At 43.3% G+C, this 57,671-nt stretch carries 55 protein-coding genes (1 of these 55 running past the window's edge); 7 read left to right on the forward strand and 48 right to left on the reverse strand.

Annotated features, from left to right (window positions below):
- The 4 genes from PCY07_RS07145 to PCY07_RS07160 form a co-directional block, all read right to left on the reverse strand.
- Positions 1–2,857 (reverse strand): Rib/alpha-like domain-containing protein (locus tag PCY07_RS07145; RefSeq protein WP_301355655.1); only part of this gene is annotated, 2,857 nt, incomplete at its 3' end.
- A gap of 354 nt (positions 2,858–3,211) precedes the next feature.
- Entirely contained in the window at positions 3,212–3,847 is a 636-nt protein-coding gene (locus PCY07_RS07150) for an SdpI family protein (RefSeq protein WP_301355656.1), read from the reverse strand.
- Positions 3,834–4,115: an autorepressor SdpR family transcription factor gene (locus PCY07_RS07155; protein WP_003009465.1), complete on the reverse strand. Its 282-nt coding sequence runs from the start codon at positions 4,113–4,115 to the stop codon at positions 3,834–3,836. The genes PCY07_RS07150 and PCY07_RS07155 overlap by 14 nt, the downstream gene beginning before the upstream one ends.
- Positions 4,116–4,636: 521 nt before the next feature.
- The gene (locus PCY07_RS07160) at positions 4,637–5,239 is read right to left on the reverse strand and encodes a hypothetical protein (protein ID WP_301355659.1); all 603 of its coding nucleotides are present in this window, start codon (positions 5,237–5,239) and stop codon (positions 4,637–4,639) included.
- Positions 5,240–5,450: 211 nt separating this feature from the next.
- On the opposite strand from PCY07_RS07160, the gene PCY07_RS07165 reads away from it, so the two are divergent.
- Together PCY07_RS07165 and PCY07_RS07170 are read left to right on the forward strand one after the other, a co-directional pair.
- A complete protein-coding gene (locus PCY07_RS07165; protein WP_215194915.1) occupies positions 5,451–6,368 on the forward strand; it encodes a helix-turn-helix domain-containing protein in 918 nt (305 codons plus the stop codon).
- A gap of 504 nt (positions 6,369–6,872) precedes the next feature.
- Entirely contained in the window at positions 6,873–8,042 is a 1,170-nt protein-coding gene (locus PCY07_RS07170) for an MFS transporter (RefSeq protein ID WP_301355664.1), read from the forward strand.
- An 84-nt stretch (positions 8,043–8,126) separates the two neighbouring features.
- Here PCY07_RS07170 and PCY07_RS07175 read toward each other — a convergent pair whose 3' ends face one another.
- The 11 genes from PCY07_RS07175 to PCY07_RS07225 form a co-directional block, all read right to left on the reverse strand.
- Entirely contained in the window at positions 8,127–9,257 is a 1,131-nt protein-coding gene (locus PCY07_RS07175; RefSeq protein WP_301355665.1) for a LysM peptidoglycan-binding domain-containing protein, read from the reverse strand.
- 583 nt (positions 9,258–9,840) lie between these two features.
- A complete protein-coding gene (locus tag PCY07_RS07180; RefSeq protein WP_003002380.1) occupies positions 9,841–10,464 on the reverse strand; it encodes a V-type ATP synthase subunit D in 624 nt (207 codons plus the stop codon).
- 3 nt (positions 10,465–10,467) lie between these two features.
- The gene (locus tag PCY07_RS07185; RefSeq protein WP_003002370.1) at positions 10,468–11,853 is read right to left on the reverse strand and encodes a V-type ATP synthase subunit B; all 1,386 of its coding nucleotides are present in this window, start codon (positions 11,851–11,853) and stop codon (positions 10,468–10,470) included.
- Complete coding sequence (locus PCY07_RS07190; RefSeq protein ID WP_301355669.1) at positions 11,840–13,630, reverse strand: V-type ATP synthase subunit A; 1,791 nt, start codon at positions 13,628–13,630, stop codon at positions 11,840–11,842. Before PCY07_RS07190 ends, PCY07_RS07185 begins: the two co-directional genes overlap by 14 nt.
- A 33-nt stretch (positions 13,631–13,663) precedes the next feature.
- Entirely contained in the window at positions 13,664–14,368 is a 705-nt protein-coding gene (locus PCY07_RS07195; RefSeq protein WP_003015412.1) for a GNAT family protein, read from the reverse strand.
- Positions 14,365–14,685, reverse strand: coding sequence for a V-type ATP synthase subunit F (locus PCY07_RS07200; RefSeq protein ID WP_003009443.1), 321 nt, complete (start codon positions 14,683–14,685; stop codon positions 14,365–14,367). The genes PCY07_RS07195 and PCY07_RS07200 overlap by 4 nt, the downstream gene beginning before the upstream one ends.
- Positions 14,666–15,685, reverse strand: coding sequence for a V-type ATPase subunit (locus PCY07_RS07205; protein ID WP_301355671.1), 1,020 nt, complete (start codon positions 15,683–15,685; stop codon positions 14,666–14,668). Before PCY07_RS07205 ends, PCY07_RS07200 begins: the two co-directional genes overlap by 20 nt.
- Before the next feature lie 9 nt (positions 15,686–15,694).
- Complete coding sequence (locus PCY07_RS07210) at positions 15,695–16,285, reverse strand: hypothetical protein (protein WP_013904422.1); 591 nt, start codon at positions 16,283–16,285, stop codon at positions 15,695–15,697.
- Positions 16,286–16,355: 70 nt separating this feature from the next.
- Complete coding sequence (locus tag PCY07_RS07215) at positions 16,356–16,835, reverse strand: V-type ATP synthase subunit K (protein WP_003009435.1); 480 nt, start codon at positions 16,833–16,835, stop codon at positions 16,356–16,358.
- 30 nt (positions 16,836–16,865) lie between these two features.
- The gene (locus tag PCY07_RS07220; protein ID WP_013904421.1) at positions 16,866–18,827 is read right to left on the reverse strand and encodes a V-type ATP synthase subunit I; all 1,962 of its coding nucleotides are present in this window, start codon (positions 18,825–18,827) and stop codon (positions 16,866–16,868) included.
- Complete coding sequence (locus PCY07_RS07225; RefSeq protein WP_003015405.1) at positions 18,817–19,140, reverse strand: hypothetical protein; 324 nt, start codon at positions 19,138–19,140, stop codon at positions 18,817–18,819. Before PCY07_RS07225 ends, PCY07_RS07220 begins: the two co-directional genes overlap by 11 nt.
- 293 nt (positions 19,141–19,433) lie before the next feature.
- Between PCY07_RS07225 and PCY07_RS07230 the strand changes: the two genes are divergently transcribed.
- A complete protein-coding gene (locus PCY07_RS07230) occupies positions 19,434–20,273 on the forward strand; it encodes a MurR/RpiR family transcriptional regulator (protein ID WP_301355676.1) in 840 nt (279 codons plus the stop codon).
- 97 nt (positions 20,274–20,370) lie between these two features.
- On the opposite strand, the gene PCY07_RS07235 is transcribed toward PCY07_RS07230, so the two are convergent.
- From PCY07_RS07235 to ruvB, 19 genes are all read right to left on the reverse strand, one after another.
- Positions 20,371–21,258: an ROK family protein gene (locus tag PCY07_RS07235; RefSeq protein WP_301355678.1), complete on the reverse strand. Its 888-nt coding sequence runs from the start codon at positions 21,256–21,258 to the stop codon at positions 20,371–20,373.
- 15 nt (positions 21,259–21,273) lie between these two features.
- The gene (locus PCY07_RS07240; RefSeq protein WP_301355679.1) at positions 21,274–22,191 is read right to left on the reverse strand and encodes a dihydrodipicolinate synthase family protein; all 918 of its coding nucleotides are present in this window, start codon (positions 22,189–22,191) and stop codon (positions 21,274–21,276) included.
- A gap of 31 nt (positions 22,192–22,222) precedes the next feature.
- Complete coding sequence (locus PCY07_RS07245; RefSeq protein ID WP_003009419.1) at positions 22,223–22,870, reverse strand: YesL family protein; 648 nt, start codon at positions 22,868–22,870, stop codon at positions 22,223–22,225.
- Positions 22,871–22,891: 21 nt separating this feature from the next.
- The gene (locus PCY07_RS07250; protein ID WP_301355682.1) at positions 22,892–23,344 is read right to left on the reverse strand and encodes a YhcH/YjgK/YiaL family protein; all 453 of its coding nucleotides are present in this window, start codon (positions 23,342–23,344) and stop codon (positions 22,892–22,894) included.
- A gap of 74 nt (positions 23,345–23,418) precedes the next feature.
- Complete coding sequence (locus PCY07_RS07255; protein ID WP_003002334.1) at positions 23,419–24,258, reverse strand: carbohydrate ABC transporter permease; 840 nt, start codon at positions 24,256–24,258, stop codon at positions 23,419–23,421.
- A 15-nt stretch (positions 24,259–24,273) separates the two neighbouring features.
- Positions 24,274–25,161 carry a carbohydrate ABC transporter permease gene (locus PCY07_RS07260; protein ID WP_301355684.1) on the reverse strand — a complete coding sequence of 296 codons (888 nt, stop codon included), beginning with the start codon at positions 25,159–25,161 and terminating at the stop codon, positions 24,274–24,276.
- A 182-nt stretch (positions 25,162–25,343) separates the two neighbouring features.
- Entirely contained in the window at positions 25,344–26,660 is a 1,317-nt protein-coding gene (locus tag PCY07_RS07265; protein WP_013904413.1) for an extracellular solute-binding protein, read from the reverse strand.
- Positions 26,661–26,798: 138 nt separating this feature from the next.
- Complete coding sequence (locus PCY07_RS07270) at positions 26,799–27,497, reverse strand: N-acetylmannosamine-6-phosphate 2-epimerase (protein ID WP_156671601.1); 699 nt, start codon at positions 27,495–27,497, stop codon at positions 26,799–26,801.
- 169 nt (positions 27,498–27,666) lie between these two features.
- Positions 27,667–28,053: a hypothetical protein gene (locus PCY07_RS07275; protein WP_041818399.1), complete on the reverse strand. Its 387-nt coding sequence runs from the start codon at positions 28,051–28,053 to the stop codon at positions 27,667–27,669.
- 158 nt (positions 28,054–28,211) lie between these two features.
- Positions 28,212–29,264, reverse strand: coding sequence for a zinc-dependent alcohol dehydrogenase family protein (locus PCY07_RS07280; RefSeq protein WP_301355689.1), 1,053 nt, complete (start codon positions 29,262–29,264; stop codon positions 28,212–28,214).
- Between the two features lie 161 nt (positions 29,265–29,425).
- Complete coding sequence (locus tag PCY07_RS07285; protein ID WP_003009394.1) at positions 29,426–29,749, reverse strand: hypothetical protein; 324 nt, start codon at positions 29,747–29,749, stop codon at positions 29,426–29,428.
- A complete protein-coding gene (locus PCY07_RS07290) occupies positions 29,749–30,054 on the reverse strand; it encodes a hypothetical protein (protein WP_049472664.1) in 306 nt (101 codons plus the stop codon). Before PCY07_RS07290 ends, PCY07_RS07285 begins: the two co-directional genes overlap by 1 nt.
- A 13-nt stretch (positions 30,055–30,067) precedes the next feature.
- Positions 30,068–30,649, reverse strand: coding sequence for a hypothetical protein (locus tag PCY07_RS07295; protein ID WP_301355694.1), 582 nt, complete (start codon positions 30,647–30,649; stop codon positions 30,068–30,070).
- A gap of 311 nt (positions 30,650–30,960) precedes the next feature.
- Positions 30,961–33,612: a bifunctional acetaldehyde-CoA/alcohol dehydrogenase gene (adhE, locus tag PCY07_RS07300; RefSeq protein ID WP_049485591.1), complete on the reverse strand. Its 2,652-nt coding sequence runs from the start codon at positions 33,610–33,612 to the stop codon at positions 30,961–30,963.
- A gap of 400 nt (positions 33,613–34,012) precedes the next feature.
- Positions 34,013–35,815, reverse strand: a complete 1,803-nt coding sequence (locus PCY07_RS07305; protein ID WP_301355697.1) for an acyltransferase family protein — start codon at positions 35,813–35,815, stop codon at positions 34,013–34,015.
- A complete protein-coding gene (locus PCY07_RS07310; protein ID WP_041826166.1) occupies positions 35,805–36,209 on the reverse strand; it encodes a membrane protein in 405 nt (134 codons plus the stop codon). Before PCY07_RS07310 ends, PCY07_RS07305 begins: the two co-directional genes overlap by 11 nt.
- Positions 36,210–36,237: 28 nt before the next feature.
- Positions 36,238–36,663 (reverse strand): low molecular weight protein-tyrosine-phosphatase, encoded by a 426-nt coding sequence (locus PCY07_RS07315; protein WP_301355700.1) that lies wholly within the window; start codon positions 36,661–36,663, stop codon positions 36,238–36,240.
- Positions 36,664–36,836: 173 nt separating this feature from the next.
- Positions 36,837–37,403: a nucleotidyltransferase family protein gene (locus PCY07_RS07320; protein ID WP_301355703.1), complete on the reverse strand. Its 567-nt coding sequence runs from the start codon at positions 37,401–37,403 to the stop codon at positions 36,837–36,839.
- 6 nt (positions 37,404–37,409) lie between these two features.
- Positions 37,410–38,408, reverse strand: coding sequence for a Holliday junction branch migration DNA helicase RuvB (gene ruvB, locus PCY07_RS07325; RefSeq protein WP_080976254.1), 999 nt, complete (start codon positions 38,406–38,408; stop codon positions 37,410–37,412).
- 172 nt (positions 38,409–38,580) lie between these two features.
- Between ruvB and PCY07_RS07330 the strand changes: the two genes are divergently transcribed.
- The 3 genes from PCY07_RS07330 to PCY07_RS07340 all read left to right on the forward strand — a co-directional run bounded on the left by PCY07_RS07330 (position 38,581) and on the right by PCY07_RS07340 (position 41,746).
- Positions 38,581–39,300, forward strand: a complete 720-nt coding sequence (locus tag PCY07_RS07330; protein WP_301355706.1) for a hypothetical protein — start codon at positions 38,581–38,583, stop codon at positions 39,298–39,300.
- Between the two features lie 15 nt (positions 39,301–39,315).
- The gene (locus tag PCY07_RS07335) at positions 39,316–40,047 is read left to right on the forward strand and encodes a hypothetical protein (RefSeq protein WP_301355708.1); all 732 of its coding nucleotides are present in this window, start codon (positions 39,316–39,318) and stop codon (positions 40,045–40,047) included.
- A 391-nt stretch (positions 40,048–40,438) separates the two neighbouring features.
- Positions 40,439–41,746: a hypothetical protein gene (locus PCY07_RS07340; RefSeq protein WP_301355710.1), complete on the forward strand. Its 1,308-nt coding sequence runs from the start codon at positions 40,439–40,441 to the stop codon at positions 41,744–41,746.
- A 571-nt stretch (positions 41,747–42,317) separates the two neighbouring features.
- On the opposite strand, the gene PCY07_RS07345 is transcribed toward PCY07_RS07340, so the two are convergent.
- From PCY07_RS07345 to PCY07_RS07375, 7 genes are all read right to left on the reverse strand, one after another.
- On the reverse strand, positions 42,318–43,358 hold the full coding sequence (locus PCY07_RS07345; protein ID WP_301355712.1) for an aldose epimerase family protein: 1,041 nt from the start codon (positions 43,356–43,358) through the stop codon (positions 42,318–42,320).
- Between the two features lie 81 nt (positions 43,359–43,439).
- Entirely contained in the window at positions 43,440–44,609 is a 1,170-nt protein-coding gene (locus PCY07_RS07350) for an SIS domain-containing protein (RefSeq protein ID WP_301355713.1), read from the reverse strand.
- Positions 44,610–44,692: 83 nt separating this feature from the next.
- Positions 44,693–45,097: a PTS sugar transporter subunit IIA gene (locus tag PCY07_RS07355; RefSeq protein WP_003002366.1), complete on the reverse strand. Its 405-nt coding sequence runs from the start codon at positions 45,095–45,097 to the stop codon at positions 44,693–44,695.
- A gap of 11 nt (positions 45,098–45,108) precedes the next feature.
- Positions 45,109–45,927 (reverse strand): PTS system mannose/fructose/sorbose family transporter subunit IID, encoded by an 819-nt coding sequence (locus PCY07_RS07360; protein WP_023920055.1) that lies wholly within the window; start codon positions 45,925–45,927, stop codon positions 45,109–45,111.
- Entirely contained in the window at positions 45,914–46,828 is a 915-nt protein-coding gene (locus tag PCY07_RS07365; protein ID WP_301355715.1) for a PTS mannose/fructose/sorbose/N-acetylgalactosamine transporter subunit IIC, read from the reverse strand. Before PCY07_RS07365 ends, PCY07_RS07360 begins: the two co-directional genes overlap by 14 nt.
- 26 nt (positions 46,829–46,854) lie before the next feature.
- Positions 46,855–47,331 carry a PTS system mannose/fructose/N-acetylgalactosamine-transporter subunit IIB gene (locus PCY07_RS07370; RefSeq protein ID WP_003009322.1) on the reverse strand — a complete coding sequence of 159 codons (477 nt, stop codon included), beginning with the start codon at positions 47,329–47,331 and terminating at the stop codon, positions 46,855–46,857.
- Positions 47,328–49,115 (reverse strand): beta-galactosidase family protein, encoded by a 1,788-nt coding sequence (locus PCY07_RS07375; RefSeq protein WP_301355717.1) that lies wholly within the window; start codon positions 49,113–49,115, stop codon positions 47,328–47,330. Before PCY07_RS07375 ends, PCY07_RS07370 begins: the two co-directional genes overlap by 4 nt.
- Positions 49,116–49,247: 132 nt before the next feature.
- Here PCY07_RS07375 and PCY07_RS07380 point away from each other — a divergent pair, with 132 nt between their 5' ends.
- On the forward strand, positions 49,248–49,964 hold the full coding sequence (locus PCY07_RS07380; protein WP_014712626.1) for a GntR family transcriptional regulator: 717 nt from the start codon (positions 49,248–49,250) through the stop codon (positions 49,962–49,964).
- Between the two features lie 464 nt (positions 49,965–50,428).
- On the opposite strand, the gene purB is transcribed toward PCY07_RS07380, so the two are convergent.
- The 7 genes from purB to purD all read right to left on the reverse strand — a co-directional run.
- Positions 50,429–51,727, reverse strand: coding sequence for an adenylosuccinate lyase (purB, locus tag PCY07_RS07385; protein WP_003013885.1), 1,299 nt, complete (start codon positions 51,725–51,727; stop codon positions 50,429–50,431).
- A 272-nt stretch (positions 51,728–51,999) separates the two neighbouring features.
- Positions 52,000–53,799: a serine/threonine-protein kinase gene (locus PCY07_RS07390; RefSeq protein WP_014712625.1), complete on the reverse strand. Its 1,800-nt coding sequence runs from the start codon at positions 53,797–53,799 to the stop codon at positions 52,000–52,002.
- Between the two features lie 32 nt (positions 53,800–53,831).
- Positions 53,832–54,059 carry a hypothetical protein gene (locus PCY07_RS07395; RefSeq protein WP_003015370.1) on the reverse strand — a complete coding sequence of 76 codons (228 nt, stop codon included), beginning with the start codon at positions 54,057–54,059 and terminating at the stop codon, positions 53,832–53,834.
- A gap of 9 nt (positions 54,060–54,068) precedes the next feature.
- Positions 54,069–55,019 (reverse strand): ketopantoate reductase family protein, encoded by a 951-nt coding sequence (locus PCY07_RS07400; RefSeq protein ID WP_014712624.1) that lies wholly within the window; start codon positions 55,017–55,019, stop codon positions 54,069–54,071.
- A complete protein-coding gene (gene purK, locus PCY07_RS07405; RefSeq protein WP_041826162.1) occupies positions 55,020–56,111 on the reverse strand; it encodes a 5-(carboxyamino)imidazole ribonucleotide synthase in 1,092 nt (363 codons plus the stop codon).
- On the reverse strand, positions 56,098–56,589 hold the full coding sequence (gene purE, locus PCY07_RS07410) for a 5-(carboxyamino)imidazole ribonucleotide mutase (protein ID WP_013904394.1): 492 nt from the start codon (positions 56,587–56,589) through the stop codon (positions 56,098–56,100). The genes purK and purE overlap by 14 nt, the downstream gene beginning before the upstream one ends.
- A gap of 298 nt (positions 56,590–56,887) precedes the next feature.
- Positions 56,888–57,671: the 3' portion of a phosphoribosylamine--glycine ligase gene (gene purD / locus PCY07_RS07415; RefSeq protein WP_301355721.1), read on the reverse strand. The gene runs 479 nt beyond the window's last position; only the last 784 of its 1,263 coding nucleotides appear in the window; its start codon lies off the right edge, out of view — the gene reads right to left on this strand; the stop codon is at positions 56,888–56,890.

The following is a 57,671-nucleotide window of genomic DNA, read 5'->3' on the forward strand; positions in this document are numbered from 1 at the left end:
TGTTCTTATCCGCATCGGTACGTGGATCTACTACCTTAACAGTTACTGGAACTTCATCCTTAGATCCATCTGGGTAAGTCACAACGACGGTTGCACTCTTATCACCTGGTGTTGTTGTATCTACTGGTGTCTTGTATTCAAATGTAGTGCCACTTGGAAGATCACCTACGTTACCAATTGATTTCTTAGGATCTGGAGTTTCACCTACATTGACCGTTTGGTCCTTAGGTGTTGGCGTGTTCTTATCCGCATCGGTACGTGGATCTACTACCTTAACAGTTACTGGAACTTCATCCTTAGATCCATCTGGGTAAGTCACAACGACGGTTGCACTCTTATCACCTGGGGTTGTTGTATCTACTGGAGTCTTGTATTCAAATGTAGTGCCACTTGGAAGATCACCTACGTTACCAATTGATTTCTTAGGATCTGGAGTTTCACCAACATTGACTGTTTGGTCCTTAGGTGTTGGCGTGTTCTTATCCGCATCGGTACGTGGATCTACTACCTTAACAGTTACTGGAACTTCATCTTTAGAACCGTCTGGGTAAGTCACAACAACGGTTGTACTCTTATCACCTGGTGTTGTTGTATCTACTGGAGTCTTGTATTCAAATGTAGTGCCACTTGGAAGATCACCTACGTTACCAATTGATTTCTTAGGATCTGGAGTTTCACCAACATTGACTGTTTGGTCCTTAGGTGTTGGAGTATACTTATCTGCATCTTCATTAGGAACGGCTGTAAATGAATCAAGTGCCAAAGCTGAATGGAGATCATCTGTGTTTTCACCTTGAAGGAATACAGCAGACGTATAGATAGCTGCTTCTGTAAGATCAGATGGCACAGTAAACGGTACTGAGCTAGCAGTTCCATCTGCTGTCGACGTTACAGTTGTTGCTGTTCCAATCGCTTGACCATTTTTGAACCAACGGATTTGGTATTCACGTGACGGCATCAGTCCACCAGTGGTACTTTCAGCAGTATTTCCTGGTTTAGCAAAGTGATCAGAGTTGTCATACACCAAGATGTCGTGCATTGGTTGTGGTGCGATTAGAGCAAAGTTTGTATTTGAAATATTTGCTGCCGCAAGTGATGAAGGTCCCACTGGAAGTACAGCATCAGACGTACCTTCAAACATATTTGATTGGTAGTTATTGCTCCAAATAGCATAGTTATTGACAAGAACAGTGGCATAAACATAATCCGTATTAATGTGACGGTGTTTTTGTCCAATAGTTCCATTCCACTTCATAAGATGTTCATTGTCTAAATCTTCATCTTTAACAAGTGTTCCAAACTCTTGGTCAGAAATCTTATGTGAAATTTTAAGACCGCTATTAGCCTGAGTAGCGCTCACACCATAAAGACCACGAAATGGAATACGATAGTTCCCGTCTTTATCAACTGGTACTACGACAGTTTCAGCGATATGAGAACCTTTCCCATTTCTCGCTTCATAATCTCTGATAATTTCAGCTTGAGCAGCCTTGAAATCGTCAAGCTTGTAATTAGAGTGTTCACTTTTCCATTTGTCAAAAAGACGTGTCACTTCATCATTAACGTATGAAGCTGCTACCTTAACATTTGTAGCATTAATATCGTAGCTGTCTTTTTTATACATACGTGCGTCAGAACCACTTGGGTCACGAAGTTCGTACCACACTTTACCACGGATTGTACCATAATCACCTTTACGTGAAAATTGGCCGTCCGCTTGGTCACCTGTCTGACGATCTGCTTCTGGTTTCAATAGATAGTCTTCAGAATTTGGTTTTTCTTGAAGAACTACTTGACCACCAACAATACGGTTGATACCAGCCGTGAAATCCCAAGTTTCATTCAAACGGCTAAGACGTCCGTGGAAACCTGTACGTTGGTCACCTGATTTGATGACAGTGTATTTTGTTGGATCTGGATTTTCTGCCCAAGTACGGATAGCAAACTTAGGGTCTCCTGCAAGTTTGAACTCACCTGTTGCTCCTAGGCGGTTTGCTAATGGTTTAGACAAGTCAAATACAAAAGTTCCATCTTGTTCACTTGTTGTCTTATAAACTGGTGACACAAAACCTTTACCAGTTACATACTGAAGGTAGACATTTACACCACCAAGGCGTTTTGCATCTTCTTGGTTATCGTTATTGACTGTTCCATTACGGTAAAGCCAAACTGTTCCTTGATAAGTTTGCTTTTCACCCTTCACACCCGGACTGTAGATTGCTTTCTTTTGAGCTTCATCCTGAAGTTCAGAGTCAAAAGAGCGTGTAGTTCCATTTACTGGAGAAAGGGCACGACGTGAACGTGTAGGAGCTTCCGAAGTAGAAGTAGTTTCTGGCTTCACTTTAACGGTTTGAGAAGCTGACAATGTTGCGCTAGAGCCATCTGCAAAAGTAACTACTGCAGATCCATCATTACTTACTTGAACAGAAACTGCAGTCGGATTTGAACCTTTAATTGCTTCTGTAACATTTGAAATTTCTTCAGCAGTCAATGCTGATGCATCTGCTACTGTTGTTAAGCTTGGTGCTTGAACAGAATCTGATTCTTTTTGAGTTGTAGAACTTGATTCCACAGACGCTGAGGAATTTGAGGTAGTTACTACAGGTGTTGCAGTTGTTTCTGCTGGTGCCGAATACGTTGAAGGGTTTGTTCCAGATGTAATCGTAGCACTTTCATTTTCACTTGCTGAAGTAGATACTCCATTTGCATCCGTAGCATCTGCTTCATCTGCTTTAACGGATGGTGCTGCCATCACAGCTCCGATTGCCAGTACAAGAGAACAGCCAAATAGGAAATGTTTCCCTTTTTTAATCATTCGCCAATTCTTTTGTTCTGTATTTTTTCTATTAAAATACATTTAATGATCTCCTTTTTACTATATAGTAGCTTATATGCCGTCACGACTATACCACAAATGGAGGGAAAAATCAACAAAAAATACTAAAAACGTAGACAAACACTACCAGCAATAGCAACATTGCCATTTTGTAGGTTGGGTACCATATGGTGAAAACTTTTAGGAATGCTGATGTAGCGCTATTCTTAAGAGCTTTTTACTTTCTCTATTTTTTATTTAAAAAAGACTGAAGAAAATCGTCCAAAATGGACTTTTCTTCAGTCTGAAATACTTTTATTATCCACATATGGAAGAATCCCAGCAGATAGGTTTTCTTCTCCGGTTGTTTTCTTTAAAAACCTAATTTCCTTCCTACTAACGATTTTTCCGACTTAATTGATAAGAGTACATCACAGGGATAAGGACAATAGCGAGGATGACCAGCACCAGTACATAAGAAAGCGCGAATTGAAGGCCTGCTTCAAGTAGAAGGATCAACCCTCCAAGGACCCACAACTTCCCTGCCAAGCGATGGGTTTTGTGCCAGTTATCTTCACTCTGTAAGGTCCAAGGCAGACGGATTCCAACCGTATGGTTCACTTTTAGCTTGGGCATGTAGTTGCCCATGATCACAAAGATGAGCCCTAGCAGAACCGAAACAAAAACTGATGGATTGGTAGTAGATCCTAGCGCCTTGCTATAGATGAGATAGGAGGTACTTAAGGAAACGATTGGGGTCAACCAGTAAATCGCTCTGATCATTTTTTCATTCATAGCGCTATTCTTAGAATCGCGACCGATCATAAAGATCATAAATAGATGCACCATGAGATCGAAAATAGGAAGACCAAACACAGCCAGGGGCTTTGATTGGAAGTTATTGGGCTGGCCAGCAAAATTGAAGTGAATCGGGATTTGGTTAGGCAATTGCGACCAAATCATCAGCCCCCAAAGCATGGGGAAAAGGATCACCATAGAAGTTAATAGCAATAGTTTTTTATTCGTTTTCATCAGTAGAGTCTCCTTTCAAATCAACGAGCCAGACCATTAAATCCTCCAAGACAGAAGTATTGAGTTCATAGTAAATAAAATTCTTCTCTTTTTCCTCTCGAATTAAATCTGCCTGCTTGAGGAGGCTTAAATGATGGGAAATGGTCGCTCCTGCTACATCAAAGTGGCCAGCGATATCGCCTGCGGATAATTTCCCCGCCTTTAGCAGTTCTAAGATACTTCTTCTTATCGGATTCGATAAAGCTTTAAATGTTTGCGCAAAATTCATCTCTATCTCCTCTAATCTATTTAGATTTCTTTCTAAATAGATTCTAGTACTTTCGGATGGGTTTGTCAACTCTATTTAGAAAAAAATATAAATAGTTTCTGTTGTAAAAAAATATCAGACCTAAGACCGATTCTTATAAACAGCGTCTTTTCTTAAGTTTTCTTTAAGAAATCAGCCTTATAATAAAACCATCAAATGAAGACCTCCTAACTTTGTTTGATAGAAAATCCTAAACTTTTTCATAATAATCTCCCTATAAGAGCCACCAAAACCGGTGGCTTTTTCTACGTACCTTTACGAGCATCAGCGAGTTTAGGTACGTTGACGCAGTTCGAACGACAGTGAGAACTACGTTCCTTATAATCTTTACGAGCACCAGTAAGCTTAAATACATGGATGCCGTTCGGAACTACTTTTTACAAGACAATAAAAAAAGCCTCCACGAGAGCTCTGATTTTCGATCAGAATTCTTGAGGGGCTTTTTCATCTTTTATCTTTTATCTTTTATCTTTTATCTTTTCTTACATATCTTTGTGGATGCGATAAGTATTGTAAGCAGTGACTACATTAGCAACGGCGCTGACCCTTGAGCTACGTGCAATATCGGCTTGTAGAGCATTGGCTTCCTCTTGCAGATTGACTTGCGTTTCTTGGAATTGTTGCATTTCAAGCAGATTGTAGGCTTCTGGCAAGGTAGAGGCACGGCCTTCTGCGATTAAGTTATATAGTCGGAAGAGGTCGTGGTAATTGTAAAATTTTTGCGGGAAACCTTGCATCCCTTGTTGGTAGGCTGGTTGGCTGATTTCCTGGTTATAAAGAGCCTGGACATTGGCAAGAGCTTGCTTGGCTGGGACTACAAATACAAAATATTTGATTGCAATCAACCCACCCATCAATCCGAGCATCAGTAGAAAACCGTGCATCAGGTGACTTTGTTCCAACAGAAAAATCGTAAAGGCAAAAAGAAGATTGAGGGCCAGTGTGACCGTGATTGGCCCATTGAGTCTCTTCGCTGCTTGATTTAATCGGTTTTGTTGCCGTTGAACTTCATCCCAAGCAACTGCTGCAGGGGCTGTTAGCACGCGCTTTTCATCTAATAGTTGTAAAATTTCTTGTGTCGTCATTGTAAATCTCCTTTTGTTATAAGCGTATCTTCTAGAATTGACCTTATTTTATCAAAAATCCCTCCCTAAAAAAGGGCCATGTAAACTATAGTTTCATTTTTCTTAAAAATCGAAGAATTTCTAGTTTTTTTGTCAAAAATTAAACTCTGAGTTTAATTCCATCCCTTTTTGAGGTATACTAATGGTATGCTAATTGAAAGGAAGTCCCTCTATGTCCTCATCTTCGTCATTTGGTCCAACATTCCGTAAAATTCGTGAAGCACGCGGTCTTTCTCTAAAAGAAGTCGCTGCAGATATTGTCTCTCCTCAGTTCCTCAGCCAATTTGAGCGTTCTCAAAAAGGAGTAACCATCGAGACCTTCTCTCGCCTCTTGCTGTCTATGGGGGTGGATTGGGACACCTTTTTGTCCCATTATCCTGGCTTAACCATTCAAAATTTCAGCCCCATTTTGATGAAGCACATCAATCAAGAAAACATGGATTTTCTGTCCATTATTGAGCGCTTGAAGCACGAAAAATCACCTGTTGCAGAGGAGAACAAAGAGCTCTGGCAACTCTATTTGCGTTCGCTTGAAATCAATGTCAATAACGCGATGGGAAAAGAAATCCATCTGGAAGACGCACCTGTGTCGATTCAACGAATCGCTCAAGAAGTGCCTTTTGCCTATCAAAATGAAATTGAGCAAGACTTCACCATTGCCCTTTTATCTGTCTTGCCCTATGAAGTCGTCGCTAAGATTCGAAAGGAATCCTTGGAACTTTTTGAAAGCAGTTATTCTGCTTACTCTGCCAATGCATTGGCCTCTTTACTGTTAAATCTAGCTAACTATCTTATTAAAAAAGAACTCTACTTAGAAGCTCTGAATTTTCTTCAATCAATTAACCAGCTTCGCAAGCGCAAACCGATTTTAAATACCAGTATTTCCATGCAGTTAGAATTTATGCAGGTCTATGCCCTCCTTGGCTTAAATGACAAGGAAGGGGTTTACCGTGCCAAGCAGGTCCTAAAAGCCCTGGAAGGTTTGATTGCACTTGAAAATTTCGGAAGCCCGCTTGTTCAAATCAAAACAAAATTCATGTTGCGAGTCAATGAACTCAACAAAACTGGCATTGATTTCTTCAGCGAATAAAGGCGTCTCAGACTTCAGACCGATTCTTTCGATCAGCGCCTTTTCTTAAGTTTTCTTTAAGCAAACCGCCTTATAATAAAACCATCAAATGAAGACCTCCTAACTTTGTTTGATAGAAAATCCTAAACTTTTTCATAATAATCTCCCTATAAGAGCCACCAAAACCGGTGGCTTTTTCTATGTACCTTAGTGAGTCAAGTCCAATAGGGGCTTAGACGAACTTAGGTACATTGACGCAGTTCGAACGACAGTGAGAACTACGATCCTTTTAATACTTAACGAGGTGAACTCAGAGAGTTCAACCGAATTTAGAGATATTGATGCAGTTTGAGCGAAGCGAAAACTACGGTCCTTATTCCCTTAGCAAACGTTAGTGAGCTTAGGTACGTTGATGCAGTTCGAGCGACAGAGAGAACTACGGTCCTTCTCCTTCATTTGTACAAATACTCCAATTTATGCTCGATCTATGTTATAATGAAGGGAATTTTTGTCTGAGGAGGATTTATGAAAAAAACACATTCTATGCTATTCATCCCGGGCATCATTATGCTTGGGATTGTTTTACGAACACCATTTACTACGCTTCCGACGGTCTTGTCTGACATCGCTGCTGGTTTGGGGGTAGATGTGAGCTCTCTGGGACTATTGACTAGCTTGCCACTTCTCACCTTTGCCATTTTCTCACCTTTTGCGATTCAATTTGCTAAAAAGTTGGGGATTGAGCGCCTCTTTTTCCTTGTCTTGATCGCGATTACGATCGGATCTGCCATTCGGATTATCAATCTCCCCTTCCTCTATCTGGGAACCATCTTGATTGGAGCTGGCATCGCCTTTCTCAATGTGCTGCTTCCAAGCCTGATTCAGGCGAACAGGCCCCGCCAACTAGGCATTCTGACCACCTTGTACATCACTTCTATGGGGATGTCCACAGCGATCGCCTCTTCTGTGGCCGTTCCGATCACCAAAGCCACTTCTTGGCAAGGTTTGGTCAACATCTTGACAGCCTTGTGTGCTCTTGCTTTGGTCATCTGGATTCCTAACCTTCGCTACAACCACCATCTAAAAAAGTCGGCTACTACGGAATCTAGTAGCAAGTGGTATACCAATAAATATGTTTGGGCTATCATGATTTTTGGAGGATTGCAGTCACTGCTTTTCTACACAAGTATGACCTGGCTTCCGACCATGGCTGTTCAAGCTGGCCTTTCAAAGGTTGAATCTGGACTACTTGCCTCCGTGTTCACCCTGATCAGTCTCCCATTCTCCTTGACGATCCCAAGTTTAACCACACGGTTATCCGATCGCAATCGACGCTTGATGCTTACGATTGTTGTCGGAGCAGGGATTCTGGGGGTAGCCATGCTCTTAATCCCGACCAGCAACTTCTTCTACTGGTTGGTATTAAATGCCCTAATTGGAAGTTCCGTTAGTTCGCTCTTCCCTTATCTCATGGTCGCTTTCTCCATGAAATCCAGCACACCTGAAAAAACAGCTCAACTTTCTGGACTTGCCCAAACAGGAGGCTACGTCTTTGCTGCTTTTGGCCCCATTCTCTTCGGCTACAGCAAATCCCTCTTCCACTCTTGGACACCTGCCATTCTTATGCTCCTGGTCTTAACCATTATCATGGCGATTGCCCTTTATCAGGTGGAAAAAGTCGATCATATTTTATAACCATTGTCCGGCTGGAAGTTTCGTCTTCCAGCTTTTTTGTGCACACAAAAAAGAACTAGGCTCTAGGCCTAGTTCAACGTTTTATTATGCATTAAATGAGATATGTACGTGATCGTAGTGGTTTGCTGTATCTCCACCACGGTCTGGCATTTGGTTCCATGTATTAGCTGGTCCGTAAATGTTGTCAACTGGCATGTAGAATTGTTGTTTCCAGATGATGTATGAGATACCTGCACGATCCATGTTGTCAATTGCATATTGGGCAACTTGATCTCCAAGTTCAGAACTTGTTGGAACCATTACGTCTACTGCAAGTCCTTGACCATGGTCTTCTGGATCCCCTTCACGGTAACCGCCGATATTTGTAATACCAAATTTCGCCGCGATTTCTTGACGGAAAGCTTCCGCTTGCGGTTTAAGATTTGGATCAGTTGGAAGAACGTTACCAGTTGTTGGAGTTGATGCTACTGGTTGCACTTCAGGTGCTGCAGCAGTTTCTACTGCTGGAGCTGTCTCTGCTGGAGCTTCAGGAGCAGAAGCTGGTGTTTCAGCAGGTGCTTCTGTTGCTGGAGCAGATTGAGGAGCTTCTGCTGGGGCTGCTTCTTGGTTTTGAATTTCAACATTGGCAGCTGGAGCACCGTAGCTTGGTATTTCTGGAACAGCTGGTTGTGTTGGCGTTTCTGCTCCTGAGACAGCAATTACAGGAGCTTCCGCTGGAGCTTCTTGAGTTCCCGCTGCTGGAGCAACTGGAACAGCTTTGTTATCTTCGTTTACTGGTTTAGACAAATCGTTGACAGCGACTGTTTGGTCATCAACTGTCACTTGGTTTGTTGTCAAGTCAGCACTTGCAACGGTTGCATCTGTCGCACCTGCTTGAGGAGTTTGGATTTCAACTGAAGTTACTTCTTTTTGATCATTTACTGTTGTTTTCAAAACAGTACCTGGGTAGATCAAATCCATGTTGCTGATGTTGTTCAAGTTTGCCAACACATGTACATCGATTCCAAGCGCTTCTGCGATCGAACTCAATGTATCACCATATTTGATGGTATAAGTTTGTTGGTTTTCACCGCTTTGTTGGATATCATGTTTGATTTCATCTACTGAGCGAGCTACCCAATCTTCAAGTGTTTCTGCAGTGGCTTTTGTAAATGGAATCACTGCAAGAGCTACTGTTGAAGCGATCAAGGCTTTCGTATTAACTTTTAATTTCATCTTTTATCCTCTTTTTTCTTTGTTTTTTTGCTCAATATTTTCTTGAACAAATGAACTACTACTCTATCTTATCACAATTTAAAAATAATAAAAGGTCTTTTTGTCTATTTAACAAAACTGTATTTTTCTTGTAATATTTCGTCTTTCTTGTCACATTGTTACAAACTAGTAACATAAAAATAGGGTAATGGAAGAAGAGTACGAGGGTGCAAAAGAACCTCATCTAGGAATGGTTTCTTGATGAGGTTTTGTATTTTTAAAGCAATTGAGGCCGGCTGAAAAGTTGTGTGAAAAAGATAAATTCTCTTGTGAGCATCGCTCACTGCAAGAATTTCCTATTTTCACTTTGTTTTTTACAGCCTTAGTATCTTATAACTGAACACGCCCTAAATGCTGTGTGAAAAACACAAACTGTAATAGTACTAACTTCAAAGGCACAGTAGCTGACTGGATTTTTCTCTCGCTTTAAGAGCTCGGAAAAATCCTAATCAACCTTGTGGGGGCAGGACAACGAAGCATTCTATACAACAGTGCTTCTGTCCTGCTCCCTATTTTCCTTTGAGTTGCTTAACGGCTTTGTATCTTATTTTACCTTCATGATTCTGACGAGGTTGGCGCGTTCGGCTTCTTCGAGTTTCATTTCAATATAGTAGATGGTCTCTTTGAGGTCTGGGATAGTCGCATACTCGAGTCCGTTCACTCGACGGCGGGTTTTCTCGATTTCATCTGCCATGAGTTGGCAGCTTTTTTCGATTTCCGCTAACTTGAGCAAATCTGGGAGTAGATCCCCCATTTCTTGGATCGTGCTATCCATTTGACTGTTGGAGGCTAAGTAGCTATAAACCACGTCCCCTTCATCATCTCCGTATGGATTATCGATACGAGCATGGAGCTTGGGCACGCGCACACTCATGACATTTTCTTCCTCAATATGAAGCATCACTTCTCGCGTAGGAACGGCAAAGATTTCTTCCACCATGAGGTCGCTCTCTAAGGACTTGGCCATCACGAAATCTTGCATATTGCCCACCAGCGCTGCCTCTACTTTTTGGCGCAGACGATTATTCTCACGCACAGCTTCAATAAAACGGCGCATGAGTTCATCCCGCTTATCCTTGAGCAACTTGTGCCCTCGGGTTGCTGTCTTGAGGCGCTCTTTGAGAATATTAAGCTCCATCCGAGTTGGTTTTACATTTAATCGTGCCATAGGCTAATCCTCTTTGTTTGGCAGATACTTGTCAATCATCTCATCCTTGATCCGTTTAAGCTCTGTTCTTGGAAGAATGGATAAGAGTTCCCAACCGAGATCCAAACTTTCCTCAATCGTCCGATTGGTGGTAAAACCTTGATTGATGTATTCCTGCTCAAAGCGGTCCGTAAATTTAACATAGAGCTTGTCGGTATCTGACAAGGCAGACTCCCCAAGCACTACAGCCAGTTCTTTGGCTTGTTTCCCTTGGGCGTAGGCCGCAAAGAGCTGGTTCATAGTCGCCGCATGGTCTTCCCGAGTCTTGCCTTCACCAGAACCCTTGTCCTTCAAACGAGAAAGGGATGGAAGAACATTAATCGGTGGGCGGTAACCACTATTATAGAGATCGCGGGACAGAATAATCTGACCTTCGGTGATGTAGCCTGTCAAGTCAGGGATGGGGTGGGTGATGTCATCTTCTGGCATAGAGAGGATCGGGATTTGGGTCACAGATCCTTTCTTTCCAACCAAGCGTCCTGCACGTTCGTAGAGGGTTGAGAGGTTGGTATAAAGGTAACCTGGATAGCCCCGACGACCTGGAACTTCCCGGCGGGCAGCGGAGACTTCCCGAAGGGCTTCACAGTAGTTGGTCATATCTGTCATGATAACCAAGACGTGCATGTCTTTTTCATAGGCCAAATATTCAGCAGCTGTCAAGGCGATCCGAGGAGTCGCAATCCGTTCGATAGCTGGGTCATTGGCTAGATTTATGAAGAGAACAGAGCGGTCAATCGCACCTGTCTCCCGAAGGTCGTTCATAAAGAACTCGGCTTCTTCAAAGGTAATTCCCATAGCCGCAAAGACCACGGCGAAGTTTTCTTCAGAATTAAGAACCGTCGCTTGACGAGCAATCTGAGCCGCCAACTCCTTGTGAGGAAGACCAGAACCTGAGAAGACTGGGAGTTTTTGTCCCCGAACCAAGGTATTCAAATGGTCAATGGCTGAGATCCCTGTCTGGATAAATTCATCTGGATAGTCCCGCGAAACAGGGTTGATGGCTTGTCCATCAATGTCCAAGTACTTCTCTGGGATAATCTCTGGACCGCCATCGATGGGTTTGCCCATCCCGTTAAAGATGCGTCCGACCATGTCTTCAGACACAGGAAGTTCTAGGGGACGTCCAGTAAAGCGGACCTTGGCTTTTTCCAAATTGATCCCGCTAGATCCTTCAAAGAGCTGGACCATGGCCTTGTCTTCTTGGACTTCGAGGACTTGTCCCTGACGGGTCGTTCCGTCATGAAGCTTGATTTCTACCAGTTCATTGTAGTGAACCCCTTCGACCTGATCGACAATCATCAAGGGGCCAACAACTTCGCTGACAGTACGGTATTCTTTAATCACGCTCATTGTCTACTCCTCCTTTTGCGACGATTTGGTGTAGGGTTTCTACGATTTCTTCTTTCAGGGCTTGAATGGTTGCCAACTGATCCTCATGGATGAACTTGCTCCGGGCAATACGGTCTCGAAGAGCCACGGTTCCTTCCATGATTTCTGTGAAATAAGCTCCCAATTCTAGTGCTTTTTGACTTTCTTGATCAAAGGTCAAAATGTTGGTCAACAAGGCCACCTGCTTGCTGAAAGAGGTATAGGTATCGACCTCATCAAAGGCATTTTGTTGCAGGTAGTCTTCACGGATCATCTTGGCCGCATTCATGGTCAAGCGGTCTTTTTCAGATAAGGAATCTAGACCAACCAAGCGGACGATTTCTTGCAATTCACTTTCCTTTTGAAGCAAATTCATAGCGCGGGTCACTTTTTCAGACCAGCTGATTTGTTCATGTAGATCGATATAGCGACCGACTTCATCTTGGTAAAGCGAATAAGAACTCAACCAGTTGATGGCTGGGAAGTGACGACGTTGAGCCAATTGAGCATCTAGTCCCCAGAAGACCTTGACAATCCGCAAGGTATTTTGGGTCACCGGCTCTGAAATGTCTCCACCTGGAGGGGAAACGGCACCGATGGCGGTAATCGAACCTTCACGCGCAGTGGTTCCAAGTGTCTTGACCCGACCTGCACGCTCGTAGTATTCGGCGATCCGGCTACCAAGATAGGCTGGGTAACCTTCATCCCCTGGCATTTCTTCTAGACGACCAGACATTTCACGGAGAGCTTCTGCCCAACGAGAAGTAGAGTCCGCCATGATGGCAACGGAATAGCCCATATCACGGAAGTATTCGGCGATGGTAATCCCTGTGTAGATGGAAGCTTCACGCGCCGCTACTGGCATGTTCGAAGTGTTGGCGATCAGAACAGTCCGTTGCATGATGGATTGACCAGTCGTTGGATCGATCAATTCTGGAAATTCATTCAGAACGTCCGTCATTTCATTTCCACGTTCCCCACAACCAACGTAAATTACGATGTCTACATTGGCAAACTTGGCTACCTGGTGTTGCACAACTGTCTTTCCAGCTCCGAAAGGACCAGGAACAGCTGCAGCTCCACCCTTAGTCACAGGGAAGAAGGTATCGATGACCCGTTGACCCGTGACCAAAGGCTCTACTGGAATGAGTTTTTGTGCAAAGGGACGGCCTCGACGAACCGGCCATTTTTGCATCAAAGTACCAGTAAAGAGGCTACCATCTGCCTGCTCGATCTCATAAACCGGCTCTTTTACTGTGTAAGAACCTGTTGCGATCTTGGTCACACGTCCACTCACACCAAAGGGCACCATGATGCGGTGCTCCACCATATTGGTCTCTTGAACGGTACCGACGATGTCTCCTGCAACCACCTCTGTTCCTTCTGTCACGCTTGGTTCAAAGGCCCATTTGGTGTCCCGATCTAGATTTGGAACTTGCACCCCACGAACCAAAAAGTCACTGGCAGTAACTTCTTGGAAGCGTTCCAAGGGGCGTTGGATCCCGTCAAACATCTGAGAGATCAAGCCTGGTCCCAATTCAACAGAAAGGGGAGCTCCGGTTGTTACCACTGGTTCTCCTGGACCAACTCCAGACGTTTCTTCATATACTTGGATAGAGGCTTCGTCCCGCCGCATCTCAATAATTTCGCCAATCAAACCAAGATCGCCGACCCGGCAAATGTCTTGGATATTGGCCTCCTGCATCCCTGATGCAACCACCAAGGGACCGGAAACTTTGATAATTTTTCCTTGAGTCATGTATTCCTCCTGGGAATCCTTTGTTTCTTTGTTTTACTTTTTTGCTATCTCTCTTAGAGATTGCTTTTGTTGGCCATTGGCATCGAAATTGCTTGGATCCAACCAAGCTTCTAGTCGATGTTTGATTTCTGGCCATTCTTGGTCAATGATGGACAACCAGTCTGTATCACGGGTCCGACCTTTATAAACAACAGCCTGACGGAAACAGCCTTCATAGGTGAACCCTAAGCGCTCAGCTGCTTTGCGAGATGCTTGGTTTAAGGCATCGCATTTCCACTCATAGCGGCGGTAGCCTAAATCTTCAAACACGTAGCGCGCTAACAGATACTGGGCTTCCGTAGCCATGCGTGTCTTTTGGAGCGCTGGCGAGTAGGTCACTGCTCCGACTTCGATCACCCGGTTGGCTTGATCGATCCGCATGAGAGAGAAAGTCCCCAAAGCCTTGCCTGAATCTTTGTCTACAATCGCATAGTAAAAGCGACCTTGGGCTGTCATGAGATCATCTAATAAGTGGTCCCACTCCTCCTCATTGCGGGCAGGGCCTTTGAACAGAAAAGTCCACATAGCTGCTGGAGAGTCCGGCCCGTAGACCTGATAAAGATCTGCTCCATGTTTTTCTTTTGAGAGGCGCTCGATCACGGTATAGCGACCTTCGATCCGCTCAATAGCTGGCAGACGCCCCGGTGTAAAATCCGGCAGTGCATCGCCAATCGCTTGACCAAATTCATTTGTTCTCATAAAATATCCTGTCCTACTGCTTTTTCGACATTATCACGAATCCGCTGTTGGCCCAGTCCTGTAGTCCCTCTATGGGTCGGGATAAGGATCAGAGCCGGTGTCAGCTGCTGGTCGTAAAAAGCTACTGTATCTGGAATGGCCTGAGCAATATCCTCTGTCAGGTAAATAATCCCGAAGTTTTCCCGACTGAGTTTTCGCAAGGTATTGATCGCTTCTTGTGGCTCTGTGACCGGATAGGTTTGAAAGCCAATCAGGCGAAAAGGAAGGATGGCGTCCCGATTGCCCACAACGGCGATCTTATAGGTCTGTTTGTCCATAAATCGGTCTCATCCTTTCTTTGATTTCTGCTAGCGGAAAACCATTGTCCAAACCAGAGAGGACCAAACGAAGGTTGGTCACCTCTAACTCTTTTCCGTAAAGATAACGAACAAGAGGGAGTGGTCCATCGACTTCAAAACGGCCAGCATCTAGAAGACTGAATTTCACCAAACTTTCTAAATACTCCAACTCTACGGTCTTTAGTTGACCGGTGCGCATCTTTTCTTCATAAGTCTCTAAGGCGAGATCGTACTCCAGCGGATTGACTTGATAAAACCAGGTCAACCACTGACCGGATTCTAGCAGGTCGATCACCTGATGGGCACTGAGGCTCCCTTCATCTGAAAGTAATTGGTGCATAAAGCTATGCGGTTTTTGCTGATCCAAGGCCCGCTTGACCGTAATCGCATTGTAAAAGTCAATGGTCACGTCCACCAACTGCTTCAGAATTGGATGATCTAGACTGTCCCCTAAGTATCTCAGGTGTTTAAAATAAGCTAAATCCATCCCGATTTCGAGAACCCGCAAGTCCTGATAGTCTTGGAATTCTTGCCAGGTTGCAGCCACTTCTTCCGCCATAAAGGCCGGACAATGCTCCGCAGAAAAGGTCGCCACCAAATGCTCGAGCACATCGAGAGAATAAGGGCCGATAGGGATCAATAAGTGCCCTAACTTGCGCTCTGTCGCCTTGTGTTTTAGATAAACCTTGAGATTATGATAGGTGTATTTCAAGGTAAAAAGGCTAACCAAGTCTGACTCAGGGGCCACTTCGAAAGCCCATTGGTATTCTGCCAACAAGGCTGCCATCAGGCGGGCTTCAAGGGCTGCTAAATCCTTGATCTCCTTGCTATCTAAAGCATAAGGTGTACCTTGTAGCAAGACTTCTCGACTCTCGCTGGAGGGACTTGCAAGCAACTGCTCGAACTGACTGGGACTGACAAAACTAGCCTCACGTACGCTGATTCCTGTATTGACTTGAGAATAGGTCCGTTCGCTCATTGCAACCTCCTAGTTCTCTTCATCTGTGAAAATGCTGGCTGCCATCTGGTAGCTTTCTTGCTCCCAAATGGAATCCACCAAATCACGGTAGAGATAGTTGTCATCAATCTTCCCAACCGACAGGACAAAGCCTGCTTGAGCTGGGATTGTTGCATCTGCAACTGTCACATTCTGATGCGTCTGCTTCAATCTCTCGAGAGCTGCTGAATCAAATTTAGCAGCGCTCACCGCCCCGAAGGTCAGGGTCACAACTTGTCCCTGATAGCGCTCTAAGACCGCATCTACAAACTGCATTTCCTTTTCAAGGGGCCAAGCCACCATCGCTTCATAAGCATCTGCAAAGAGATCCTTTAAGACTCGTTGCTTGGTGACAAGGGTTGATTGGCGTTTTTTATTTTCGATTTGTTGGGTTTCACGTTGCAATTGACGTTGAATCCGCTTGAGCTGCTCGGAGCGTTGATTGAGTTTATCTTGAATCAAACGCTCTTCTTGCGCAGTCTCTTCTTTTAGGATGGTTTCCTTGGCCTCTTCTAAGAGTTTACGCCCTTTTTCGTGGGCTTGGGCCAAGATTGAATCCTTTAATTGGGTTTGTTCATCCATATCGTTTTTTCTCCTATTGCATGCGTCTTGTGTTTTTCGCCTCGCGAGGCGAATCCATCAAAGCTAGGTCTTAGCCGACGCGTAGGGTCAATAGGAAGGACACAACGAAGGCCAAGATGGCGTAGGTTTCAACCATGGCCGCAAGGATAACCCCTTTCATCATGTCTTCAGGGCGTTTGGCCAAGATTTGCATCCCTGCTGTCGCAACATTTCCTTGGTGTTTGGCTGAGAAATAACCAACGATCGCAACTGGAAGAGCTGTAAAGAAGTAAGCAACCCCTGTTTCAAGTGGCATATCTGGCTTAATTTGCAACCAGATCAAGATCCCGATAACGAAACCGTACAAACCTTGTGTACCTGGCAACAATTGCAAAATCAAGGCTTGGGCAAATTTTTCAGGTTGTTCTTTCAAGAGCGCTGCTGCTGCTTGACCCGTTTTACCAACCCCAAGGGCAGATCCCATTCCACTAAGTGCAACGGCGATCGCTACACCAAATGCTGCAAAGAAGGCGCCCCCATGGGCTGAAAAATATGATGCTAAAGATTCCATGAATATACTCCTATTTATTAAAGATAATACTTATTTTTTTGTTTTAATATAGCGTTCAGAAGGTTTGAGAGGACGAAATGGCTTGCCTCCTCCTTCGTAGAACTTACCGAAGAACTCCACAAAGATCAAACGGGCTCCATGCACATATCCTGACAAGAAGGACAGGAACATATTAATGGCATGTAGGACGATAAAGAGCAGAAGCCCTACCGTAAACCGTCCAAGCGGTGGGAAGAGATTGACAATGAGGTTAAAGGCCGAACCGATACTAGCTCCAGACAAGCCCAAGGCCATCAAACGGGTGAAGCTGACCAAGTCTCCAACATACCCACTAACATTGTAGAGGTTAAAGAGACCAGAGGCTAGACCAGATAGCTTCTTGGCACTGACAATGGAAACAATCAAGATCCCAATGGCATTCAAAATAGCCAGCCACTTGCCGATCGGAACTAGAAGGCTCATTCCTGGCAAGATATTGCCTACTGCTAGAAGCATTAAACCAAGTAGGATCAAGACCCAAGCAAAGCCAGCATTATAGGCTTCCGTGTAGTCTTTGAGGCGAATATTTTTCATCCCTCCTAGGAAGAGGCCCACTAAGACAGTGACAAAACCAAAGACCACTGAAAGGATCAGGATGGTCATGGCGTTACTGGTCGTACTGATCAGGGCAAAAGGCATCTCAAATCCAAAGAAAGAGCCATAGACCACACCCCAAAGGGCAACTGAAATCCCGAGGAGACTGAAGAAACGAAGGTTCTTCGCTGTACCAGGCTTGAGCTTGAAGGCTTTAAGGGCAAAGCCTGTCGCTACCGTTAGTAACAGTCCATAACCGATATCTGCGACCATCATGCCAAAGAAAACAAAGTAGAAGAGAGAAACGATCGGTGTCGGATCTTGCTCGTAATACTTAGGTAGGGCGTACATCTCTGTGACTAATTCAAAAGGCTCTACCAAGGCATTATTTCGCAACTGGATCGGAACGTCATCCCAATCTTTTTCCGTCACATCTCGTGTCTCTAGTAGGACCCGAGATCCAAAGCCTTCTTGCAAGAAGTCTCGTAATGAGGCCACTTGGGATGTTTCAATCCAACCCTCTAAGGCTACCAAACTTTGCGTGCTGGCAAGAAGCGCCTTGGCTTCCTCACGAGCTCCCAAGCTCAACAAGTAATCCATCTGGTACTTGAGCTGGTCCAACTCCTTCTGGGAGTTTTGCAACTCGGCTAGGGTGGCTGCAACTACAGCTTCCTGCTCTTTGATTTCCCCTTCTAGGCGATCCAAGTAGGCGGCCGGGACCTGCTCTTCTTCATAGTCCAATTCTTTGAACCCATGTTCTTCCAGAAGTTCCTGAACAGCTACACGGTCTCCCGAACGATACAAGATGACATAGCCGTGTTCAGTCTCAGACGTAAAGACTTCTTCTAACTCCAGCTCTGGATGAGCTTTTAAGGAAGAACGAACAGCGTCTGTATCACTATTCGGAATCGTCCCGATCAAGCCATGCACATAGTGAAAAGTAGCGAGGGCAGCTGGTGTCACCTCTAACGGTCGCCATTTTTCTAAGCGCTCTATCTCTCCCTTTGCATCCGCAATCTTCTGACGAGCCTTGTCTAACACGCGCAATTGACGTTTCAACTTGGTCAATAGGAGATCCTCGTCTCGAATCATCCCGTGAGCCTGCAAGTCATCAAAAGACAAGCTTAAGGGTTCTTCCTTCAGAGCTTGCAGAGCCTTCTTCTCAGGCATGTAGGGCTCTAGAGTCTGAATCATTTTTTCAACTTGTTCTTGACGTTTTTGCAGCTCTACCAAGGCTTGACGATTGTCCTCTGTCAAGGGTTGAGACAAGGTATTTGCCTCAAAGGCAGCCTGCCATTCTTCCTGTTCACTGAGGTCATAAATCTGGATTTTTGCCTCAGACTGTAGCGCTAGTAGGAGACTGTCCAAGTCATCTTTGGGCAAGATGAGGGACAGTTTTTGCATCTGACTAACGGCCATAGCTTGCTACCACCTTTTCTACAATGGCTTCAACTAACCCAGCTCGTTTATCGGTCATCGCCTCTTGTACCTTGGCATCATTGCGCGCAACCGTTTCTTCCAGATCTTTCGTTAAACGGACGAGTCTTTCCTGGGCGTTTTTTTCTGCCTCTGTGACCAATTGCTTGGTTTCCTCATCGTAATGCTGTGCCACTGTTGCAAGGCGATCGCGTGAATCCGTTCGGATTTGTTCAACTTGAGCTTCATAGCCTACGATCACGCCCTGAGCGGCTTGCTCGATCTCTTGCATCATCTCGAGTGTTGCATTCGACATCGTCACACCTCCTTATTCAACTATTGTTCTTCCAACAACAGTACAATTATCTTAAATTATACCACAATTCATATCGTTTGTTCAGGCCCAACCGGGAATTTTCAGAAGATTGTGGACAACCAACAAGCCCCAACTGCCAAGATTGGTAGCGTTCTCTTCTTTTCTCCTATCCTGTTCCTAGTTTCAGTATTTCTTACTTGCTTTTACTTGAATAAAGCGGTTACCCATGTTATAATGTGTAATATATTATAGGAGCATCCTGTTATTTCATCTCGTGAGAAAGGAGGATTGCTGTGAAACAAGATCAAGATTTACGCACTATTATCGCCAGCCACGAAGCTGAGTTAACGGATATGGAACGCGACATTGCCCAGTACTTTTTATCATCCGAAGCACGACAGCACTCCCTGTCCTCTTCTCGCGTAACGGAGTTACTCCATGTCTCAAAGGCAGCTTTAACGCGTTTCTCTCAAAAATGTGGCTTCACTGGCTATCGGGAATTTGTCTATCACTTTAACGAAGAAACCAAAAATCAAAAACAGGTGCAAGAGCATGACGAACTCACTCTCAGTGTCTTGCAACGCTACCACCATATCAGTAACGTCACTGAAAGTCTGGTAAAAGATTCCCAATTAGATCAGGTAGCTGAACTAATTGATCAAGCGGACCGAGTCTATTTCTTCGGGATTGGTAGTTCCGGTTTAGTCGCTCGAGAAATGAAATTGCGCTTTATGCGCCTGGGGGTCGTTTGTGAAGCCCTAACCGATCAAGATGGGTTTACATGGACGACCAGTATTCTCGATTCCTCTTGTTTAGTCATCGGTTTCTCATTATCAGGAAGCACAAATTCCATTACAGACAGTCTTTTGGATGCCGAAGAAAAAGGGGCTAAGACGGTTCTTGTGACCGCTAATCCTGCTGCTATCCACCAAGGATTCACAGAAGTGTTACCGGCCGCACCCCTTCCTAGTAGTACCTATATCGATCGAATCTCTGCGATTTTACCACTCCTCATTGTGGTCGATTTGATCTATGCTCATTTCCTTAATAAAAGCCGAGAACAAAAGGAAATTGTCTTTAACAGCTACTGGGAAAACAAAAAGCTTTCTAGTCAACGTTCTCGAAAATCTTAATATGGTCTCCCTATTTAAAAAGCATGAAAGATCAGGTTTTCTTCATCTTTCATGCTTTTTTTGATGAATCAAAAACAAGTCGCCAGCGCGACTTGTTTTATGTTCCATGTTTTTGTCTAAAGTGGTAGTAAGCCCCCAACATACCCGCGGCGTTTTGATGGTGGGCAAATTCCAAACGGATCTTATCTGCTAGGCTAGGAACGAGTTCCGCACACAGTGTTTGATAGATTTTAGGTTTCAGGATCGCTTCCTGAGCCATAATCCCCCCTCCAAGAACGATGACCTCTGGATTGACCACATAAACGATATTGGCCAGTCCTTTTCCAAGATAGGCCACCATCCGATCAATTCCAGCCATACAGATTTTATCTCCTTCCGTTGCCCGCTTGAAGATCCGACGACCATTCCACTGTTCCACAGGATCACCATGATGTTCTGCCACATACTCGACCAAAGCCGTCGTTGAAGCTAGATCCTGAAAGGCACCGTCTGGCAAATGAAGATAGCCAACCTCACAGGCTGAATTGCTAAAGCCATGAAAGACTTGACCATCGAGCAAGAGGCAACCGCCGATCCCTGTCCCAATCGTCAGGCAAACAGCATTGTTCGATCCTTTTGCATGGCCTGTAGTGACCTCTGCGAGACCGGCACAGTTGACATCATTTTCAATCTCGCAAGGGATCTGAAAGGTCTCTTCAATTTCCTTTTTGAATTGGGTGCCTGCATAGTTGGGAATTTGTGGGCCTGCATAAAATATTTCTCCCTTATCAGGATCTACCATTCCGGCCGAAGAAATCGCAACCCCTGCCAAGGGATGCTTCTTCAAATAACGGGCTACGATTTCCTTTGTTATGTTAAGAATGTGAGGTCCTCCTTTTTGGGCCTCCGTTGGCATTTCATGGGTCTCTAGGAGTTGCCCTTTTGCATCGGCTAGACCATACTTGATACTGGTCCCTCCGATATCAATTACAACATATGGATTCATCTAGACCTCCTTTGATCAAAGGAATCTGGCTTTTGTGTCCTGAATGAGTTGAGCAGCACGTTGAATCACTTCTTGATCCGCTTCTACTACTGGCGTCAAAGGGGAGCGAACAGATCCCAAGTCCAAACCTTCATTGATGCGCAAAACCGCTTTGATGACTGCATACATATTGCCATGAGCAGACGTCAAGACTCCGATAATGTCATTGATGTCAAACTGCAAGGCACGCGCAGTCTCTAAATCTTTCTCAGCAATCAGCTGATTGAGCTTCAAGAAGAGTTCTGGCATCGCACCATAGGTACCACCGATACCAGCATGCGCTCCCATGAGACGGCCGCCTAAGAATTGTTCATCTGGGCCATTAAAGACAATGTGGTCGTCGCCTCCTAAAGAAGCAAAGGTTTGAATGTCCTGAACAGGCATCGAAGAATTCTTGACCCCAATCACCCGTGGATTTTTCAACATTTCCTTGTAAAGACTCGGTGTCAAAGCAACCCCTGCCAATTGCGGGATATTATAGATGACAAAATCTGTATTGGGTGCTGCTTCGCTAATGGTATTCCAGTAGTGGGCCACACTGTATTCTGGCAAGCGGAAATAGATCGGCGGAATGGCCGCAATGGCATCCACTCCTAGTTCTTCTGCATGTCGTGCCAATTCCACGCTATCCTTGGTGTTGTTGCAGGCTACGTGAGCAATGATGGTCAATTTCCCTTTAGCTACTGCCATCACTTCTTCCAAGATCAGCTTTCGATCGGCCACGCTCTGGTAAATACATTCGCCAGAGGATCCGTTGACATACAAGCCCTGCACACCTTTCGCGATAAAATATTCTACCAGCGTACGTACCCGCTCCGGGCTAATTTCTCCTTGGTCATCATAGCAGGCGTAAAAAGCGGGGATGACTCCTTCATATTTTTTTAAATCAGACATTTTTTCTCCTTTTGTCACTAATAAATTCATTTTATTCTTGGTACTGGGCGAAAATCTTTTCCATTAATCCAACTTGTGCAAAAGCCAAGCTTGAAAAGCCGAACAAGAAAAAGATCATAAGCCCCAATAGGAAAGCTAAAACTGAGCTTGCAAGAGCCATACATAGAAGCAAGAGAGCACTTCCCATGACAAAGAACCAAGGAAAATGCAAGCCTGTCACAATCATGGCTTTTTGCAAACACTCTTTCCAATCCAATTGGTAGCGGGCCGCAATCGGATAAGCAGCCAATAAGATCAACACAAGAAAGAGAAAGAGGCCTAAACAAATGGTTTTCAAAGCTTGGAAAGCTAGGGAAGTTTGCCCCCAAAATAAGAATAAATCAAAGAGACAAATACCTGCAACAATCAGTTCTAAACTTCCTAGTTGCAAGCCTATTTTCCAATTGTCCCGAAAAGCCTTCGCATAACTACGAATCACCGGAACACGACGCTGGTGCTTAATGGCAAATAAGGTCTGATACAAACTAATTTTCGCAATTCCAATCGTGAGAACTGGTAAACAACTTAGCACAAATAAAAGATTAACGGTTACCAAGTCAAGAACCTTCTCACTGATACGCATCACTACATTGTCCGTGTTAAAAACGGTTTTGATCAATCCTGCCCCCTTAGATGACATAGGCACTCCTTTCTAACGTGATCAATCGATCGCAATTTTAAATAGATATTTTTTCACGATATCTTCTTGCCCTGCATAGCCATTGGGTTGGTGAGGCTCCTCTGGAAAGAAAATCGCAAAATTATGATAGCCTAGATGAAGCGGATAAGACTCCTGACAATGGACAAAACCGATGTCCGATGCTTCATCAAATGCGAGCGCCTCACCTGTCACACGAGATCCATAACTCGAAAACTCATGCCCTTCTACTAATAAATGCAAATCGGCATATCTTTTGTGGTGTTCAAAGCGATCATTTTCTGCTTTGTTGAGGGTATTTTCTTGAACGACGAGAAAGACCTTATCCCCATCAATATCGTATCTCCCCAATTCAAAAGAATCCTTCCGATGCTCATAGAGAAAGTCAATGGCCTGATCCAGATTGGGGTGGATTCCTTTGTAAAAGGTGATGTTTTTTAAATCATCAAATATCATATTCTCATCCTTTCGATACTTCTCAGCCTAGCAAACCGATCTGTACACAACTATCGTTTGTCCAAGCAGACGACTTATCCTTTGACCGCTCCCATGGTAATCCCTTGTGTAAAGGATTTTTGGAACACGAGGAAGACCGTAACGATTGGCACTGCAGCTAGGGCTGCCCCAGCCATGATCAAGCCATAGTTGGTGGCCATTTCAGCCTGCATGGTCGCAACCCCTAGTGAAATAGTCAAGTTTTGACGAGAGGTCAGCATTACCAATTGCATAAAGTAGTCGTTCCAGGTGTTGATAAAGGTAAAGATGGCAAGGGCTGCAAATCCCGGTTTGACAATTGGGAAGGCAACGCTCCAGAAAGTTCGCAACTCTCCACAACCATCGATCTTAGCAGATTCTAAGAGTTCTGTTGGGATGTTTTCACTAAATTGCTTCATCAAGAAGACCCCGAATGGCCATCCAACCAATGGTAGAATAACCGCTGCAAGGGTATCATGGATTCCCATAAAGTTAATAATCCGTACCAATGGAACTAAGACAACTTGTTTCGGAAGGGCCATGGCCGCGATAAAGATAGCAAAGAGAATTCGTTGCCCATAGAAGCGTTTCTTAGCCAAAACATAACCTGCCAAGGAAGAGGTCATACACACCAAAAGCATGGTTGCTAGAGAGATGAAGACACTATTCCACAACCATTGTAGGGCCGGGTTTTGTACCATCAACTGCTGGAAGTTTTCCATGGTTGGTGTCTTTGGCCACCATTGAGGTGGGATCATAATGGTATCTGGCTGAGACTTAAAGGCCCCTGTCAAAATCCAATAAAATGGGAAAATGAACAAGACTGTCAAAAGGAGCAAAATGATCGTTGAAATCACTGTAAAGGCAGTGATGGGTTTCTTTTGTGTTGGTTTCATCTGAGGCTCCTTTCTTTAGTATTCTACGTCGTTTCCAAGGATCTTGAATTGCGCAAAACTGATAATGGCAATCATCACCGCAAGGAAGACACCCATGGTGTTGGCATAACCGTATTCAGAGAGTTTAAAGGCTTTTTCATAGAGGTAGTACATAAGGGTACTCGTTGAGTAGTTAGGACCACCAGATGTCAACAATTGGATCAAGGCGAAACATTGGAAAGAGTTAATGGTCGTGATGATCGCAATGTACAAAGTTGTTGGCAACAAGCTTGGCCATTTGATCTTCCAGAAAACTTGCAGTTCTGTCGCACCATCCACACGCGCGGCTTCTACGAGGGAATTATCAATATTTCCCATAGCAGCGATGTAGAGGATGATCGGTTGACCAACTGAAGTGGTCAACAAAATAATGATGATGGCCATCAAAGCCCAGTGTTTGTCCCCCAACCAAGAAATGTTTTGGTTGATGACATGTCCAGATTTCAACACAAAGTTCAAAATCCCTGATAGTGGATCATAGATCCATTTCCATACAACCGTAACCGCTACACTCCCTGTAACAACTGGAAGGAAGAAGACGAAACGGTAGAAGGAACGTGCAATCGCATTTTGATGGTAGGTCTGAGAAGCCACAAACAAGGAGAACAATACTACGATCGGAACGGATCCGATAACGATGATGACGGTATTGATCAAGGACTTCACAAAGACCTTATCCGCAAACATACGGGAATAATTTTCTAAACCGACAAACTTAAAGGATGTCATAGAATAGTTGAAGAAACTTGTCACAAAGCCCATGATCATGGATGCTAGGACAAAGACCGTAAAGAAGAGTAAAATGGGTGCTAGGAATGCGTAGGAAACGAGTGTCTCCCTCATTCGGATTTTGTTTACCTTCACAGTAAGGCACCTCCTAGTGTTCTTTTTCTATTTTCTTTTCTAAACATATCTTACGACTTAAGAAAAGAAGATCCAGAAAGAATGAAGACCCCTTCGTTCCATTCCAAATAGAGAGATACGGATTCGAAGGGGCCTGCATATTCTCGTTTCTATGAAAGACTTAGGTCCGCTTCATAGACTGATTATTTTTTCGTAATGGTTTCGTTTGCTTTTTCAGTAAAGGTCTTCAAAGCTGGTTCTGCTTTTTCATCCCCGTTTGAAACAGATTGCAACATTGGGAACCATAGGGTCCGCATTTCTGCAAAACCGTCGATTGTGTTGTAGTATGGTGAGTAGTATTTTGTCCAAGTGCTGATGGTTTCCATCCGTTTGTCATCGTACAACTTACCAAATGAACTACGAACTGGGAAGGCTCCTGTACGCACAACATCTTTTGGACCCCATTCTTTGTCGTCTGCGATGAACTGTACAAATTTCTTAGCAGCAGCAATTTTCTTTTCATCTTTATTATTGAAGACGGCAAATCCATTGACAAGGTATTCCAATTTTGGCTTGCCTGAGTCAGATGGGAATGGCACTTCTACTACTTCGACCTTACTTGCATCCAACAATTTAGCTTGGATACCGTTTTGTGAAGGCGCCCACAAGATGGTGTAAGAAGTTTGACCATTCGCAAAGTTTTGGATGTCTGCTCCACCATCGAATTGAGAACCATTCATCATCAAGCCATCATTGATCCATTTAGAAGCTTTTTCCAAACCTTTGACAAATTTCGCATCATCGGTTGTATACTTGGTTACTTTTTCATCTGTAACAGAACCGCCGTAAAGGTTAGCAATGAAGGCACGAGTTCCTTGGTCTCCACCTTGACCATTACTGAAGAGTGATCCTGGTGTGTAGCCTTTGTCTTTCAAGGCTTTCAAGACTTTTTCAAAGTCGTCTGTTGTCCATCCTTCTTTGACAAGATCCAACACGCCTGCATCTTTGAGCATTTTCTTATTCATCGCCATGTAGAATGGTGCTGAACTAATTGGATACATGTAAGCTGTGTCGCCTGCCTTGCTGGCTTGAATGATATTTTCATTATTGACATCTTTGACAAAATCTTCGGTAAAGAGATCGTTCAAATCAGCCAATTTTCCATTTTTACCATACTGAATGATCCGTCCAGGCGCATCAAAGAGCACATCTGGAGCAGTTCCTGCTTCAATAGCAGTTGTGATCTTTTCAGGACCTGACTTGAAGTCAATCGTTTCCAAATTCACGTGGATATCTGGATTAGCTTTTTCAAAAGCTGCAATAATTGATTTTTCGTAGGTTCCGACACCATCTTCTGCTTTTTCTTGAGTAAAGACTGGGAATGCCCACCAGGTAATTTCTGTTTTACCAGAATTTCCACCAGAAGATTCTGATTTTGATCCTCCGCCAGAGCCACAAGCTGCGAGTGCTAGAAGAGCTGCACCAGCTACCAACGAGCACAATACTTTTTTCATTTTCATGTGATTTCTCCTCACAATTGCGGTAAGATTACTCTTACAGGGGGTTATCCTCAATGAGGACGCCTATTCTTGTTCTTGTTTCAGATTCGACTACTCTCTATTCGGTCTCCTCCTCCTTCAATCTACTGTTTTGTTTTCTCAATTTAAGGCCGCGACGAAGCGCTCTGTAATCTCTTTTGGTCGGGTAATGGCGCCACCTACGACGATACCACGAACACCGAGATCATGGATTTTCTTGGCCTGATCAGGGTAGTGGATCTTGCCTTCTGCGATGACATCTACTCCTGCTTGGCAGAGACGATGAATCAGTTCAAAATCTGGACCATCAACCTTTGGACTGTAGTCCGTATAGCCCGAAAGGGTCGTTCCGACAAAGTCCACTCCCGCTTCGACAGCTGTCAATCCTTCTTCCAGAGTAGAGATATCAGCCATCAAGAGTTGGTCAGGATATTTCTCTTTGACTTGATGGATAAAGTCACTAATCGAAAGCCCATCATGACGCGGACGTTTGGTACAATCAAGCGCAATGACCGCGATATCCAAAGCTGCCAACTCATCGACTTCTTTCATAGTAGCCGTGATAAAGGGTTCTTCAGGTGGGTAATCGCGTTTGATAATCCCAATGATCGGTAACTTGGTCACTTCCTTGATTTCCTTGATATCCCGGACACTATTGGCTCGGATTCCGACAGCTCCACCCTGCTCAGCCGCTTTGACCAAGAGAGGAATGACTCCTCCTGCTTCTGTATAGAGCGGTTCATGAGGGAGGGCTTGACAAGAAACAATGATGCCATCTTTGATTTGTTCAATCAGTTCATCTTTTGTAATCTTTGACATAACTCCTTCTCCTTTGATAATAAGGCAACTCGAGTACTTGTAAAATGATTATAATCTATTTTTGAAGCGCTTACAATGTTAATCGTGCAATTGGATTATAGTTTCACATTTTAGAAAAAATAAAAAGATCCCTGAAACTAGTTTCAGAGATCTAGGACATGATGATTCCCTAGGCCATCTTTTGAGTCGCTTTTTCCTTTACGACAAATACAAAGCCGATAGAGCCCACGACGGCTCCAAGCAAGATCCAATAGACCATATCCGATGAAGCAATTGGTCCTGCCAAGAGACCTGCTAGTAAAAAGAGATCGATATACAGTCGGGTATCGCGATAGAAGGTCCAATTGAAATGGTAGCTACCTTCTGGATACTGACGTGTCGATACAGGTGGTTGAAAGACCTGAAGAAGGATCAAAATCCCAACAAAAGCAAGATAAGCTAGGCTAACTACCGAAAGCGGAGCTCGCATCGTCAAAGCTACAGCCGCTAAAAGCAAGACCAAGATCCAGAAATGGAAGTCCATCCAGAATTCACGATGATAACAAAACCGTTTCATAAGATCACACCTTTCTCTTTATGTAATCGTTTTCTGCACTTCTATTATAAGATAATGAATTTATTTTGCAAGGAATCATCTGCTATTTGGGATTGAAAATAGGACCAGAATATCTCTGGTCCGTCTAAAAAAACTATGAACAAACATTAGTTGCCACTTCATTCACTGATGTCATTTTCGATAATCACCTTGAGTGCATTGTTTTCACCCGCATGTTTAAAGACATCATAGGCTTTTTCAACTTCTGAGAGTTTGAAGTGGTGGGTGATAAGTTTGGTTGCATCGATCTTACCTGATTTCAAGACATTGAGCAACATTTCAGTGGTGTTGGCATTGACAAGACCGGTGTTGAGGGTAATGTTCTTGATCCACAAATCATCCAAATTGAAGCTAACCGGTTTTCCGTGGACACCGACATTGGCGATGTGACCACCGACAGAGATGACGTTTTGGCAGACATCAAAGGTAGCAGGATAGCCCACACATTCCATGGAGATATCGACACCACGACCTTCGGTCACTTCATTGATAAAGGCCTTGATTTCAGCGATATCACTTGAGCAGATGGTGTGAGTTGCCCCAAATTTCTTGGCTGCTTCAAGACGAGATTCAGACAAGTCCACCATGATAATCGTAGCAGGTGAGAAGAACTGAACGGTCAAGAGAGCCGCAAGGCCGATTGGACCAGCTCCAACGATACAGACATTATCGCCTGGTTTTACATGAGATGGAAGCACCCCAATTTCATAAGACGTTGGGAGAATATCTGATAGCATGACCAAAGCTTCGTCATCCACAGTTTCAGGCGCATGATAAAGACTACCATCAGCATGTGGAATGTGGACATACTCTGCTTGGGTTCCGTTGATCAAGTGACCCAAAATCCAACCACCATCTTCACAGTGAGAAGGCAGACTACGTTTACAGTAGTAGCAGGTGTTACAAGCTGTGACACAAGAGATAATGACCTTGTCGCCCACCTTGAAGTTATTAACCGCATCACCGACTTCTTCGACGATCCCGATTCCTTCGTGGCCTAAAATTGTGCCTTCCTTACAAGCTGGCACATCTCCTCCTAGGATGTGGAGGTCTGTCCCACAGATGGTTGTCTTCAAGACACGCACAATGGCATCCGTTGGATTTTTGATCACTGGTTCTGGTTGATCCAGCAGTTGCAGATTGCCTGCAGATACATAGGTTGCAGCTTTCATAAGCGACTCCTTTTTTGTTGGTTTGATAAAACCATTTTATTTTCGTTTATTTGTGAATATTATAACATACTAAGCAAACGCTTACAAGAATTTATGAGCATATTTTAAAAAGTTTTTTGAGCAAACAAAAACATTCCTCTTATCTCTACCAGAGGAATGTTTCAATCACCTTGTTCTAATTGTTGACGTTGCTTGTAGTACTCTTGCTGCTCGCGCTCACGCTCTTCTTCTAAGCGCTCTTCATAGCGCTTGAGTTCTGCCTCAAACTCTTCTTGCAAGGCAAATAAACGCTCCAAGCCACTTTGGGCCTCCGCACTTGGGGCTTGAAAATGTAGGGCACTCAGCCAGTCCACTAAATTTTCTGTATGTTGGCGGACATCCATACGCATATCCGCATAATCCCACTCCAACTCGCTAAGCTTTTGATTGAAGCGGTAATGTCGATCTTCTAGTTGTTCTAATTCACTATTTCCTGAATGGTACATCACATACCTCCTTTAATCGGACTCAATAAAATCGGCTTCTTCACTGCTTTCAGTGCTGTTTCTACCGCGTCCGCTGCTCCTCCTGTAAATCCATCTTTCAAATCACTAACTAGGGTCGTTGTAGCAAAAGAGCGCATCTTTTCGGATTGACCGCCCAAGGTTACCTGCAAACTCATCCCTTCCAACATCATCAAGGCTTTTTGCGTTGCAATCAAACTTCTGATCGCAATCCGCTCTTGCTCCTTTTTAATCTCTCGATGGAGCTCCTCAATTCGTTCTCTGTCCTCTCCCAGGATCTCTAACATCTTTTTCTCCTACTTATGAAAAATCAAAGGCCGTTGCTTGTCCCTTGTCCAAGTCCACCAATTGGGCTGACGCAGCCTCCAGTTGACCCGCCAAATCTGTCAAGCGAGTGGAGTAGGCCTTCGTTTGGGCGAGGTTCTCCGCCTCTACTGCTTGGTCCCAACAAGTATCCATGGAGAACTCCCCTAATAGTTGCTCCACTTCTGCGTCTGTTAAAAATTGAGCCATACTGTGGGCCATTTGAGACACCTCAGCGACTTTATGGGAAACCATCTCCTTGGCCTCTTCCAGTTTATCCTTGACCTCTGCCTCAAACACAGTTGCTTGCGCTGAAGCATTCTGTGCTACTGCCAGCACCAATTCCTCCCGCAATTGAATAGTCTGGGTCCCAGATGCTCCTGCCAGTTGCTGATGGAGGCTAGAAATGCTGGACGAATGCCCACTACCTTGACCAGGCCTTTCCTGCCCATACATGGAGACCACCGAAGCAGATGATGGCTGATTTTCTGAAGTGGAAGTTCCCTGATCTCGTTGGGGCATGTCAATAATTTTCTGTGCCTGATCTTGTCTTCCTTGCACTTCACCTTCTAACTCCATATGAGATGGCCTCCTTTCTTGGTTCCTTATTATTTGTTTCCTATAACTGAAAAGCTATCATAACCCTTCAACTACAAGCAGATTCACACATTATAGGGTAACATAAATTAGCTCGCAATGCTATAAAAATAGCACAGATTTTTGAAAAAAGTCTAATTTTCTATGAAAGAAAGAGAATTCCAACTCTAAATCGCCAAGATAAAGTCGATTTTACAATTTCCATAGTCAGCATAAAATTTGAAAATCCCATCAAAAATCCCCCACTCGAAAGAGTAGGGGTAGCTGATAAACATCAGTAATTCGTTAGCGTCTTATTTACGACGTCCTGGGCGTTCCTTGTAACCATAGTAAGCATCTTCGATGATTTCTTGCATATGGTCTACCATTGGAAGACGTGGGTTAGCTGGTGAACATTGATCTTCGTAAGCAAGGAAGGCCAATTCACGAGAATGTTTCTTCCATTCTTTTTCATCGATTCCTTGTGCTTTGAAGTTCATTTCGATACCACAGCGTTCACCGAGTTCGTATACAGCTTTTGCGTAAGCTTCAACGGCTTCTTCTGGAGTAGAGCATGGAAGTCCTAGCATACGAGCGATATCTTGGTATTTTTCATCTGCACGGTAGTAGTTGTACTTAGGCCATGTAGCTGTCTTAGCTGGGCGTGTACCGTTGTAGCGGATAACATATGGAAGTAAGATCGCATTGGTCCGTCCGTGAATCGTGTGGAATTGCGCACCGATCTTGTGGGCCATTGAGTGAGAAATACCGAGGAAGGCATTGGCGAAGGCCATACCTGCGATAGTTGATGCATTGTGCATCTTTTCGCGTGAATGGAAGTCCGCATTCTTGACTGAGCTTTCCAAGTTTTCGAAGACAAGTTTAATAGCTTGAAGAGCAAGACCATCTGTGAAGTCGCTAGCCATTTGTGATACGTAAGCTTCTGTCGCGTGCGTCAAGACGTCCATACCAGTGTCTGCTGCAACAGATCCAGGAACTGTCAATACCAAGGCAGGGTCTACGATGGCAACTGTTGGAGTCAATGAGTAGTCTGCGATTGGGTATTTACGGTTGTTTGCTTTATCAGAGATAACGGCAAATGGCGTTACTTCAGATCCTGTACCAGATGTTGTTGGGATAGCGATGAATTTCGTCTTCTTACCAAGCAATGGGAACTTGAAGGCACGTTTACGGATATCCATGAATTTTTGAACCAAGTCACGGAAGTCCACTTCTGGTTGTTCGTAGAAGAGCCACATTACTTTGGCCGCATCCATTGGTGATCCACCACCAAGAGCAATGATCGTATCTGGTTTGAAGGCACGCATGATCTCTGTACCACGTTCAACAGTTGTGATATCTGGATCTGGTTCTACGTCTGCAAAGATTTGGTAAACCACCTTGTTGCGACGAAGGTCAAGCTGTTCGATGATACGATCAAGGAAACCAAGCTCTACCATAGCGTGGTCTGTAACGATCATGACACGTTCAACATCACGACATTTTTGTAGGTATTCAATTGAATCACGTTCAAAGTATGTTTTTGAAGGAAGTTTCATCCATTGCATGTTATTTCTCCGGCGTCCGACTTTTTTGATATTCAAGAGGTTGATGGCACTAACGTTGTCCCCAACAGAGTTGCGTCCGTAAGAACCACATCCAAGTGTCAATGATGGCAAGAAGGCATTGTAAACATCCCCGATACCACCGAAAGTCGAAGGAGAGTTGCAGATAACACGAATAGCTTTGACTGCTTTACCAAATTCTTTGGTCAATTCTTCATCAGCAGTATGGATGGCTGCTGAGTGACCAAGACCGTTGAATTCAACCATTTGGCGAGCTTTGTTAATTCCGTCTTCACGGCTTTCAGATTTCAAGACAGCGATGACTGGTGACAATTTTTCACGAGTCAACGGTTCTTTTTCACCAACTTCTTTACATTCTGCCGCAAGGATATTGGTTCCTTCTGGGACTGAGAAGCCAGCTTGTTCAGCGATCCATGCTGCTGGTTTCCCAACGATGTCCGCATTCAATTTCGCACCCGCACAGTTCTTGCTGTTCGCTTTTACACCGAAGCAGAACTCTTCAAGAAGGGCTTTTTCTTTTTTGTTGACAAAGTAAGTGTGGTAAGATTTGAACTCTTCAACAAACTCATCGTAGATTTCTTTATCGATGATAACCGCTTGTTCAGACGCACAGACCATACCGTTGTCAAATGATTTAGACATGACGATATCGTGTGCTGCTTGGCGGATATTGGCTGATTTTTCAACGTAAGCAGGAACGTTTCCGGCACCAACCCCAAGAGCTGGTTTTCCACAAGAATAAGCAGCTTTTACCATGGCGTTACCACCGGTCGCAAGGATGGTCGCAACTCCTTCATGGTTCATAAGAGCACTGGTTGCTTCCATAGAAGGTTGGGTAATCCATTGCACACAGTTCTCAGGTGCTCCAGCTGCAATTGCTGCATCGCGTACGATTCGTGCCGCATGAGCAGATGATTCTTGAGCAGATGGGTGGAAGGCAAAGACGATAGGGTTCCGTGTCTTCAAGGAAATCAATGCTTTAAAGATTGCTGTTGAAGTAGGGTTTGTTGTAGGAGTGATCCCACAGACAACACCAACTGGCTCAGCAATCAGCGTTAAACCAGTGACGTCATCTTCTGAAATGACACCAACTGTCTTCGTGTGACGCATGTTGTTTACAACGTGTTCACAAGCGAACAAGTTCTTGGTCGCTTTATCTTCAAAGACCCCACGACCAGTTTCTTCATATGCATGAAGAGCGAGTTCACCGTGTGCGTCAAGAGCAGCTACAGATGCTTTCGCAACAATGTAGTCCACTTGTTCCTGATTCAATTTGCGCATTTCTTCAAGCGCCACCAGCGCTTTTTGCACCAACTCGTCTACGTGTTTTTCAGCAGCGAGTTTCTTTTCTTCAGGTGAGAGAGTTTTTTTATCAGCCATTTGATGCTTTCCTCCAATGTTTGAAACCCTTATCCTTTTCTAGAACTTTTTCATGTTTTCGGAAATTTTCAAGAATAGTGTAAGAAATTTCGTTTTGTTAATTATTTCACAATATAATTGTACTCTATTTTGAGATTTTTGTAAACACTTCCAAGCAACTTTCACAAAGATTTTTCTATAAGTTTGTGAAGTTTTTATCTATACACTCTTTTCACTAGGTTTTCTTTAGCTATATTGTGAAGAAATTATTTTAAAAATTTTTTCTTCACAAAGTGACATTTTCATTTAATTTTTGTAAGCGTTTTCTATATTTTACTAAAAAAAGCAACCTTCCACAAGTAAAAAGTTGCTTTTATTCTGTTTAATTTATTTGTTTTATTGCAATTTCAAAGAAGTCTACCTACTTCTTAACCGGACCTTTTTCCGCTTTATCTAGGGCTTCTTTAACTGTTTGGGCATAGAGCTCCCCACCATTTGTTTCCATATTGAAGTGAACCGAGTCAGTTCCGACCCAAATGTTTGGATTTTCCACCGCCACTTGGTACCAATCCGCAATGGTGATAAAGTCGTACTTCTTAGCCAATTCCAACTCATAGAGACGGGTTTGGACCGATTCACTGGACTGATCACTCGCATAACGACCGTCATATGGTGTCACAAGAATCAAACGACGACCTTTTGGTAGTTTTTCAACATACTGATCCAGTAGCTCTTTGTAGTTGCTGACGGTGTTAGTTCCTAGGGCAATGACCACATTTTTAAGGAGAACTTTATTGGAGATATCCGTCTCGAAAACCTTCATCCCATTTTCTAACTGACGGCTCACTACAGCATCAATCTGGATCCCAGGGATCGCATTTGTCAAGTAATCCTGTGCCCTCAAGTTGACCGAATCTCCGATCATAGTCACACCATTTGAGACGTTATAGTCTGTTGCAGTCGCATTGTCCACTTGCGTCCGTGTAACCTGCATTTTGCTATCTGCTTGATTGAGGCCACTTACAACCAGGCTCTCATCAAAGGCCCCGACTGTTGGCGCAAAGGACGAAATTCCAATCATCAGCAAGGCTAAAGGAATCATAAGATAAAAGATCGGCTTGGTCAAAAAACTCAGATCCATCTTCATGCCAAAGACACGAGGTTCCTTCCCTGCAATGGTTGGCTCTAAGATATAGAAAGATAAAGCTGTCAAAATCAAGGATAGAATAGTCGTCACAATAGCCGCCATCATATTTCCCAAATGTTGAGAGAAGATGATAAAGAAAGGCCAGTGGAAAAGGTAAACGCCATAACTGGTATCTGCCAAGAAATTGAGGAGGGCTGGTTCTTTTTTGTCTGGCGTCTTTTCATGGAGAATGCGGGCCGATAGAATCATAGCACAAGCTGCGATTGTCGCTGCTAGAAAGCCAAATAGATAGGTCCATAAGCTATCAAATGGCAAGAAAAGACTGACCACAAACAAGAAGGCAAAGCTTCCACCCAAGACTGATAGTGTCTTTTTCATGCTCCAAGATTGTACCATCCGTGTGAAATTAGGACTGACATTGGCAATTCCTGTCACCGTCGCTAAGCAGGATCCCGCAAAGAAGGGGAAGATGTGAGTAAAGCTTGAGAAATAGATGGTTGAGAAATTGGCTGTCAGAAAGGCGCGGATGAACATAGACAAGAAGGTAAAGAGAAAGAGTCCGCTGGATGCCAGGAAGAGCATACCTCGGTATTTCCCAACAGTCTTAGCCCTCTTAGCCAAAAACCATGCCAAAAGTGCCCATAGCACATAGTAATGCACTTCTAGAGCCAAACTCCAGGTATGAAGGAAGAGATGCGGAATGAAGTTACTTTCGTAACTACCACCCGTTGCCATCTCAAAGAAATTGGTCACAAAACCAAAGACTGCCGCAATCTGAGTACCAATACTAGCCACATAGTCACGTTGGACCATAAAGGTAAAGGGCATCACGACCAAGACCATAAAGACGAGGGGCGGTACAATCCGATAAAAGCGTCGCTTCAAGAAAGCCAGGTAGTCGATCTCTTGCTTACGCGCAAACTCATCGATCAAGAGCGCTGTAATCAAAAATCCTGAGAAGGTGAAGAAAATATCTACCCCAATGAAGCCTCCAGGAAAGGCCTTCTGGAAGAAATGGTAAAGCAATACCAATAAGAGTCCTGTGACACGGACTAGTGAAAACCATTTAATGCGCATTTTGATAAATCCCCTGCTTGAATGTTCCTTTGTATACGACGTTGGCTTCTGTGGTTAAGGTACCTTTACCCTCCGGCTGCCCGTTGACAAAATAGCCTTCATAAGTCCAACCATCCTTGGCCTTAAACTTGCCATAACCACTAAAAGAACCGTTGACGAAGTTGCCTGTGTAGGTATCCCCATTTTTGAAAGTGACGGTTCCCTTGCCATTCATCTTACCACGGACTAAGGTTCCGTTATAACGGATAGACCCCTTATCAAGCGTCAAGGCTCCCTGACCAGGAATGGCGGAAAGGAAGACCATTAAAACAGATAAGATCATGACGATCAATGCGACTATTTCTAAATTTTTTCGTGTCAGATAGACCTTGTAGGTCTCATAAAATTCTTTCATATCCTGTATTCTCTCACATATCAAACTCTTAGGAAGTTGCCAGCTGATCCAACCAGACTTCACAGCCAGCCAGAACCCTGCGATAGGTCTCCTCAAAATCACCAGTATACCATGGATCTGGCATACTTTCAGCAGCAAAAAGATGAATCTTGTGCTCTGTACCTACAGGAGCCATTTGCTTCAAATCTACCACATTATTTGCGTCCATCCCTAGGATCAAATCAAAGTTGTAAAAATCCTCTTCTTTGATCTGTAAAGAAGTCTTGGCTGGATCATAAGGGACCTGGTATTTTTGAAAGATTCTCTGGGTTCCCCGATGGATGGGATTGCCATGTTCCCAGCTAGAGGTGGCACGGCTTTCAATCTCATACTGATCCGTCAAGTCCTTCATGACAAACTCCGCCATGGGGCTCCGACAAATATTTCCTAAGCAGACAAAGACGATTTTTTTCATGATTCCACCTAACTCCTTGTTCGGACTGCCCAACCTAGCTGAGCTCTTCGCTTTCCACTAAGGAAAACCAGCATACTATTACTATTATAACAAAAATGTGACAGAAAGATGACAAAGGGGCTCCATCATTTTAAAGAAAAATCAGATTCCTTTTTCAAATCTGATCTGTTTCTCTATTTTGGAAAACGAACCTCTAATGGAGGCCATTTACTCTGCCAATTTTTCTTTTTCATCCGCTCTGTATAAACCGCTAAACGCTCTGGACTGGCTAAAAAATGCGGAGTCGGCTGAACGATGAAGTCTTCGATATCCCTTGCCCCATAAGGGAGAAAGAGTTCTAGCTGATCGTCTTTCTTTAAGCGAACCGCAAGAGCCGTACACTGCTCGGGATATTTAGAAACCGCATCACAGGCACTGCGATAAGGAGCTGTCCCCGGACTATGCTGGTGCATGTAGACTTGGTTTTTGACTTCCCAAGCGTACTGGGGATAGGTCTTCTTTAAGTCCTGCTCGATCTGCAGAGTCTCCTCATAGCTGATCTCAGGGTCATAAAAGACCAGATCCATATCGGTTGTCGCGTCAAACCCTGGTCTTCCTGAGAGCTGGTTCCAGATGAAATTGCGGACCGCGCCCGCTGCTAACCAGGCATCTGCTAAGTCTAGATCTCGAATAATAGTCAAGACTTTCATCATCTCCGGATCCGCTTGGATTTGTTCTACGATTGTTTCTTCCGTCAGCATCTTCTTCTAGTCTCCATTGTAGGGATAACCCAGGTGTTCATAAGCCTTACGGGTCGCCACGCGCCCTGTCCGGGTCCGCATGATAAAGCCTTTCTGAATCAAGTAAGGCTCATACATATCTTCTACAGTTTCACGTTCTTCGGCAATATTGACCGATAGAGTCCCAAGCCCGACCGGGCCACCGCCGTACATTTCAATCATGGTACGCAGGATCTTTTGATCGATATAGTCCAGTCCTTCATGGTCCACATCTAGCATAGAGAGGGCCTTGTCTGTAATGGTATCGTCAATCAAGCCATCGCCCATGATCTGAGCAAAATCGCGCACCCGTTTGAGCAACCGGTTGGCAATCCGAGGAGTTCCACGACTACGAAGAGAAAGCTCTTCGGCAGCCTCGTGGGTAATTTCCATCTCAAAGATCTCGGCGGTCCGCTCGACAATCTCTGTCAAATCATCTTGCTCATAGTATTCCATGTGCCCGGTAATCCCAAAGCGAGCGCGCAAGGGATTGGACAGCATACCAGCTCGAGTCGTTGCCCCAATCAGAGTGAAGGGAGGAAGGTCCAGATGGACACTCCGGCTGCTCTCACCAGCGCCAATCATGATGTCGATGTAAAAATCTTCCATGGCGCTGTAAAGCACTTCTTCGACTGACATAGGCAGACGATGGATCTCATCGATAAAGAGGACATCGCCAGGCTCTAGATCATTGAGGATAGCTACCAGGTCACCGGCCTTTTCAATGACAGGACCAGAAGTCTGCTTAAGATTGACACCCAGTTCATTGGCAATGACAAAAGCCATGGTGGTTTTCCCAAGCCCCGGAGGGCCAAAAAGAAGGACATGATCCAGTGCTTCATCCCGAAGCTTAGCCGCCTCAATAAAGATTTTCAGCTGGTCCTTGACCTTATCTTGACCAATATATTCATGTAAATATTGCGGGCGCAACGTCCGTTCAACAGCCTCTTCATCGCCCATGATTTCATTGTCTAAAATTCTACTCATACAGTCTATTATAGCAAAAAATGATACCTTCGGTACCATAAATAGAATGTGTTTTTTAAAGATCCTGGTTCTCACTAGCCCTTCTTCTTCATAATCTCTCACTCAAAATTTCACTTTATAATTATTTCCTTTAATGATAAAATAAAAGCAACAACGCTTAGGAGGTAAATTTATGTTTACTAAAACAAAGAAAATCCTTTTCGGTTTCATGACATTCTTTGCAGTGCTCGTAATTGCGGGATGTCAGTCTTCTCCATCGCAGTCTTCTCAAACAAATAAATCTTCTCAAACAAATAAATCTCCTCAAACAAAAGCACCACAAGATCTTACAAAGGATCAACAAGGAACTTGGAAATGGACTGACCAACAAATGACCATTCAAAAAGTATTCCTAGCTTCTAATATCAAAAAGCTTGCCGCTGGACTGATGCTTGATGACTTCGATAAGGTTAAGATGACGATGACCATTAAAGATAAAACCGTTGAATTGAAGTACCATTTTGATTACAGAGAACTGTATGAGGATCAAGCATTTGCAACAGGAGAGAACAAAGCGAATTATGAATCGTATTTAAAAAATAAAACTGCTGAATTTAAGAATTATATTCCAAATTTGAAACATACAAAGATTACTCTTGACGAACCTAATTATGCCTATGATTACTCTCTAACTGGAGAAATCGATACGCAGAAACATACTATTACGTTCCCTGAAACACCTACATTTTTAAGTAGAATTGTTATGGGAACCACGTATAACTCACTTGTACCCATTACTTATACTTACACCGTTGAAGGTAACCAAATAACACTTTATGCTGAAGGTAAAGATGAACAAAGTCATTTTAGAGTAATACGTCTTCGTTTCAATTACGTAGGAGACAATCATTAGAAGGAGTGATCAATCATGAACATTATAAAAAAAAGTTCCCTATGGATGTTGTCCCTTCTTGCCCTTCTATTTGTATCAGGATGTGGGCAACAGAAACAACAGCAACAGAAACAGAAACAACAAACAACCACTGAGACTACAACAGTTGCAGAAACTACCACAGTAGCACCTACCCCAGTCTCACTCGAAGGAGACTGGAAAGCTGTAGATTTTAGAGATACAGTGGAACGTACTTTCTTACTTTATTATAATGATGCTAATAGTCGATTAAAGGTTACTGAAGCCTTCCAAGATATCGTTCCGACTCTAAAAATCACAGGAACAGATGTAACTTATTCTTATAGTGCTGATATGAATAAGTATATTGATTTTTATGCTGAACAGAATAAAGATGAATATCCTACAAAAGAAGAAGCTACTGCCATCCTTCTAGGCGTAAGAGAAAAGAAATTTGGAAGTTTTAAACATCAAACTGGAACGTTTGATAACGATACAAAAGTGTTAACTGCAACGTTAAAAGATGGAGTTTTAAACGAGAATGCAAAAACGATCGTATTCCCTGAAGTTCCAAACATCTTTGGAGTTCTACCTCTTTATATTAATTCTACAGACGTACCAATTACTTATCACTACGAATTGAATGGTGACATCCTTACAATTTACGCTGAAAAAACATTCGAAGAAACAGGAGCACATCTTGTTTATCCGATGAAATTCAAGAAAGTTTCAGATCCTAAAACTAATTAAATAACTCACTGAGAGTGAGACAGAAATCGGTAATTCGTTAGAATTCGATTTCGTCGTCCCACCTCCGCACAGTTGAGTAGGGCTGTAAAAGCTGATGAAATCAGCGTAGTAGAGCCCACTCAACCACTGCGTCTTGCTCGACAATCCAAAAATAATTGAGAGGCTAGGACTTTTGTCCCAGCCTCTTTTCTGTGCAAAAAAATAATTTAGGAAGCCTTGAGAATCTCATCTATTGGGGACTCTGCTACATACAATTTTCCCGTTTCTTATATTGAATAATCGGTCAAGTTACAAAACAAAATTGCGATTTGTTTGAAAGCCCTTGCAAAACAATTGTGTTGAACGTATAATATAAGCGTAATACAATCATCTATTTTAAGGAGGTCTAGCGATGATTAGACGTTATAAAAAATTATTTTTAGCATTCGTTGCTCTGTTCTCAGTCTTCCTACTAGCTTCTTGTTCTCAAAAACAAAGTGGCTCTAAAAATGCTGCTAAAACAGAAACAGCAAAAGTCAAAACGATTGATGGCGAATGGGAATTAGTCGATACTCTCGATGCTTTAACGGAATCCATCGGAGCCTATACCCTCCATGGAATCCACTTTGCACACTTGCTTGAATCTGTTAAAGACTTCAAAATGGACATGAAGATTGAAAACAACACGGCAACCATTAAATACGACTATAACATTGATAACTTTATTAAAGCTTTCTCCACTGTCACAACAGAAGCTAGAGGCAAGACTGAAGAAGAATTCAAAAAAATCATGTATGACTCTCATGAAGGATTTGCAAGCGACTTTAAGAAATACAAAGTCAGCATGAATAAAGATACTGGCGTGTTTAGCTACGAAGCAACGGGTTCTATTGATCAAGGTGCCAAAACAATGACCTTTGATGAAGGACTTTCCGTAGCAAACTCATTCTTCTTCTCATTCGGTGAAAATCGCGTTTCGCCAAACACATATCACTACAAATTAAAAGACGACATGCTTTATGTCACGATTGACGGAAAAGCGAAGAAAAATAATCTTCCAGTTCACTATGAACTACACTTCAAACGTAAAGGAAGCACTACTCAAAAAGACCCCGTTCCAATTGAAGGAAAATGGCAAGCCATCGACTTCCGACCAGCTCTTGAACGTAGCTTAGCCTTTAAAGATTTTGACAATGATGATTCGGCTATCAAGCTGATCTATCCTGAGGCATGGAAAGATTTAAAACCAACGTTGAACATTACAGATACATCTGTTGAATTCGACTATACTGTATCTCTAGCAGATGGTTTTGGAAGGTTCTACGATTACTTAAAACAAAAAGATTCATCTAAAGTGACTCAAACAAAAGACGAATATATTAAAGATCAATTTACCAAATTATCAGTCAATCTACAGGATGGCGCTAAAGACTTGCCCAATACAACTTATGAATTTGATAGAGGTAATGCTAAAATTCATTCTGTCTTGAAGAACGGTAAATTAGATACAGCAAACCAAACGATTATCTTCCCAGAAGCTATCAATATTGTCCAACTTGCAACCATGTCCATTGGACCTGTCGCTAAAGAAACTACGTATAAATACTCTATTGATGGAGATATTTTAACGTTGACGATTGAGCAACGCGATGGACGGAATAATCTAAATACGATTATTTCAGCAAAATTCAAAAAAGTGTCTGATGCAACGAGCAAGTAGTCATTCCACTGCTCCTTGAGATTTTCTCAAGGAGCTTTTTTCTGTGCAAAAAAATAAAGAGCTTACGCTCTATTAAAATACTTCGGTACCTTTGGTTCGGTTGAACTCTCTGAGTTCACCTCATTAATTTTTTAAAGATCGTAGTTCTCACTTGCGTTCGAACTGCGTCAATGTACCTAAGCTCGTCTACGTCCCTATCAGGCTTGGTTAGATGAAATAGGTTTAGTAATAATTACATAACGCAGTGGTTGATTGGTATCTTTGTTCGCTCTTATAGCTCCAAAGATTACCTAATCAACTGTGCGGGGGTGAGACAACGAACAATTTTAAAAAATTGTTCTGTCTCACTCCCAGAAAAAAGCCACCGGTTTTGGTGGCTCTTATAGGGAGATTATTATGAAAAAGTTTTAGGAGTTTTATCATTCAAAGTTAGGAGGTCTTTGATGATGGTATTAGTATACGATAGGAAGCTTAAACTTTCCTTATAGTTTTTCTAAAAAATTTTTTTCGAGAAAAAGAGGATGTCCCAAGCAAGGATTTCACATTCTTGTTTGGGTCACCCCTTTCCTCCTTATTTCTTAGCGATGGCATGGTAGCTAGTCTTGCTGGTAAAGACTTGACCTGCTCTCAAGATGACCTTTTCAGCTTGGTCACTGTGAATGGCATCTGGCACTGTTTGGAATTCTAGAGCCAAGCCATTGTGCTGAACCATTGATTGGCCTTGCAGATGAACCGTTTCGTCTACGAAATTGGCTGAATATACCACCAAGGCTGGGGCTTCTGACTTGAAGGTCAAGAAACGTCCAGATGGCTGGTGGTAAAGAAAGCCAGCATTTTCATGCCCTTCTGGAAGAGCAAATGGATGGTCTAATCCTTCTACCAGACGGATTTGCGGATCAGAGTCCTTAAAAAGATCCTCCAAGAGCATAGCTTGGTAGAGATGCTGAACAACCGGACTTTCTCTATCCACGGTCTGAAGAGGAACACCGTCTGGATGGATAGGGTAAAGCCCTTGATGGTTGATCTGAAAGACATGGTCATTGATCGGCTGGGTGAAGTTCCCAGATAGGTTGAAATAGCTGTGGTTGGTCGGATTGACTAGGGTGTCCTGATCCGTTTCTACCCGATAAGCAATCTCGAGTTCACCATCTTCCGTCAAACCATAGGTTACCCAGATCTTGAGATTCCCAGGGAAACCACCGGTACCATCTGCACGCTCTGTGTACAGAGTGATTTCCTGATCCGTTACCGACTCCACGCTAAACAAGGCACTGTCCCAACCCGTCGGTCCACTGTGGTTGCAGTTAGCACCATTATTGGCTTCCAAGTGATAGGTTTGACCATTGAGTTCAAAGCTAGCTCCTGCAATCCGGCCTGCTACCGGGCCAATACTAGCCCCATATTTAGGGCTATTGCCCACATAGTCCTCAAAGCGATCAAAGCCTAGGATAATATTGACAAACTGGTCTTCTTTATCCGGTGTCACATATTCTAAAATCGTCGCCCCATAGGTCATGACAGATAATTGGTAGCCCTTGTCATTTTCGATGCGATAAGCCCGAACCTCTTGATTCTGCCATTCCCCAAACACGCTTTCTTGATACTGTTTCACAAACCTTCTCCTCTCACTGTTTTTCTCCATTGTATCAGTTTCACAAGAAGAAACACTCCACTTTTTATAGAAAATTAGTGGCTATTCTTTATGAAATGGATGAATGATCACCCCTTGAACAACCCGATTGACGGTACCAGTCGGTGAAGGTGTGTCTGGGCGATTTTGCACCTTGAGCGAAGTCAAGAGAGAAATCAATTGACCGTAGATAATGTAAGGGAAGGCACGGTAGATATCTAGGGAGTCTGCTGATGCTTTCACCAACACTTCTCGTACATGCTCGATCCTTGCAGCTTGATCGGTCAAGAGGACGACCTGACGGGCAATCCGATCCCCTGCAACTTCGCGAACCAAGTCCAGATCATACTGACGGGTATAAGGATCAATGGATCCAAAGACCAAGACGAGAGTCTGGTCATTGATGAGGGATTTTGGACCATGACGGAAACCGACAGGACTCTCATACATGGTTGCGATTTTGCCTGCTGTTAATTCCAAAATCTTGAGCTGGGCTTCATGAGCTAGGCCAAAGAAAGGTCCTGCTCCCAGATAGATCACGCGCTCAAAGTCTATATCGACCACTTCCTTGACCGCACGGTCCTTCTCCAAGATTTGCTCAGATAGATCAACCAGCTCTGCTACTCGTTTTTCCTTGATCTCTTCCTCACTTGGATCAAAAACCAAGAGAGCTGTCAAAAGCATAGAGGTAAAGCTAGAGGTCATCGCAAAGCCGGCATCATTGGTTTCTTTAGGTTGGAGAAGCAAGAGATTGCGCTCATCTCCGTGGGCTTGCTGGGCCAGTTTTCCTTCTTCGGCACAGGTAATGGTGATCTGATAGAGCTCATCAACCAAGTCTTGAGCCAACTGCACGGTGGCGACACTTTCTGGCGAATTGCCACTCCGGGCAAAAGATACTAAAACAGTCGGAACCTCTTTTTTCAAATAGGTTTGAGGATGAGCTACGATATCCGTCGTCGCAATGGATTGAAAATTCCAGTGGCGTTCATCGTGTACTTCCTGCAAATATGGAACCAAGGTATCTCCCACATAGGCTGAGGTCCCAGCCCCTGTCAAGATGACCTTGATATAGTCATGCTCTTGCCCAATTTTTTCTAAGAAAGCTTTTATTTCCGCTTTTCTTTCTTGATACAAGCGAGCTGTTTCTTTCCAAACCGTCGGTTGTTGGTAGATTTCACGTGTTGTGATCTCTGCTCCTAGCTCCTGCAAGTCTTCTTTTGTATAGTCTAACATAGAACCTGTTGTTCCTTTCTACAATCTAACGTTGATAAATGGGAAAGGAGCCTGAGATGATGCTCCCAGACTCCCATACCAACCTACTCATCTTCATCATCATCAAGGTTTGACAAGAGGTCATTGACCTTGACAATACTTTCTTTTGCACGTTCAGGGTAGTCCCCTTCATTACCAGTCAGGCTACTATTGATGAATTCGATGACCATCGGAAGATTCATCCCTGCGTATAAGTCAATCGCACGTCCTTCAAGGATCAAGCGACTCACAGTGTTGCAAGGAGTTCCTCCCAAGAGATCGGCAAATACAATATAGTCTTCTAGACCTTGGACTGTTGCTTCAAATTTAGCGGTAAAGTCTTCTGGCCCTTCTTCTGGTAAGAGTGCAACCGTATGGATGGATTCTTGTGGCCCCATAATCATCTCTGTGCTCGCTTTGAGCTCTTCACAAAAGCGACCATGGCTGACCAATACTAACTCTTTTGCCATACCTTACTCCATTATGCCATTCCAAAGAAGAAGTGGCCAAATGCTGAGAATGCGATTGCTGCAAGGATGATGAGCAAGATAGCTTTTGTAGAGTTCATACCCTTACGTCCAAGCAACCAGTAGATTACACCTGTGATGATAGCTGGTACCAAACGTGGGAAGATAAGGTTGAGCATATCTTGAATTTCAATCGCTTTGTCCCCAATGTGTGGAGTCCAAGAAACTTCAACACCAATCATGCTGGCAATCAAGGCACCAACCATGAAGATACCCAGAACGGCAGCTGCGTCGATCAAAGCTGTCAAGGTACTTTGCATATTGTTGATGAGGTTAACCCCTTCTTTATAGGCAAATTCCAACTGTTTCCAACGGAAAATGTCATAAGCAACTGCCACAGCGATCCACAAGAAGATACCGGCTGGGTTTCCTGCAATAGCCAAAGTTGCTGCGATTGAACCCATAATAGCTGGTACCAATGATCCAAAGATTGAGTCCCCAAGAGGAGCGAATGGTCCCATGAGACCTGTCTTGATCCCGTTCACCGCATCTTTTGATTTGACACCATCTTTTTCTTCCAGAGCAAGGTCAAAACCAGTGATAATGGTGTGGAAGAATGGTGAAGTATTGAAGAATTGCGTATGCAATTTCATCATTTCTTTCAATTCTGGAGTGCCATCACCATACATTTTACGCAACTGAGGTAAAAGCATATAAAGGTAACCAGAAGCCTGCATCCGTTCGTAGTTCCAACCCAATTGGAAGGTGAAGAGGCTACGTTTGTTGATTTGTTTAAAATCTTCTTTTGTTAGTTTGTAATTAGAATTCGTCATCTTCAATTTCCCCGCTTTCTACATTGCTTGCTGGAGCAGCTACGACTGTACGTTGACTGTTTTTGAAGTGTTGTACTGCAAGGAAGATACCGATAATGGCAATACCAATCATAGATACACTCTTGAAGTTGTTAACAAAAGTAATAGCTTGTTCTTTTGGAAGTTTAGCGAACACATCAGAACCAACAATGCTAGACACTGCAGCACCAAGGCTTTGAACATTGCTATAAAGCACTGTCAACATTGCTGTTAAGCCAAAGCCAAGTGCTAAGTAGTGAAGGTTACGACGAACAGGAAGGTAACGAAGCAAGATCGCAAATCCAAGACCTGGAAGCATTTGACCTGCAAGTTTCAGACCGTTTGCCAACCATTGTACATTAGCAAGACCTGTAACAACAGTTTCTACGAAAGATCCACCAAAAGCAAGAGCGAAGAAGACCGGAAGGGCACGAGAAAGAGCCCAAGGAATCGCTCCAAGAAGGTAGTTGCGTTCGATACCTTTGTAGTCAAAGCGGTCGATTGCAGCATCTACACGGTGAGCGAAGTAAGTTGTAGTCATACGACCAAGAATATCAAAGTAGGTCAACAAAGTTGCTACTGGCACAGCGATTGTAGCAATAGCAATCTCTGGATCAATCCCTTTTGCTACTGAGAAGGCAGTCGCAAGAACGGCACCAGATGTTGCGTCAATACGAGAAGCTCCACCGAAAGTACCTACACCGAGCACTGTCAATTGAAGAGAAGCTCCGATAAATAGACCTGTCTTTAAATCCCCCATGACAAGTCCTGTAATGAAACCAGCAAAGACTGGTGATCCTGCTGATGAAACAATCGTCAACTCATCACAGATTTGATAAGCTGAGTACAAAGTAAGTAGTAAAATTTGCCACCATTGTATCATGACAATTTCCTCCTAAAAATTTTCTTTTACTTTAATAACTTCATAAAGTCTTCTGCAGTGTCGTTTGGCACCATCTGAGACGTAATCTTTACACCTTTTTCGTGGATCTTGTTGAAGTCTTCCACGTCCGCGTCCACCACATTGATCGAGCGGGTAATCGCACGTGTCTCATCAGATTGAGACATATTGCCGACATTCAGCGTTTCAAGCTGAACGCCTGCTTCGATCAAACGAAGGAAACGATCAGGTTTGCGAGCTACGATAAAGAGTCGTTGGCTATCATATTTTCCAGCCAAGATATTTTCCGCAGCCTTTGCGACTGGCAAGATACTGAGCTTAACACCAGGTGGTGTCGCTAGTTTCAAGCCACTTTTTTCAATATCATTTTGAGCGACTTCATCATCGATCACCATGATACGTGAAACATTTAGTTTGGTAGTCCAAAGATTGGCTACCTGCCCGTGGATCAAACGTCCATCGATACGGCATCCTACAATAGTCATAAGTTTTCCCCCTTTACTTCTTTGAATGTAGGTTGTTGAACAAGTTGAAGTGTCTCTTGGTAACGCCCTTCTGTCTCAAAGACGATCAGGCTATTGGCTCCTTCTTTGAGGAAACCATGAGGCACGTAAAGTGAAGTGGTCGGTCCGACCTCCCAGAAGCGACCAAGATTGTGGCCGTTGACAAAGACAACCCCTTTCCCAAATCCTGTCATATCCAGATAAGTGTCAAGGGTGTGGTCCAGCTGAAAATCATATCGGTAAAATGCTGGAGCACCTGCCTGCCATTCCTTTGAAAAATCGAGCTGACTGAGATCTTGTAAATCCAGTGGGTACTGCTTCCAATGAAGGTGGAAATGCAAATCCACACAGACACCTGTGCGAATGCCCTTGTGCTGGCTATCAGCTAAGAGCTTGTGCCCATAGTTGACACGGCCCATATTCTCAAGCAAGATTTTTAAATTCGTAACCGCTTTCTTTTTTCCTTTGATAAAAAGATCTTCACCGATCTCTGTTTGGTATTGCGTTGCTACATGTTGATCATCCAGGTAAATCTGTACCCGATCCCGACCATCAATGATGCGCAGTCTTTCTTCTTCCGCATCCAACTCAAGGTCTGTCTCATATAGGAGATAACCTGTGGTTTGCCCCAACTCTTCCATCTTTTCGGGATAAAGGCTGGTCTCGACTTGAGCCAAATTATCCAGATTCCCAAAAAGACTAGTCTTGGCCGCCAATTGCAAGGTTTGTTCTGGTAAACACTCTTTGATAAGTGGTTCTTGCTGTGGGTATTCCGAATAATAGGTCGCCATCATCTTTTGAATGGCATAATACTTCTCCGTCGGATTGCCCTGCTCATTGAGCAAAGCCCCATAGTCATAGGACGTCACCTGTGGCAAATCAAGCGTCCCCCGAGCTGAACAACCATTCATAAAGCCGAAATTGGTCCCGCCATGAAACATATAGAGATTGATGGAGCCGAGCTCCAAGACCTCATGGACAGCTTCTGCCAACTCCTCTGGGTCCCTTTGAATCACAGGTTCCTTCCAGCGGGTAAACCAGCCATCCCAGAATTCCATACACATCAAGGGCCATTTCTTGCCGTATTCGCTAAAGAATTCCTGCATCTGACCAAAGTTATAGGCTGCTTTGGAACCGAAGTTTCCCGTCACAAAGAGGTCTTCTTCGATCAAGGTTCCTGTTCTTAGCGTTGCTCGCCATGGTCCATCTGATGTAAAGAGAGGACAGGTCACGCCTTTTTCCTTCATCAAATCCCGAATGGCACGAAGATAATCCTTATCCTCTCCATAAGAGCCGTACTCATTTTCCACCTGCATCATGAGTATTGGACCACCCTGATCCACTTGGTAGGGTGTCAACAAGCCAAGCAAGCGATCATAATAACGATCCACTGCTTCGATAAAGGCTGGGTCTGATGAGCGGATTCGCAGGTCTTCTTCTAAGAGCCAGGCTGGTAATCCACCAAATTCCCACTCTGCACAGATAAAGGGCGACGGCCTTACAATCATGTAAAGTCCAAGGGATTGGGCTGTTTGAATGAAACGCTCTAGATCCAATCGACCACTAAAGTCAAACTGCCCTTTGCGGGGTTCATGCGCATTCCAAGGGACATAGGTTTCAACCGTGTTAAACCCCAAAGCCTTTAGATTATACAAGGAATGATACCAGTCTGCTGGGTCAATTCGGAAATAATGGATCGCTCCGGATAAAATCTTGAAGGGTTGATCTTTTAAATAGAAAGCATCGCGAATCTCAAAAACTCCCATAAACGCCCCCCTTTCTTATATGTAACCCTTTTCATTTATTAATATAATAAATTATTTAAAAAATGTCAACACTTTTATAAAAAATATGTTAAAATAGGGTTAAATAAGAGAAATCTAAAGAGAGGTAGCACTATGGCAATTCCAAAGTACCAACACATCAAAGATGAATTGAAGCAGCAAATTATCTCCGGAAAATTTGAAAATGGAGATAAATTTTATACTGAAGCTGAACTCATTAAAATTTATGATGTCAGCTCTATCACCGTTGTCCGTGCTTTGAACGACCTCGCTGCTGATGGTTACATTGTCCGCCAGCAAGGAAAAGGGACCTTTGTTTCTCGTGCTCGAAAACACAAACTGGTTGAGTTTTCAGATGTTGAAACTTTCCCCATCCAAAAGGCCAAAGTCAAAGTTCTCTCTATTAAACGCGGAAATACCTTGAACATCCTAGACAAACTAGGCCTCAATCCAACGCAATTCTACTATAAGATCGAACGGACTCGTCAAATAGAGGATGATACCTATATTTTCCACCAAACCTATATTCCTGAACAATACATCAATCCAAACTATCCAAATTTGGAATACTATAGCTCTATCTATGATCGCTTCAAAGAAGACTACCACATTCATATGAATGATGAGCACTTCGAAGAAGTCAACGAAATCGTCTTCCCTACACCTAGCAAGGTGGCCAAAGTATTAAAGATCGACGAAAATTTCCCAACGGTCAAACAAGTGAAGACAACCAAGTTAGAAGCGACTGGCCAAATCCTTGAATACACGGAAACCTATAAACGCGGTGACTACTACAAAATTAAATTCATCTCCTGTAGTCGCGATCACTAAGAACCAAAAAGACTGAGACACCTCGGTCTTTTTTATAGGTTCAGTATAACATGTTGAAAACGATTTCTAAAGACCTCTTTAAAAATATATATAATTAGTGATAGTTTAGCTATAAAAAGTTTAAAAATGGGAGTGGGAAAGAACTCCGAGGAATTAAAAAAGATCGAAAAGGTTCCCCGAACTTTTTCGATCTTATCACACCGCATAGCTTCAACAGTCTGGGAGACTGTTGAAGACTGCAGATAAAGGAAACATTGTTTCCGTCACCATAGGTCATCTTTGGAGCTTCATAAGCGAACAAAGACTTAGGATACTTGCTTCACAAGTCCTATCCACCACCTCAAAGCAGTGCTTTGAGCAATCAACCACTGCATCTTGCGGTTATTCTTATCAAACATCAAAGGCTGGACAGTTTTTGCCTAGCCTCTTTCGTCTATTTTTCAAATTCCCGTTTTTCGTTGCGATTAGTCACCCAAACCGATGCGTTCAAAAATTTCATCCACCCGTTTAGTGTAGTAGGTTGGGTTGAAGATTTCGTCGATTTCTTCTTGAGTGAGACGTGAAGTTACTTCTGGATCAGCTTCAAGAAGTGGTTTGAAGTCAACTTGGTTATCCCATGATTGAGCAGTCTTTGGTTGAACAAGGTCGTAAGCTTGCTCACGCGTCATACCTTTTTCAATCAAAGTCAACATAGCACGTTGGCTGAAGATCAAACCAAATGTAGAGTTCATGTTGCGGATCATGTTTTCTGGGAAGACTGTCAAGTTCTTAACAATGTTTCCGAAACGATTGAGCATGTAGTCAATCAAGATGGTTGTATCTGGTGCGATGATACGCTCAGCTGATGAGTGAGAGATATCACGTTCGTGCCAAAGGGCTACGTTTTCATAAGCTGTGACCATGTGACCACGGATCACACGTGCAAGACCTGTCATGTTTTCAGAACCGATTGGGTTGCGTTTGTGAGGCATTGCTGAAGACCCTTTTTGACCTTTAGCAAAGAACTCTTCCACTTCACGTTGCTCTGATTTTTGAAGACCACGAATTTCAGTTGCCATCCGCTCGATAGAAGTTGCGATGCTCGCAAGAACTGCAAAGTACTCAGCGTGAAGGTCACGAGGAAGGACCTGTGTAGAGATTTCTTGAGCACGGATACCCAATTTATCGCAGACGTATTTTTCAACGAATGGTGGGATATTGGCAAAGTTACCAACCGCACCAGAAATCTTCCCAGCTTCCACACCAGCAGCCGCATGCTCGAAACGCTCGATATTGCGCTTCATTTCGCTGTACCAAGTAGCCAATTTAAGACCAAAAGTTGTCGGCTCAGCGTGCACACCGTGGGTACGCCCCATCATGATGGTAAACTTGTGTTCTTTCGCTTTGTCAGCGATGATGTTGAGGAAGTTTTCAAGGTCCTTGCGGATGATGTCGTTGGCTTGTTTGTAGAGGTAACCATAGGCCGTATCTACCACGTCAGTAGAAGTCAACCCATAGTGAACCCACTTACGCTCTTCACCAAGCGTTTCAGAAACCGCACGTGTAAAGGCAACCACATCGTGACGAGTTTGCTGCTCGATTTCCAAAATACGGTCGATGTCAAAGTCCGCTTTTTCACGAATCAAAGCCACATCCTCCTTAGGGATTTCTCCCAACTCAGCCCAGGCTTCATCCGCCAAGATTTCCACCTCAAGCCAAGCACGGTATTTATTTTCTTCAGTCCAAATGTTCGCCATTTCTGGGCGAGAGTAACGTTCGATCATGTTTAAGATACCAAGGGCGACTAGAAAACGACTAAATTTTAGGAAACCAACGACGGACTCTTGCGTCCTAGGAGGCTTATCTAAATTCCGAGCTTTCCGCTCGGGTTCAGTTCTGCAAACTAGATGCCCATTTCCTTTCTTTGTTTACAATTAGGAAGTCCATAGTTCGTATTCAGTTTTAGTGAATACGACTTTTTCTCCTTGATTCTTATTTATTCAATAGGAATAATTATATGGTAGATTATGCGTTATAAAAATTATAATCTACATTTTCACTTAATCTTTTTTAATCCTAGTATTTTAGCTAATAAAATTCTAATATCCCAATCTTTATCCAAATCCCAAATTATCTGTTTATCAATCATTCTAGATTTTTTAAACAAATCAATAACATCACCTTCAAACACATAATATGGTTTAGCTAACTGAAATCCATATTCTTTTAATTTTTCAAATTGGGACGGTTCATCAAAAATGAATCTAATTTTGTCTTCGAAAAGATCATAACTTCCTCCCAATTGATTAGTAAGCTTTTGACAAATGTTCTCAATATTTTTCTCAAAAGCCATTTGGAAGGCAGTTTCTTTTTCAAATAAAGGACTATTGTCCAAGTTTTCTAAATAAGAGATTGTTCTATCCCAACAAATATCAATATTGTTAATTAACTCAGTTTGTTCAAGATCTTGCTCTAATATAAATATAGACAACCATAGAATTGGTGCATTTTCAATATTTTTAAGGACCCTTTCAAAAATATACCTTTCATTCTCAATAAATTCTAATACTTCTTCTGCATGATAGAATAAATTGCCTATAAAATATTTCTTAATTTGACCAGATAATTTATCCCCACAAGCATTGTATTTTTCTAATACCGCTTCTAATCTCTGATATAGTTCTAAATCACTCTCATTTCTTAAATCCAGAAAATCTAACGATGGGCCTCCTTCATAATTCATCTCATAACTAAACTTTTGTTGACAAAGTTTCAAGATATGCATACGGACCGTTAAATCTTTCAAATACGGTGTCACAGAATATCCAATCTCCCAATGATAATTCAGATTATATTGTTTCCTATTTATCATCAATTTTTTATCATTTGTTACAAAATATACATCTTGACTAGCTTTGTCTAATATCTCATTGATGATTGAATGCGTGAGTTCTTCTGATAAATCATCTGGAACTGTGAAAGAATTTTTTATTTTATCCAGTTTTGACTTTAAATTTTGATAAATATTCTTAATTTCACTTAGTACACCATTTATGGAGATACGATTCTTGGAATCACTATTTAAACATTTTTCAACAAGATCATCTAGCTCAAAAAGAAATGGATAGTAATTACTAATTAACGGGTAATCATTCCCATGAGGATTATTTTTTGTAAAACACTCATTAATAATCAATCCAAGAGCGAAAACATCTGCTGCACCCGTGATAGTAGTTGCATTACCTCTATTTTTTTGCTCAGGTGCTAAATAATTCCTATTGTTTAGTAAATCGTTATCTTGTGTTAAGTTGGAATCCTTGAAATGTGCAATTCCAAAATCAGTTAAAACTAGAGTATTATCCTTTATTAAAATATTTTCCGGCTTTATATCTCTATGAATTATTCCTTTATTATGAGCATAGCTTATAGCTTTTGACAATTGAATTAAAAAATTAAATCTTTGTTGTGGTGAATAACTTTCAGATTCACCTATTACATCCCTAAGATTTTTTGGAAAATAATCCATTACTGCATATAGAAATTTTGCTCTTTGTCCGTAATTTGGATATTCTCCATGTAATTGATACTGAATAATATTTTCATGATTAAATTGTGAACAAAAGTCAATATCATTTTTTAGTCTCTCGATTTTTACCGTATTTGCATGGCCGCCAGAAGTTGGTAGTTTCATAATTTTAACCGCTTTTTTCATGCCAGTACTATCATTTGTCAAAACTACTACTCCTTGACCTCCTTGACCTAGAATTTCGACGAAACTATAGTCAATAGAGTCCAAAACTTCATCAATTTTAAACTGATTTTTAAGACAATCAATATGCTCATCTGTTAAATCCATAATTCCTCACTCCTGTCAAACAAATTCCATGATTATTCAAACTCTTCTTTTCCAATCCACACAGATGGATAATGACCCAATGTATTCAAATCCGTATCCAGAGGCAGATCATAGATGGCTAAATAGTTTTCAGGATATTGAGCAGTCAGCTCTTCATACTTAGCTTTCACTTTTTCGTGATCGCTACTAGCATACAAGACTTCGACGACTGCTCCCGTCTTTTCTTTTTCAACAAATGCGTTGACAATGAGTTGAATCATAAAAACCTCCTAAATCGAAATGCCCTTCATATTTGCTTCCAAAATAGGCATCTTCACACCTAACTCCTGACCAGTCTGATAAACACTTTGACAGCAGTAAAAAATGTCCTGTTTATCATTGTGCAAGGTCATGATTTTTCGGGTTAGCTCATTTTTCGCAAACATGACTTTCATGGCCTTGCCGGCTATCCAAGCGGGAATTTTGTAGGGTAAGAGTTCTGCCTTATAAAGCTTCAAATTCACGCCACGCGCTTCTACGACTTTCAAAGCTTCTCGAATGGCCTTGATGGCTAATGATAATTCCGATGAACTATTCATCAAATTCAAAGCCAGTTCTTCTGGGTTTTCCAGATTCCCTGAACGTGCTGCTGTCGAAGTGACACCTGCATTAATCGCCATGTGAATCCAAATCCACTCGACCATATCATGAGGCACTTCCCACTTCAAATCTGCAGAAACTAGTAAAGCCGTCAGATCAGCATAGTTAGAAATGTGTGCTTTTTGCTCACCTTCTAGCATTAAATGGTCGAACAAGACACCATCCAAATGGTTCTCCTGCATGTGACCACCCGCTGTCGGAAAAGCCAAAATATAGTCGTAATCCCCTGCCCACTCTTGGACCTCTTTTCGAGTATCCCAGAAATTACAGAAGAAAACAAGGGTGCCTTTGATATTATTTTTTCGCAAGGTTTCCACAGCTTCTTTGACAAGCCCATGACGCACACTCAGAAAAATAAAATCGTATTCCGAATCAGCTTCTGCCACATGAACCTCATAGGTGTCGTGTTTGTTTTCACCTTTGGAATGATAGCGACCATCTAGTAGATCAACCGACAACTCCTTCGGAGCAGTGCTTTTCTTACTATCTCTCAGTACATGCTCCACTTGATGGCCTGCTTTTTGAAAGGCGTAGGCATAAGTGGTCCCGATGACTCCAAGTCCTAGAATCGCTATTTTCACTTAAAAATCAATCCCTTTCCCAAATTCAACCACATTATCTGGCACATCACTAAACAAAGTCACATGCCCCATCTTGCGGTTGTGCTTTGCTTCTAGTTTACCATATAAGTGGAGGTGAGCGCTTGGATTTTCTGTCACATACGTTTCAGCAGCCTCGACGTGTTGGCCGAGAACATTGAGCATGACAGCAGGCGCATGAAGGTGGATTGCTGGGAGTGGCGCTCCGAGAACACCCAAGATGTGGGTATCAAACTGGGAGAAGTCGCAAGCTTCAATTGAATAATGCCCTGAATTGTGTGGACGTGGCGCAATTTCGTTGACAATGATGTCATCTGCTGTCGCAAACATTTCCACACATAGCGTTCCAGAAAGGTTGAGTTGTTCAGCTATTCGCACTGCCATGGCTTTGGCTTTTTCAGCTAGACTTTCTGAAATGCGAGCAGGCACAATGGTTTTTGAAAGAATGTTGTTGCGGTGGATATTTTCCTGAACAGGGAAGACTGTCACGTCCTTGCCATTACCAGACACGATGACAGAAATTTCAAGGTCAAAGTTGACGAACTCTTCTAAAACGCAGTCTGCCGAGTCCGCTAAAGTGTATGCTTCTTCCAAATCTGCTGCTGAGCGAATAACCTTTTGTCCGTGTCCATCATAGCCACCTGTCGCTGTTTTGAGGACATAGTTTTTAGACAGGTCGATATCTGCCAAATCTTGGCTTGAGGTCACAACCTTGTAAGGGGCCACAGTGACTTGGGCCTTGTTGGAAAGAAAGTCCTTCTCAAAGATTCGATTTTGAGAAATGCGGAGTAGGTCTGTTCCTTGTGGAAGCTGACCGTCTTTGATAACAGCGTCAAGGCCGTCAGCATCCACATTTTCAAATTCATAAGTGAGAACATCACAGCGATCTGCCAACTGACGAAGAGCCTCTACGTCGTCGTAAGGGGCCACGATGATTTCCGCCACACGAGAGGCTGGGCAATCAGCTGCTGGGTCCAAGGCGATGACCTTGTGCCCCATGTAGATAGCTGAGATCGCCATCATCTGACCGAGCTGGCCACCACCGATGATCCCAATGATTTTAGTTGAGCTCATTTGTAGACTCCTCTGCAATTTTTCCTTGTTCTTCAGCAAAATCTGCCAATGCTGTCGCAATAGCCTGGTCCTCTACTGAAAGGAGACGGAGGGCAAAGAGGGCTGCATTAGTCGCACCAGCTTCACCGATCGCCATAGTTGCGACAGGCACTCCACCTGGCATCTGAACGATAGAATAGAGTGAATCCACACCGCTAAGAGCACGTGATTTGACGGGTACGCCGATAACTGGAAGGGTTGTTTTAGCAGCAACCATCCCTGGCAAGTGAGCTGCACCACCTGCACCCGCGATGATGACCTTGATGCCACGGCTACGTGCTTCTTCCGCATGTTTGAACATGAGGTCAGGCGTCCGATGGGCAGAGACAACTTTCTTTTCGTAAGCGACGCCGAAGTTGTCGAGGACTTCAGCAGCTTTTTGCATGGTTGCCCAGTCGGATTTTGAGCCCATGATAATGGAAATTACTGGTTTAGTCATAATTTTTCCTTTTTCTTTTTTTGATAATGGTCTTAGGTGGTGGGGACGGAAGCAAACCTTCGGTTTCATTCCTAAACTTTGAGCCTAAGGTCTCAAAGTTTCCCCCGACCAGAACAGATGCTGTTCTGGTCTTTTCACCACGGCGACCATTATCGTGTTTGGCGACTTCGTCGCCTAATATAGCACTAATATTCAAAAACTCGAAGAAAACCACAGAGTGACAAGGCAAAGCGACGAAGATAGAACTAACGTTCAGCAAGGAGCTTTAACACAGGCAATCGAAGGTTTTCAAAGAGTTTTATTTGTTAGCCTTGCTACCGATATCCGTACGATAGAACAGGCCTTCTGTGTTTTGTTTGTTGAGTTCGTTGTAGATGATATTTTGGCCGTCTTTGACGGTGTCTGCTGTTGTGACCAGCATGTAGACGCGTCCGCCGTTTGAGAGAAGGTCTTGGCCACTTTCAGCAAATTTGGCACCAGCATAGTAAGTGATGATGTCACCATCTGTCTTGGCTGGAAGCTTGACACCCTTCTCATAAGCGAGTGGATAGCCGTTTGAGGCTACAACCACGCCTAGTGTCACACCCTTGTCCGTCCAAGTGATGGCTGGCTCTTTGCCATCCAAAATATCAGTGATGTTTTGTGCAAAGTCAGATGTCAAACGAGGCAAGATGATTTGCGTTTCAGGGTCACCAAAGCGTGAGTTGAACTCGATGACTTTCGGTCCATCAGCTGTCAAGATTAGCCCCGCGTAAAGGACACCTAGGTACGGACGCCCTTCTTTGATCATGCCTTCAAGAACTGGCTTGACAATGGTGTCAACCGCTGTGTCAACCACGCTCTGTGGCAAGTGAGGAACTGGTGAATAGGCACCCATCCCACCAGTGTTAGGACCTTTGTCGCCATCGTAGGCACGTTTGTGGTCCTGAGCCGTCGGCATAATGTAGAACTTATCCCCATTGACAAAAGCAAAGAGAGAGAACTCTTCCCCGTCAAGGAATTCCTCGATGACCACACGCGCACCTGAATCACCGAATTTATTGTCTAAAAGCATCTCGTGAGCGGCTTCAACTGCTTGCTCA

The sequence above is a fragment of the Streptococcus sp. SP1 genome (assembly GCF_030440005.1).
GTDB lineage: Bacteria > Bacillota > Bacilli > Lactobacillales > Streptococcaceae > Streptococcus > Streptococcus parasanguinis.

What these genes read in the sequence shown, in the direction of transcription:
- PCY07_RS07290 (WP_049472664.1), bottom strand. Translation starts at nt 30,054, where the DNA reads ATGTTAGAGATCCTGGGAGAGGACAGAGAACGAATTGAGGAGCTCCAT.
- PCY07_RS07355 (WP_003002366.1), bottom strand. Translation starts at nt 45,097, where the DNA reads ATGGCAAAAGAGTTAGTATTGGTCAGCCATGGTCGCTTTTGTGAAGAG.
- PCY07_RS07255 (WP_003002334.1), bottom strand. Translation starts at nt 24,258, where the DNA reads ATGAAACCAACACAAAAGAAACCCATCACTGCCTTTACAGTGATTTCA.
- purB (WP_003013885.1), bottom strand. Translation starts at nt 51,727, where the DNA reads ATGATCGAACGTTACTCTCGCCCAGAAATGGCGAACATTTGGACTGAA.
- PCY07_RS07205 (WP_301355671.1), bottom strand. Translation starts at nt 15,685, where the DNA reads ATGAGCGAACGGACCTATTCTCAAGTCAATACAGGAATCAGCGTACGT.
- PCY07_RS07340 (WP_301355710.1), top strand. Translation starts at nt 40,439, where the DNA reads ATGATTAGACGTTATAAAAAATTATTTTTAGCATTCGTTGCTCTGTTC.
- PCY07_RS07210 (WP_013904422.1), bottom strand. Translation starts at nt 16,285, where the DNA reads ATGGATGAACAAACCCAATTAAAGGATTCAATCTTGGCCCAAGCCCAC.
- ruvB (WP_080976254.1), bottom strand. Translation starts at nt 38,408, where the DNA reads ATGAGTAGAATTTTAGACAATGAAATCATGGGCGATGAAGAGGCTGTT.
- PCY07_RS07315 (WP_301355700.1), bottom strand. Translation starts at nt 36,663, where the DNA reads ATGAAAAAAATCGTCTTTGTCTGCTTAGGAAATATTTGTCGGAGCCCC.
- PCY07_RS07390 (WP_014712625.1), bottom strand. Translation starts at nt 53,799, where the DNA reads ATGGATTTAACAGATGAGCATATTGATTGTCTTAAAAATCAGTTTAAA.
- PCY07_RS07250 (WP_301355682.1), bottom strand. Translation starts at nt 23,344, where the DNA reads ATGATATTTGATGATTTAAAAAACATCACCTTTTACAAAGGAATCCAC.
- PCY07_RS07155 (WP_003009465.1), bottom strand. Translation starts at nt 4,115, where the DNA reads ATGAATTTTGCGCAAACATTTAAAGCTTTATCGAATCCGATAAGAAGA.
- PCY07_RS07265 (WP_013904413.1), bottom strand. Translation starts at nt 26,660, where the DNA reads ATGAAAATGAAAAAAGTATTGTGCTCGTTGGTAGCTGGTGCAGCTCTT.
- PCY07_RS07295 (WP_301355694.1), bottom strand. Translation starts at nt 30,649, where the DNA reads ATGGAGTTAGAAGGTGAAGTGCAAGGAAGACAAGATCAGGCACAGAAA.
- PCY07_RS07180 (WP_003002380.1), bottom strand. Translation starts at nt 10,464, where the DNA reads ATGGCACGATTAAATGTAAAACCAACTCGGATGGAGCTTAATATTCTC.
- PCY07_RS07200 (WP_003009443.1), bottom strand. Translation starts at nt 14,685, where the DNA reads ATGGACAAACAGACCTATAAGATCGCCGTTGTGGGCAATCGGGACGCC.
- PCY07_RS07160 (WP_301355659.1), bottom strand. Translation starts at nt 5,239, where the DNA reads ATGACGACACAAGAAATTTTACAACTATTAGATGAAAAGCGCGTGCTA.
- PCY07_RS07380 (WP_014712626.1), top strand. Translation starts at nt 49,248, where the DNA reads ATGGCAATTCCAAAGTACCAACACATCAAAGATGAATTGAAGCAGCAA.
- PCY07_RS07270 (WP_156671601.1), bottom strand. Translation starts at nt 27,497, where the DNA reads ATGTCAAAGATTACAAAAGATGAACTGATTGAACAAATCAAAGATGGC.
- purK (WP_041826162.1), bottom strand. Translation starts at nt 56,111, where the DNA reads ATGAGCTCAACTAAAATCATTGGGATCATCGGTGGTGGCCAGCTCGGT.
- PCY07_RS07375 (WP_301355717.1), bottom strand. Translation starts at nt 49,115, where the DNA reads ATGGGAGTTTTTGAGATTCGCGATGCTTTCTATTTAAAAGATCAACCC.
- PCY07_RS07275 (WP_041818399.1), bottom strand. Translation starts at nt 28,053, where the DNA reads ATGAAACGGTTTTGTTATCATCGTGAATTCTGGATGGACTTCCATTTC.
- PCY07_RS07190 (WP_301355669.1), bottom strand. Translation starts at nt 13,630, where the DNA reads ATGACTCAAGGAAAAATTATCAAAGTTTCCGGTCCCTTGGTGGTTGCA.
- PCY07_RS07240 (WP_301355679.1), bottom strand. Translation starts at nt 22,191, where the DNA reads ATGTCTGATTTAAAAAAATATGAAGGAGTCATCCCCGCTTTTTACGCC.
- PCY07_RS07395 (WP_003015370.1), bottom strand. Translation starts at nt 54,059, where the DNA reads ATGATTCAACTCATTGTCAACGCATTTGTTGAAAAAGAAAAGACGGGA.
- PCY07_RS07185 (WP_003002370.1), bottom strand. Translation starts at nt 11,853, where the DNA reads ATGAGCGTGATTAAAGAATACCGTACTGTCAGCGAAGTTGTTGGCCCC.
- PCY07_RS07235 (WP_301355678.1), bottom strand. Translation starts at nt 21,258, where the DNA reads ATGAATCCATATGTTGTAATTGATATCGGAGGGACCAGTATCAAGTAT.
- PCY07_RS07370 (WP_003009322.1), bottom strand. Translation starts at nt 47,331, where the DNA reads ATGACTATTGTAGGATGCCGTATCGATGGACGTTTGATCCACGGGCAG.
- purE (WP_013904394.1), bottom strand. Translation starts at nt 56,589, where the DNA reads ATGACTAAACCAGTAATTTCCATTATCATGGGCTCAAAATCCGACTGG.
- PCY07_RS07175 (WP_301355665.1), bottom strand. Translation starts at nt 9,257, where the DNA reads ATGAAATTAAAAGTTAATACGAAAGCCTTGATCGCTTCAACAGTAGCT.
- PCY07_RS07150 (WP_301355656.1), bottom strand. Translation starts at nt 3,847, where the DNA reads ATGAAAACGAATAAAAAACTATTGCTATTAACTTCTATGGTGATCCTT.
- PCY07_RS07280 (WP_301355689.1), bottom strand. Translation starts at nt 29,264, where the DNA reads ATGAAAGCTGCAACCTATGTATCTGCAGGCAATCTGCAACTGCTGGAT.
- PCY07_RS07320 (WP_301355703.1), bottom strand. Translation starts at nt 37,403, where the DNA reads ATGCTGACGGAAGAAACAATCGTAGAACAAATCCAAGCGGATCCGGAG.
- PCY07_RS07360 (WP_023920055.1), bottom strand. Translation starts at nt 45,927, where the DNA reads ATGACGAATTCTAATTACAAACTAACAAAAGAAGATTTTAAACAAATC.
- PCY07_RS07330 (WP_301355706.1), top strand. Translation starts at nt 38,581, where the DNA reads ATGTTTACTAAAACAAAGAAAATCCTTTTCGGTTTCATGACATTCTTT.
- PCY07_RS07335 (WP_301355708.1), top strand. Translation starts at nt 39,316, where the DNA reads ATGAACATTATAAAAAAAAGTTCCCTATGGATGTTGTCCCTTCTTGCC.
- PCY07_RS07305 (WP_301355697.1), bottom strand. Translation starts at nt 35,815, where the DNA reads ATGCGCATTAAATGGTTTTCACTAGTCCGTGTCACAGGACTCTTATTG.
- PCY07_RS07195 (WP_003015412.1), bottom strand. Translation starts at nt 14,368, where the DNA reads ATGAGAACAAATGAATTTGGTCAAGCGATTGGCGATGCACTGCCGGAT.
- PCY07_RS07245 (WP_003009419.1), bottom strand. Translation starts at nt 22,870, where the DNA reads ATGTCATCTAAGGGGGCAGGATTGATCAAAACCGTTTTTAACACGGAC.
- PCY07_RS07220 (WP_013904421.1), bottom strand. Translation starts at nt 18,827, where the DNA reads ATGGCCGTTAGTCAGATGCAAAAACTGTCCCTCATCTTGCCCAAAGAT.
- PCY07_RS07285 (WP_003009394.1), bottom strand. Translation starts at nt 29,749, where the DNA reads ATGTACCATTCAGGAAATAGTGAATTAGAACAACTAGAAGATCGACAT.
- PCY07_RS07170 (WP_301355664.1), top strand. Translation starts at nt 6,873, where the DNA reads ATGAAAAAAACACATTCTATGCTATTCATCCCGGGCATCATTATGCTT.
- adhE (WP_049485591.1), bottom strand. Translation starts at nt 33,612, where the DNA reads ATGGCTGATAAAAAAACTCTCTCACCTGAAGAAAAGAAACTCGCTGCT.
- PCY07_RS07215 (WP_003009435.1), bottom strand. Translation starts at nt 16,835, where the DNA reads ATGGAATCTTTAGCATCATATTTTTCAGCCCATGGGGGCGCCTTCTTT.
- PCY07_RS07350 (WP_301355713.1), bottom strand. Translation starts at nt 44,609, where the DNA reads ATGTTAGACTATACAAAAGAAGACTTGCAGGAGCTAGGAGCAGAGATC.
- PCY07_RS07165 (WP_215194915.1), top strand. Translation starts at nt 5,451, where the DNA reads ATGTCCTCATCTTCGTCATTTGGTCCAACATTCCGTAAAATTCGTGAA.
- PCY07_RS07225 (WP_003015405.1), bottom strand. Translation starts at nt 19,140, where the DNA reads ATGTCGAATGCAACACTCGAGATGATGCAAGAGATCGAGCAAGCCGCT.
- PCY07_RS07365 (WP_301355715.1), bottom strand. Translation starts at nt 46,828, where the DNA reads ATGATACAATGGTGGCAAATTTTACTACTTACTTTGTACTCAGCTTAT.
- PCY07_RS07310 (WP_041826166.1), bottom strand. Translation starts at nt 36,209, where the DNA reads ATGAAAGAATTTTATGAGACCTACAAGGTCTATCTGACACGAAAAAAT.